A 57,027-nucleotide genomic window follows, 5' to 3' on the forward strand; every position below is an offset into this window, starting at 1 on the left:
TGGGCTGTGCGGGTTGTCGCAAGGCGCCCCCCCGCGGGGGCGGTCACCTGGGGGGGTGTGGGCTGTGCGGGGGGGGGGGGGGCCCGGGCCTGGGGGGGGGGGGCCGGGTTGGGGGGCCGGCGGGGGGGGGGTTCCGTTGGTTTGCTTGGGGCTTGGGGCGGGGGGGGCGGGTGTTGGGCGGGGGGGCCAACCCCCCGGGTCCGGCGGCGTCATCCGTTATCCTTGCGGCGCTGAAATCCAGAGCCGCAAGCATGAAAAGCCGTTTACCCGAAGCCAGCGCCGACGAGCGCGCCCACTCCGACCACCTGCTGCAACTGCTGCGCGAGCAGATCGCCTCGCACGGGCCGATGCCGTTCGCGCAATACATGGAGCGCTGCCTGTATGCGCCGGGGCTGGGCTACTACAGCGCCGGCCGCACCAAGTTCGGCGCGGCCGGCGATTTCGTCACCGCGCCGGAACTCGGCGAGCTGTTCGCCGGTTGCGTGGTCAACGCGATACAGCCGGTGCTGGCGATGCTGGGCGAGGCGGCCGACTTTCTCGAATTGGGCGGTGGCAGCGGCGCCTTCGCCGAGTCCGCGCTGAAGGCGCTGGCGGCCAGCGGCACCTTGCCGCGGAAGTATCTGATCCTCGAACCCAGCGCCGACCTGCGCGAGCGCCAGCGCGAACGGCTGCGGGCCAACCTGTCGGCTGCACTCAACGCCCGCGTCGAATGGCTGGATCGTCCGCCCGGGCAGGACTGGCGCGGTGTGCTGTTTGCCAACGAGGTGATCGACGCGCTGCCGGCCACCCGCTTCACCACGCGCGCTGGCGAGGTCTACGAGGAGTACGTGATGCTGGACGGCGAAGGTCGCCTGAAGCGCAGCGACCGTCCGGCCGATGCCTTGGTGTCCGGCGCCGTGCGCCATGTCGAGCGTGATCTCGGTACCGACTTTGTCGACGGCTACCGCTCGGAAATCCTGCCGCAACTGCCGTACTGGATCCAGGCCGTGGCCGGCTCGCTGACGGCCGGCGTGATGCTGTTCATCGACTACGGCTACGTGCGCCGCGAGTTCTACCTGCCCGAACGCGACGACGGCACCCTGATGGCGCATTACCGCCACCACGCGCACAACGATCCGTTGTACCTGCCGGGCTTGAACGACCTCACCGCGTCGGTCGATTTCACCGCGCTGGCCGAGGCCGGCAACAGCGCCGGTTTCGGCGTGGCGGCGTATCTGCCACAAGCGCAGTTCCTGATCGGCGCCGGCCTGCAGCAGGTGTTCGAGGACGCCCACGCGCACGCCGCCGACGAACATGCCCGCTACCGGCTTTCCCAGCAGGTGAAGCGCTTGATGCTGCCTGACCAGATGGGCGAGCGCTTCCAGACGATGTTGCTGGCACGCGGACTGGAGGCCTTGCCACTGCCCGCCGAGTTGATGGCGGCCGACCAGGGTGGCCGGCTTTGAGCGGAGCCTTGTGGGTTCAGCCGTCCAGACGGCTGCGCTGGCACAGCGCCTGGGTGCTGCTGGGCGCGTTGATCATGGGCTGGACACTGTGGATGGCGCTGACGCCGGACCCGGGCATCACGCTGGCGTTTCCGTATGGCGACAAGCTGCTGCACGCGACCACTTTCACCTGCCTGATGGGCTGGTGGGGCAACGTCTACGATGGGCGCCGCCCGCGTGGCTGGGCGGCGCTGGGTTGTCTGGCGTTCGGCATCTTCATCGAATGCGCGCAGTGGCTGGATCCCCCACGCGACGCCGATGCCTTCGACGTGCTGGCCGACGGCACCGGCATTCTCATGGCGCTGCTGTTGCTGCGCACGCCGCTCGCCAGGGTGCTGGCGAGCGTGGAAGCTTTTTCAGTGAACCGCCACGGGCGTTGACGCGGCCGAACTGGCAGGCGCGGGAACCGAGCCGGCCGGAGCGGGCAAGGGCTGCACTGGCGTCGCATCGGCCGGCCGGTGCACCAGCTGGCCGCGCTTGAACAGCTCGCTGGCGACCTGGTAGTAGGCCACCGCGTCGGTGATCTCCGAAGGCTGCTGCGGCTCGATCGGGGTGGCATCGCCGGTGGCATAGTCCGGCTTCATCTGTTCCAGCTTGCGCTGCGGTTCCAGCACGGTGAGCACATCGTCATGCAGGTAGCCAAGCTTCTCGTAGGTGGCCGGGAACGCGCGCTCGCGCCCCGCTTCCAGCTGGAACAGGTCGTAGCCGAAGAAGCGCGTGCGGTAGCTGAAGTTGAGCAGGCCGAGCACGGTGGGAGGAATGTCGACCTGGCTCATCAGCCGCGTCACGCGCTGCGCCGGGATGTGCTTCGGCGCGTAGATCCACAGCGGGATGTGATAGCGGTTGATCGGCACGCTGGTCTTGCCCGCGCTGGAGGCGCAGTGGTCGGCGGTGATCACGAAGATGGTGTCGTCGAAATAGGATTTCTCCCGCGCGCGGCGGATGAAGTCGCCGATCGACCAGTCGGTATACGCCACCGCGCCCTCGCGGGTGCCGTTGGCCTGCTTCACCCGGCCTGTGGGGAAGGTGAACGGGCGATGGTTCGAGGTGGTCATGATGTGCAGGAAGAACGGCTTGCCGGAGGCCGCGATCTGGTCCATCTGGCCAAGCGCCAGCGTGTACAGGTCCTCGTCGGCCACGCCCCACACGTTTTCGCCATGAATCGTGGCGCTCTTCGGAATGTCGCGCCGGTCCACCGCGCGGTAGCCGTTGCTGCCGAAGAACTGGTTCATGTTGTCGAACTCGCCGTAACCGCCGTAGACGAAGTCGGACTGGTAGCCGCGCGCATTGAAGATATCGGCCAGCGAGAACAGGTTTTCGTTGTTGGGTGCCTTCACCAGCGAATCGCCGGGGGTCGGCGGCACCGACAACGCCAGCGCCTCCAGTCCGCGCACGGTGCGCGTGCCGTTGGCGTAGAGGTTGTCGAAGAACAGGCTGTGGTCGACCAGCGAGTCCAGATAGGGGGTGATCTTCTGCGGGTTGCCGAAGGTGCCCAGGTAATCGCCGGACAGGCTTTCGACGCTGATCAGCACCACGTTGAGGCGCTTCTCCGGACCGCTGCGGCGGATCTCGCGGGTGAGGTCGTGCGGGTCGCTGCTGACGTAGCTGGCTTCGGGTGTTTTAAGCATGTCGCGTACGCGCTGGAAAGCTTCGTCATCGGGCAGCGTGCGATAGAACTTCGCGTAGTCGAGGTGGCTGCTGCGGAACGCATTGAAGAACTGGTAGATGCCGTTGCCGGCCAGCTCGTTGACGTAATTGTTGGCGGTGCGATCCTTCATGCCGCCGTTGACCGCGGCCACCGAAACCACGGTCAGCAGCAGCCACAGCAACACCACCTTGCCGCGCTGCCAGAAGCGGCTGCCGTCGTCGCGCGTGCGCAGGGCGCGGCGGCCGAACGCAAACACCACCAGTGCGAGCACCGCCAGCAAGATCACCCACAGGCCGATCGGGTACGACTCGCGGATATTGCCGATCACCTCGGTGGTGTAGACCAGATAGTCCACCGCGATGAAATTGAAGCGCACGCTGAACTCATTCCAGAACACCAGTTCCGAAGCACCCACGAACAGCAGGCCATAGATCAGCAGCAGGGCGAACACATACAGCACCCACTGGCCGACGCGCGAGGTGTAGGTGAAGGCAGTCAGCGGCAGCACGAACAGGAACGGCAGCAGCACCGGCCAGGTCTGCTTGAGACTGGCGTGGTAATGCAGGTGCAGGGCGCCGATGCAGAGCGCACAGGCCAGCGTCATGGCAACCGCGTAGATCAGCCAGCGCAGCAGCGGCGCCATGCGCCCGGAGCGGGTCGGCACGATCCACAGGAACAGCACCAGCGGCCACGCCACGTAGATGAAGGTGACCACGTCGTAGAACAGGCCCACGCCGAAGGCGTAGGCCAGGTTGAACGCGTTGTGCGTCACTTCGGCGCCGGACATCACCAGCAGGACCACGCGGGTGACGAAGGTGATCGCGAGGTAGGTGATCGCCAGCCACAGCAGCGGACGGAAACGCTGGCGCAAGGGGGGGGGCGGGTTGAAGGCGCTCGACACGGGCAACTCCGGAAAAGGTGGGCCACAGCCGCCCGCAAGGGGCGAAATCATCCGGCCTTTATACCGCGGATCAGCCTGGCGAAGAGTTTGCTTTCCGTTTCGCGATGGCATCCAGCCGCGCAATTTCCATGGCCTTGCCGATCGCCGGGCCGGTCAGGCCCTGTGCGACGAAGTCGGCCGCGTCGATCGCAGCGGCGGCATCCCGCGCGTTGCGAAAATGGTCAGCCTGCGGATAGGCATCGTCGCCGTGACCCAGCCGCCCGCGCTTGTCCGCTGCGCACGCCGCCAGGAACAACTCCAGCCGCGCCGGCCGGCGCAGCGCATCGGTCGCGCTGAGCAGCCGCAACACCGTGGTCGGCTTCAGTTCGAACGCGCGGTGCACATTCAGATGCTCGCGGCAGACCAGTTCGGCCAGTGCGGCGTGCTCCGTGGGTACCTTCAGGCGTGCGGCCAGGGCGCGCAGCGGTGCCACGCCGCGATGCTCGTGACCGATGTGACGTGGCAGTTCATCCGGCGGGGTCAGCGCCTTGCCGAGGTCGTGCGTCAACGCACAGAAGCCCACCACGTCGTTGCCCGGGGCAAGCTGCGCGGCGGCATCCAGCACCATCTCCACATGCACGCCGGTGTCGATCTCCGGATGGAACTCCGCGCGCTGCGGCACGCCGTACAGCGCATCCACTTCCGGAAACAGCACTGCCAGCGCACCGCAATCGCGCAGCACGCGCACGAACGCCGACGGCTGCGCCTCGCCCAGCGCCTTGCGCGTTTCCGCCCATACCCGTTCGGGCACCAGGTGGTCGACCTCGCCATCGGCCACCATCTGCCGCATCAGGACCATCGTTTCGTCGGCCACGGTGAAGCCGAGCGGGGCGAAGCGCGCGGCAAACCGCGCCACCCGCAGCACCCGCACCGGATCTTCCACGAAGGCCGGCGACACGTGCCGCAGCACGCGCGCTTCGATGTCCGCCACGCCATGGTAGGGATCGGTCAGCACGCCGTGCTCGTCCTCGGCGATCGCATTGATGGTGAGGTCGCGCCGCGCCAGATCCTGTTCCAGCGTCACCGTGGCATCGGCCTGGAACACGAAGCCGTGATAGCCGCGCCCGTTCTTGCGCTCGGTCCGCGCCAGCGCATATTCCTCACCCGTGTCGGGGTGCAGGAACACTGGGAAATCCTTGCCCACAGGCTTGTAACCCAGCGCCAGCAATTCGTCCGGCAGCGCGCCGACCACCACACGGTCATGGTCGACCACCGGACGCTTCAACAATTTGTCGCGGACCGCGCCGCCGACCAGATAGATGTGCATGGCGGGATGATGCCACGCACTCACATTGCGTCGGTGAATCGTGTCGGCGGCATGAATTCGCTTGTCGCAGGAACCTGCTCGTTGACAGCCGGCGATGGCGAGGCGGAGTCTTGCCCCGATCCCGCGCTTCAAGCCGGGCACAGGGGAAAACGGAATGCGCAACACTCGGCAAGGGATCTGCCTGTGGGCAGTGGCGTTGTTTGCGTTGGCCAACGTGGCCCACGCCCAGTCAACGGTGTTCACCCCCGAAGACGAATACAAGAAACTCATCCGGGTCAACGAGGATATCCAGCCGCTGGGTGAGCATCCGTTCGGCGAGAACATCAGCCTCTACGACGGCAGCCTGTCGTTCCAGCAAACCGATGCAAGCTTGAGCGGTGACGGTCCGGCGCTGGAGTTCAGTCGCAAATTCCAGACCGAAGGTTATGCTGCCCGACTCGAGCGCGCCGAGTATGCATTCGGCGACTGGTCAATCGAGTTGCCGCATCTGGAGACCTTTACCGGCAGCGGCTACACATACACCAGTAGTGGTTGGCGCACCGTATCAGGCTGGCAGGTGAATGCCGCGACGACCGCGGGTGCCAATGCCCGCTGCAGCCAGTTCGCTCCCCCGCCGGACATTTCCGAGCACACGGGTGACGCGGCGCTCGTGCCTTGGACCCCGGATGCCTGGTGGAAGGGCTATCACCTGGTCATGCCGGGGGGTGGTGGTGAGGACTTGCTGGCCAATCTGGATGTGGGAAGTCAAGGGACCTATCCCGTGGTCACCAAGAACCATTGGCGCTTCAGTTGCCTGGCCGCGACGGCCAACGGCGAGCCGGGCGAGGGCTTCCTCGCGCAGGCCCCTGACGGCACCAGATACTGGTTCAATCAACTGGTCTACCGCTACGCGCCGACGATGTCGCGTCCGCTTTACGAGGATTCCGTGGGCGTCCGCTTCCCGCGCGACGGGTTTCTGGACCATCTCTTTACTCTCCCCGCCGACCCGGTGGCTGACCTGCTCGGTCTGCTGAGTGGGTCCTCGGAAGCCCACGCGGCGCCAACGACCAACCTGCTGAACCGGAAAACCGCGCTGATGCTGGTCACCTCGCATCGAGGACCGCTTCGGCAACGCCCTGACCTACAGTTACGACGCCAATGGCAACCTGACCGGCATCACGGCCAGTGATGGACGCACCCTGACGGTGCAATACGTGAGTGGAACGCCACGCATCCATAGCGTCACCCTGCAACCCGCCGCCGGTGCCGCCGCACGCATCTGGACGTACGCGTACAGCACGGACGGCACCTCTCTCACCGCCGTGACCTTGCCTGACGGCAGCCAGTGGCACTACGACCTTGTCAATTTCGATTCGGCGAGTCTGAGCGCTGCATCAGGAGGCACTTGCACCACGCTCAGCGTGCCGGCCAACCTCAATCCGACCAGTGGTACGGTAACCCATCCCTCCGGCCTGACCGGGGTCTTCACCATCAGGCCCGTCAAGCATGGGCGCTCCTACGTGCCACGCGAATGCAGGGGCATGGCCAACGGCGATCCGCTGACGCAGTCCAGCTACGCCGCCATACCGGATGCCTGGTACGGATTCACGGTGACCGAGCGAACACTGTCGGGCGCCGGCGTGGCCGCCGCGACGTGGTCCTACAACTACTCGCCCGCTCACGAAAGCTGGGACGATTGCGGCAGCGGCTGTCCGACGACCGTCACCACCGACGTGATCAATCCGGATGGCAGCACCCAGCGAAACACTTTCAGCAACCGGTACGACTACACCGAAAGTCAGCTGTTGCGGACGGACTACTACACGGGCGCGGCAACCAGCTCCACGCTGCTGCGCTCGGAGATCAGCAGCTACGCCCCGCCTGGCACCGCGCCATTGCCTGCAAGCGCTGGAGGCAATCTGCAGGATTGGGTCAATTGGGATCAGACGAGCCGGTATTCGCCACTCAACCAGCGGGTGATTGAGCAGGACGGCGACAGGTACACCTGGCAGGCGGAGTCGTTCGACGTCTACGCCCAAGTCACCCAGACCAAACGCTTCAACTCGATCACCTCAAGCTACCTTGAAGAAACCACCTCCTATCTCAACGACACCAGCCTATGGGTTCTGGGGCTGCCACTGCAGGTGACCAATGTCACCAACGCTGGCAGCCCTGAGATCGACAGCCTCAACACCTACGACCCCGGCAACGACACGCTGCTGACGCGCGCCCGCTTCGGCCAGACGCTGATGCACTACACCTTCAACAGCGCCGGTCAGCTGGTCAGCTTCACCGACGGCAACAGCCACACCACCACGCTGGGCAGCTACAAGCGCGGCATCCCGCAGGCGATCGGCTATCCGGATGGCACCAGCGAGTCGCTGACGGTCGACGACTTCGGCCAGATCAGCGCGATCACCGATCAGGCCGGGCATACCACCAGCTACGGCTACGATCCGGCAGGCCGCATCACCCAGGTCAGCTATCCCGCCGGCGACGAAGTGGCCTGGTACCCCACCCACTTCACCTACGATTTCGTGGCCAGTGCCGAACGCGGTATCGCCGCCAACCACTGGCGCCGCACCGTCACCACCGGCAACGCCTCCACCGTTACCTACTTCGACGCGATGCTGCGCCCGCTGCTCAGCGACACCTCGATCATCGGCGCGGCCGGCTCCGATACCAGCACGGCCAACGGCTATGACGCCAAAGGGCAGACAATCTTCAGTTCGTACCCGGTGGCAGGCACCCCGGCGCTGTCCGCCATCACCAGCGGTACGCATCACGTCTATGACGCCCTGGGCCGGCCTACCCAGAGCACCCAGGATTCCGAACTCGGCCCGTTGACCAGCCTGACTGCCTACCTGTCCGGCGCACGCCGCCAGGTCACCGATCCCAAGGGCAACGTCACCACCACCAGCTACCAGGTGTTCGATGAACCCGGTGGCGACGCCGTCATCAAGGTGCAGGCGCCGGCCGGCATCACCCAGACCATCGCCCGTGACCTCTATGGTAATCCGCTGTCGATCACCCAATCCGGCTTGTACGGCACCGAAAACGAAAGCGTCACCAAGACGCTGAGCTACGACATCTACCACCGCCTGTGCCGCAGCACCGAACCGGAAAGCGGCAGCACGGTGATGCACTACGACGCGGCCAACAACCTGGACTGGAGCGCGACCGGGCTGGCCATCACCGGCAGCGGCTGTGGTCAGGATCAGGTGGCAGCCGATGTGAAAACCGCGCGTACCTACGACGCCATGAACCGGGTGCTCACGATCTCGCCGCCGACGGGTACGCAAGGCACCGTGTACACCTACGATGCACTGGGTCAGCTCAAGACGACCATTTCGGGCATCGCGATCCAGGGCTACGACTACAATTTCCGCGGCATGGTTACCAGGGAGGTGCTCTGGCTTCCCGGCAACAACCTGGCTTGGGGCCTCGGCTACGCTCACGATGCCTACGGCCACCTTTCCGCCATCGGCTACCCCGGCAGTCCCGCCGAAGGCGTCGCTTACGCACCCGATGCGCTGGGCCGCGCCACCCAGGCCGGCGGCTACGCCAGCGGCGTGCAGTATTACCCGGACGGCACGGCGCAGAGCTACATGCTGGGCAATGGCATCAGTGCCTTGATCCAGAAGAATGCGCGTCTGCTGCCGTCGGGCCTCAGCTATGCCCTTGGCGGTACGCAGCGACTGAACGAGGCCTACGTCTACGACAAGGATGCCAACCTCACTAGCGTCACCGACCTGGTCAACGGTCAGAACACGCAGACCCTGGGCTACGACGGGCTGAACCGGCTGACCTCGGCGATCGCGCCGAATGCGTGGGGTACCGAGGCGTATACCTACGACGCCCTCAACAATCTGCGCAGCAGGCAGGCCGCCGGGCTGGCGTTCTCTCTCAACTATGACGTCAATAACCGGCTTGCCACCATGAGCCTGCCAAACGGCGGCTTCTCCAATTACCAGTACGACGTCTACGGCAACCGAACCCATCAGAACGTGGTGTTCAGCTCGCTCTCGATGACGTACGACGCGAAGAACCAGTTGCTGGCGGTGCCGGGCGTGGCCAGCTACGCGTACGACGCGGCGGGGCGGCGGATCATGAAGACGCCCGCCGTGGGCGGCACCGCCGCGGCGACCTACTCGTTCTACAACCACGCCGGCCAATTGATGTTCGGCTACGACGCGGCCACCGCGCAGGGCACCAACTACATCTACCTCAACGGCAAGCTGATCGCGCGTCACAAGGGCAGCGCCGTCACCTACCTGCTGACCGACCGGCTCGGCAGCCCGGTACGCGAGGCCGACGCCAGCGGCAATGTCACGGCGAGTTTCAGCTACCGACCGTACGGGGGTCTGTACAGCGGGCCGAACCAGAGCCAGCCGGGGTTTACCGGGCATGTGAATGATCCGGAGACGGCGTTCACGTATATGCAGGCGCGGTATTACGATGCGGGGGCGGGGCACATGCTCAGCGTCGATCCGGTGGGGCCGACTCCGGGGGATGTGTTTGGGTTTAATCGGTATGCTTATGCCAATAACAACCCCATGCGGTTTACCGATCCGGATGGGCGGAAGTGCAGCACCGTGGATGGGAAGGACAGTTGCACATTTGATGGATTCAAAGACAAGAAGGGAAACACAATTTCGAGAGAGCAAGCCCTATCGAGCGGAAGCAAATTTGCTAAGTTTTTTCATGCCGACCGGGGAAGTCGTATCCTTGGCAAGGAAGCCGCGATGACAGCCAAATACTCTGCCGCCAAGAATCTCGCAGCGAAAGGTGGGTCAGTTACGATCAAAGGAAATGGAAAGCTTGGAATTCCTGATCAAACAGTATCCGCATCCACCATTGTTAGTCATATGGAGACAATTCAGACTATTGCAGTCAACTACTTGAAACCTGGGCATCCTGATACAATCGCCGACGTAAATGCCAACCCGACTGGGGCTCCTGCTGACGGTCCGATCACTTTTTACAGAGATGGCGCGGCCTCCACAAATTTTGGCCAGACTTTTGGGCACGAGATTCTTCATACAATATACTCTGGGGCCGGATTGCCCAATCGCGGTTGGGCTAACCCGTTATTCGATCATCAAATGCCTTTCAATGAGGCTTCAGATGCGATCCATTAATCGCCACTACTTTGAGCAGTTTTTGGGTCGCATGGGTTTGATTGTCGTAATCACAATCACTTTAGCTGTTGTGGGCTGCGCTTCTATGCCGCAGGTATTTAAGATGGAGCCAAGGTCGATTGCTAAGAGACTGGGATTGCCAAATTGCAGGGTGTCCGTTCCGTTGAGTCAGTCCGAAGTAATTGACGCGGTGAAGCGGTGGGATAACTATCCGAATCCGGAGAAAAATCAGGAGTGGATTGAGATAACTTCTAACCTTGTGCCGGGTGATCAGTTGCGCATGGTTTCTTGTAAAGTTGGGGATCCGTACTTTTACGCGATGATTCGCAATGATACGATTTTATTTAAATTTCATCCGGTGATTATAAATTAAGAATAACAATCCCATGCGCAAAAACGGTTCTAGGTTCACTTCCTGACGATCCATGAAGCAAAAGGCCCGCAGCGATGCGGGCCTTTTGCATGTCCGCCTGACACCTGTGCTGGCTGGTTATCGGATGAGGGCCAGTGCCTCACGCACGCTGACGATCGGGATACCCTGATAGCCGCCGATGTCGGACAGATCGAGATGAATCAAAGGGGACGGAGGTAATTAAATGCCGCCCTTTATTGTCGGTCGTCCCCGTGGCCGGCATGTTGGTAAGCGTCCGCCCACCACATCTTCCCTCGACCCTGCCACGCTGCTTCGATGCGCTCCAGTTTTCACGAGGGCGCAGCGATGGGCAGACGGGGCAAGGTTGGGGGTTTCGGACCGGCAGTGTGGGTGTGGTGGTTGGTCAGCGGCGCGGTGGATTTTCGCTGTGGCGCGGATCGATTGTTGGTGCATGTGCGTGAGGTGCTGGAGCGCGAGCCCTTGGACGGCTCGGCGTTCGTCTTCCGCAACCGCCGCGGTACGCGCCTGAAGGTGCTGGTGGTGGATGCGCAGGGCGTGTGGTTGGCGCAGCGGACTAAAGGGGACGTGGCTAATTAAGTCCGATCGCGTCTCTGCAGATCAAGTTCTTGGACGCTTTAATTGGCCACGTCGATGCGAAGAACCAGCTGCTGGCGGTGCCGGGCGTGGGCAGTTACGCCTACGATGCGGCGGGGCGGCGGATCATGAAGACGCCAGGGCAAAAGGGGGCACCATTTCGCCGTCCGGGTCAATAGGCACGCAAAAAACCGTCTCCGAGCTGCGTCGGAGATCATGATGTCCCGTCTTGCCGCTGACCACCAGCCGTTGTGTTTCATGCGGCGCCAAGATCGCGTCAGTCACCGTTCTGGTTAGGACCGCGTTAGCAGCCCTTGCTACTTGCCAAACACTCATCAGTCATCGCGGCTTCCGTCCAGGTGCACGTCGTGCGTGGCACAGGCTCACGGGCTCAAGGCCCGCCCCTTGGTGGCTCGGTCCGCGTGCGGTCTTGCGTACAACACGGGTGCCGACGGTCGCGACCTTTCAGAGTGACTGGCTCGAAGCCAAACCCCAGTTCCGGCCTGCGACCGTCAGCGTGATCAGCCAAAGGCGCGCGTGTGAATAATGTCTCTGCCCCCTTTTTCGACCCCTTTTTCGATGCAAGGGCAACACGGTCACCTACCTGCTGACCGACCGGCTCGGCAGCCCGGTGCGCGAGGCCGACGCCAGCGGCAATGTCACGGCGAGTTTCAGCTACCGACCGTACGGGGGTCTGTACAGCGGGCCGAACCAGAGCCAGCCGGGGTTTACCGGGCATGTGAATGATCCGGAGACGGCGTTCACGTATATGCAGACGCGGTATTACGATGCGGGGGCGGGGCACATGCTCAGCGTCGATCCGGTGGGGCCGACTCCGGGGGATGTGTTTGGGTTTAATCGGTATGCTTATGCCAATAACAACCCCATCGGAAACATCGATCCGGATGGGCGGTTGTCCAACCACACTAGCCCGCCGAGAGACTGCGGCGAAGAGCCTTGTGTTGATTCGCCACCGCCACCGCCTTGCTCAGCGTCCTGCATGGCTCAGCGATATACGTCTGATCATGGAGGAGGAACGCGCGCCGAGGCGATCGAAGGCGTAAGCCTTGAAGCTGCCGCCCGTGCCATGGCGCTGCGAGAGTTGTCGCGCGTTCATGGGGGCATGTGGAAGGGTAAGAACGGAAAGTGGAATTTGAACGGGTGGGGTGGCAATGGCGCAACTGGCGGCCGAAATGCCGTGAAGAAATCGGCGGAGCGTCTTAAGATAATAGGACGAGGGTTTTTCCTCGTTGGTACGGGTATCAGCGCGGTCCAAGGAGGAGCTGATATAGCTCATGGGGACTATGCTGGCGCAGAAAAGAGTGGTTTAGATATTGGAATGAGTACCCTTGGCGAGCTTGGCGGCCCACCCGGCTGGATAGCCGCCGGTGGTTACTTCGGAGTTGATGCAACCATAGGTTGGGGTCCATTACTCCAGGCGAATGAACAAATGATCTATCAAGATGCTCAGAACGGAGAGGCATGGACGCCCTATGGGGCGGTTCCAATTCAGGGCAGGCCATGAAAGGCAAGCTGATGAACTTGTTGGGATGGCCGTTCCGTAAGGTTTGGCGTGGCTATACCTACGTGTATTACCGTCTTTACGCATGGAACTTAGCGACTTGGGGCGAAAGCGACGTGCCGCAATTCAACGCCATGTACGTCGTGGCATCGGTTTCGTATGTCAATATTTTAGCGATAGCCACGTCGATCGCGGGTGTGACCGGCAAAAAATTGATCTATGGAGCGCCGAAATATCAGTTAGTAGCAATGATATTAGCTTGGGCGTTTGTTAATTACTGGGCACTGGTGCGTAACGGCAAGTACAAACGCATTGCAATGGGCTTTTCAAAGGAGCAACCGACAGCACGTACGCGGAACATGGTCTTCTGTTGGCTGTATGTGATCTTGTCGATAGTAGGTCTGGTTGTCTCGGCTCTTTTCTCTTCGCCTTTTTAGGGCCAAAGGAAGAAACAAAGGGGTAAAACAAAGACAACAAAGGAAACAAAGGGGTCACCATTTCGCCGTCCGTAGTCAATAGGCCTGCACTTGCTCTTCCCCGGCGATGCCGAAGAGTAGTTGCCCGTCTTGTCGCTGACCACCAGCCGCTGTGTTTCATGCGGCAGCCGGCAAAAGGGGTCAGCGGCAAAAGGGGTCAGAGACATTATCCGACGAGGAGTGGTGGTCTGAGCTGATGATGGGGCTTGGTTGGTGCTGCGAGGATGGGGGGGCAGTCAGAAGATGGCGGAAGGCCGTCATGCCACGTCAGCGCCGTCTGGACTTGCCCGGGGTTCCGCAACACGTCATCCAGCGCGGAAACAATCGCCAGCCGTGCTTCCTGCGCGTGCAGGACTACCGGTGCTACCTGAGTCAGCTCGGTGAGGCAGCGCTGGCACACGGTTGTCGAGTCCACGCCTATGTATTGATGACCAACCACGTGCACCTGCTGATGACGCCGGAGGTGACCGGCGCCGTCGCGCGAACGATGCAAGCTCTCGGTCGCCGCTATGTGGGTTACTTCAATGCGACCTATCGGCGCAGCGGCACGCTTTGGGAGGGGCGCTACAAGTCCTGCCTGATCGATAGTGAGCGCTATCTGCTCACTTGCTACCGCTACATCGAGCTCAACCCTGTGCGCGCCGCGATGGTGGAGGCGCCGAGCGACTACGCCTGGTCAAGCTACCGCGCCAACGCGGAGGGCGTGACCGACCGTCTCGTTCACCCGCACGACGAGTATGCTCGGTTGGGTGTGACAGTTGATGAGCGCTGCGCTGCCTATCGTGCCTTGTTCCTTGAAGCGATCGGGGAGAATCGAATGAGCGAGATTCGCGCTTACGTGCAACAGCAGCGTGCCCTGGGAACCAGCCGGTTTCAAGACGCCATTGAGGCAGAACTGCGACGCGTCGCGACGGCAAGGCCGCGAGGCTGGCCGCCAGGAAAGTCCCGAGCTCCCGGGATCGGTCGTGAATAATGTCTCTGCCCCCTTTTTCGACCCCTTTTTCGATGCAAGGGCAACACGGTCACCTACCTGCTGACCGACCGGCTCGGCAGCCCGGTACGCGAGGCCGACGCCAGCGGCAATGTCACGGCGAGTTTCAGCTACCGACCGTACGGGGGTCTGTACAGCGGGCCGAACCAGAGCCAGCCGGGGTTTACCGGGCATGTGAATGATCCGGAGACGGCGTTCACGTATATGCAGGCGCGGTATTACGATGCGGGGGCGGGGCACATGCTCAGCGTCGATCCGGTGGGGCCGGTGCCGGGGGATGTGTTTGGGTTCAATCGGTATGCTTATGCCAATAACAATCCGATCAACCACACCGATCCAACCGGGAAGTGCGTTGAAGATTTATGTATTGGTGAAGCAATTTTAGTTTATGAGGGAGTCGAGGCTTTAGTTGCTGCAGCTGAGGTGTCAGAGACAGCTGCAGCGGTAAGTGAAACTGCCGCAGCCACGACAGAAGTGGCTGCTACCGCGACGGAGGAAGTGGGCGATGCACTCGCTGAGTCGAGTGGTGAGGCAGCAGAATCGAGTGAAGCTGATGCAGGTTCTAGCACAGCCAAGACGCACGGAAGTAAATTGGATGACAAGCCTGCGGAGGGCTACTCTTTAAGAGATTCGGAAACAGGTGAAGTGCAGAAGTATGGTGAAACAACGCGTGGCGAACGGCGATTTAGCACACAAAAGAGATACTCGAAGAAATACATGAAGGAAAATAAAATAGATTATCAGAAGGAGGCTACTGGGACAAAAAAGGAGATGCATGAATGGCAGCATAAAAAAATAATTGGTTACAAAAAGTTAAACGGCCGCCGTCATCCAAAAAATAAAATGACTATTGAGGCTATTTGCGTATGAAATTATGGATAGGCGCAGAGCTTGAGGCGGATGTCGGTGATCAATTCAGAAATGCGAGAAAGAGTGTAGTCGACACGATTAACTCTTATATTGATTCCCGCAATTATGATTTAGGGGTGGAAAACTGGGACTGTATTGCCATAGTGCGAGACGACGATTGCTTTCCCGAGAAATTTGTTTTGAATAAAAAAAGTGGCGATATGGATTTCAGAATAAGGATTGATTATCTTAAATTCAAGCATGGAGATTCTTACGAGCAAAAACGCTTAATATTTCAAATGCTAGAAAAAAGTCTATTGGTGCTCGGGGGAAAGAATCATAATGACGGAGTCAGTGTGCTTTTGAGAGACATTAAGTCAATTTGGTTATCAATTGCAAAATAGAAAAATAAAAAACAAAGGGCCAGAGACATTTACTGTCGCGCAACATTGGGGTCCAACAAAGGGGTCGTCATTTCGCCGTCCGGGTCAATAGGCACGCAAAAAACCGTCTCTGAGCTGCGTCGGAGATCATGATGGTCCCGTCTTGCCGCTGACCACCAGCCGTTGTGTTTCATACGGCGCCAAGATCGCGCCAGTCACCGTTCTGGTTAGGACCGCGTTAGCAGCCCTTGCTACTTGCCAAACACTCATCAGTCATCGCGGATTCCGTCCAGGTGCATGTCGTGCGTGGCACAGGCTCACGTAGGCAAAAGGGTTCAGAGACATTATCCGACGAGGAGTGGTGGTCCGAGCTGATGATGGGGCTTGGTTCGGGCTGCGAGGATGGGGGAGTGGACACCCTGATTCATCCGCATCCGTCCTATCTGAGCCTTGGCGCCGACGAAAGCCAACGTCGTGAGGCCTACCGCGCACTCGTCGAGCAGGCCATCTCCACCGATGAGCTGGATGGTCTCCGGTTGCATCTGCAGCGTCAGCACGCTTATGAAACCGCGCGCTTCCGTACCGCGATCGAGGCCCAATTGTCCCGTCACGCAGGTCCCGCCAAAATCGGCAGGCCTAAAAGATCTGAACTACCCTCGGAAAGTGCACACTGACCTCTGTTTTGGACTTTGCCTCATTTGCAGTGGCCAGTTCAGGCACCCGCCGTTCGCATTCCCGCCGCCTGCAGCTTCGCCCGCAGCGCATCAAGTTTTTCGCCGTAGCGCGAACTACGCGCCGTATCCCGCCGCAACGGCTGCCTTACCTGCGCTGCGCTGATTGTCAGTACCGTGCGTGATGACTGGTGGAAGGCCAGGCACGCGGGATCGAACGGCAGTCCGCAGAAATCGAGCAGGCGGCGGATTTGGACTTCGGGGTTGGCCTGCAGCGCTTCGTAGTGGTGGTCGAAGCACTGTCCGGGATGGCGCCGCTGCCAGAGTTGGCACAGTCGCGCATAGCCGGCGTAGTAGGCGACGATATCGTCGAGGTCGTAGCTGTAATGGACGGACTGGTTGCCGAACAGCTGGCGATACAAGGCGAAGCAGGTTTCCAGCGGATCGCGGCGCGAATTCACCACGCGGGCGCCAGGCAGCATCGCCAGGGCGGCGCCGACGAAGGCCCAGTTGTCGACGTTCTTGTCGGTGAAGCGCAGGCGATGCTGCTGCCAGTGGCTGGTGCGGACCAGGTAGTCGTTGCCCAGGCGTTGCCAGTCCTCGGCAGTGGCCGCCGGCACCCATGCGGGAAACGGCTGTCCGCGGCGCGTGGATTCCTCATCGAGCAGCTGCGGCAGGGTGAGTATTTCATCGGCCCCTTCGACCTGCGGATGCGAGGCCAGGATCTGCTCGGTCAACGTGGAGCCCGAACGCGGCAGGCAGACGACGAAGATGACTTGCCTGCCCAGCGTGGGGTCCAGCGGCGTCGGCAACGGGTTGGCGAAGGCTTCGGCGATGGCGTCCACGCGGGCGCGCTCTTCGTCGCGACTCCAGTAGATGTTGCGCCGCTTCATGGCGTTGGCCTCGCCCAGCACTTCGAATGCCCGCGCATAGTCGCCGTGGTCTTCCAGCGCCTGCGCGAGGGTGAAGGCGAACAGCAGACGCGAGTCATCCGGCAGATCCGTGCGAGCGAGCTGCCTTTGCAACTGCGCGATATCGCTTGCGTCGAATGGCTCGACCTTCAGGTTGGCCAGGGCGAACCACGCGGTGGCGCAGTCGGGATGCTGGCGCAGGGTCTGCCGATGGGTCGCCACGGCGGCGGGTGTATCACCCAGGCTGGCGAGCACGGCTGCCAGCGTGTTGCGCGCCTGCAGGTAGCCCGGCTGGATGGTCAGGGCGCGCTGCAGGGCGTCGCGGGCGCGTTCCATGTGGGCGCAAAACTGCAGGCCCTTGCCAAGGTTGTACCAGGCCGAGGCCGATTCGGGCGTGAGTTCACAGCTGCGTTGCAGGTAGCCCAGGCCCGCGTCGGACTCGCCGGTCTCGATCAGTGCGCTGCCCAGATTCATGTTGAGCGTAGGGTCGTCGGGGCTGCCGGCCAGTGCGCGGCGCAGATGACCGATTGCCTTCGGCGCGTTGTTGCCCATCAGGGCGGCAATGCCGATGAGCCGGTGCACCTCGGTGGATTCCGGTGCCAGGGCCAGTGCGCGGGCCAGTGACGATTCGGCGATTTCCACCAGGCCGCGGCTCAGGGCCGCGCGTGCTTCGAGCAGATGCTGGATGGCGGCCGCCGAAAGCTCGGTGTGATCTAGCGAGTGGGGGGCTGCCGGATTGCCGGGCATGTTCAACGTTTCCTGGGTGAACAAGAACTCATGGTAGAAGAAGTTGCGCTGCCATCGTGGTGATTTCTGTCGACTGCCTTTGCTTCCATGGCCAACTGGTACGGCCGTTCATTGCCCCGACTCTTCGAGGGCTGTCCACCGAGCTCGCCGCTTCCAGATGTGGCTCCCCTCGCTTAAGCTGGCCGTCATGGGGTAGTCCGGGAAGCAAAGATGGCGGCAATGCAGGTTCATCCGCTGTTGCGCGACCGTGCCGTCGGTCTGCCGCCGGCGGCACGCCAGCGCTACGATGAAGCCACGATCGCGATGGCGCGGCGGGAGCTGGACGCGGCGGGTGCGGCGCTGAACGAGCTGCTGGCGCTGGCGCCCGACTTTGTCGAAGCACGGCGATTGCGTGGATTGGTGGCGCACATGCGCGGCGATCATGCCGAGGCCGTGGCGATCCTGCGCCAGGCGCTCGCCGCGAACCTCGACAACGCGCTGCTGCACATGAATCTGGGCATGTCGTTGTACAGCTGCGGCGAGTTTGCCGCCGCGTTTTCGTCGCTGCGGCGCGCCTGCGAACTGGCACCTGACTTCCCGCCGGCGTGGTTCAGCCTGGGCCGCGCGTTCCAGCGACAAGGGCGTTCGGCCGGTGCCATCACCGCCTTGCATCGCGCGGTGGATCTTGCGCCGGAGGATGCGGTGATGCGCAGCCTGCTGGCTGAGGCTCAGGCCAGCCTGGGCGCGGTGGCGGCCGCATGCACGAATTATCGCGAGGCGCTGCGGCACGAGCCCGATCACGCCGAGGCGTGGCTGGGGCTGGCGCGGCTGCAGTCCGAGCCTTTCAACGAGGACGACCTGTCCCGCCTGAAAGCCGCCATGCAACGTCCCGGGATCCTGCCGCAGGCACGCGTGATGCTGGGTTTCGCGCTGAGCCGATGTCTGGAGGATCGGCGTGAATACCATGTCGCATTCCGTACGCTGCGCAAGGCCAACGGACAAAAGCGAAAACAGCTGAGCTGGAACGCGGCGCTGGTATCCGCCCGGATCGGACGCATCCGGGCGGCGTTCGCTTCCCCGCCGCCGGAGCCGGAGGATCCGCAGCTGGGCGCGGAGGTGGTCTTCATTGCCGGCCTGCCACGCTCGGGCGGCGGCTTGTTGCGAAGGGTGCTGGCCGGTCACGCGCAGGTGGATGCGAGCGATCGGCCGCAACACCTGCGCGAGATCATCGAGGAGGAATCGAGGCGCCGACAGCAGGGGTTTCCGCAATGGACGATCGCGGCGACGGCGGCGGACTGGGCGCGACTTGGCCGGGATTACCTGGCACGCGCGGTCCGCGCGCAGGACGACAAGCACTGCTTCATCGACCAGAGCGATCAGGACTGGCACGTGATGGGCGCCGCGATGGCGATGTTGCCCGGCGCGCGCATGGTGGACTGCCGGCGCGATCCGCTGGAGAACTGCTTCAGCTGCTATCGGCAGTTGTTCGCAGACAACCACGAATTCAGCTACGACCTGGACGAGCTGGCCAGTTTCTGGCACGACTACGATGCACTCGCCGCGCACTGGCAGCAGCTCTATCCAGCACGGGTGTTCGTGCATGAGCATGAGTCGTTGCTGGCCGATCCACCGCTGCAGTTGCTGCGCTTGCTGCGCTTCCTCCAGCTCGATGAAGATCAGCGCTGTCTGGATGTCCATGTGAACCGACGCCCAGGCGGTGCGGGCAACGCGGCGCGGCTGCGCGAACCGTTGCGCTGGCGGGAACCGCGGGGGCCGGCCTATGCCGGCGAGCTGGACCGCCTGCGACTGTTGCTGGGGCTGCGCTGAAGCGCGCGGACGTTCAGCGGCGCAGCGCGCGCGCGGCGGCCAGCCGGCGCTGTCGCGGCGGTTCCTGCAGCAGCACCGGCAGCCACGGCGTCAGCGGCTGCGGCGTGATGCCGAGCGTGGCGTAACCGTCCACCCGGCCGACCGAATCGGTGCGCAGCGAACGGAAGTTGTCCAGCGAAAAGGGCTTGCCGGGCAGCAGTTCGGCGACGCGTGCCTGCAACTGCCCCAGGCTGTCGGGCAAGCCGATGATCGGCGTGCGCACACCGGCGGCGTCGCGGATCTTGCGCACGATCTCGCCCAGGCTGAGCACTTCGGGGCCGTACAACTCGAAGCTGCGCTGGCTGGACAGCGCGTCGTCCCCGACGCAACGCGCAATCGCCTCGCTCACGTCACCGACCCAGGTCGGTGCCATGCGCGACTTCGCGCGCGCCAGCGGCAGCGCGGGCAACTTGCGCAACAGCGACGCAAAGCGGCTGACCAGTCCGTCGCCAGCACCGAAGATCACGCTGGGCTGGTAGATCGTCCAGGCCAGGCCGGAAGCCCTGACCAGCGCTTCGGCTTCGCCACGCGTCTTCAGATACTGCGAAAGACCCTGGCCGGCCTTGAGCGAGCTCATCTGGTGCAGGCGGCGCACGCCGCTGTCGTTGCATGCGGCGATCAGGCGCCGGGTCAGTTCCACGTGCGCGCGCTGGAAGCTGTGCCGGCCGCCCTGGTTGAGGATGCCGACCAGGTTGATCGCCGCATCGGCCCCGACCAGATGCCGACGCAGCGTGTCGTCGTCGTAGATGTCGGCGCTGCGCAGACGGACCCCGGGCAATACACCCAGTTCGCGATGCAGTTCGCGATTGCGGCTGAGCAGCAGCATGCGGTGGCCGTCGGCGGCGAGTCGGGCGACCAGGTGCTGGCCGACGAAACCGGTGCCGCCGAGGATGACGAGTTGCTTTGCGGCCATGGGCGGAGTTCCTGGATGAAGCTGCGTAGAGATGGCGATCAGGGTGAAACGCTGGCGCTGCTGGCCGGTGTCGTCGGTGCCGGGCAGGTCACCGCACGGCGGGGCGTGCCGCTGCCCGGCAGCGTGTACGGCTGGCCGATCGCCGCCATCCGTGTGGCCAACGGCAGCACCGTGGCACCGTCCATTCGCCAGTCGTAGATCAGGCTGAAGGCCATCACGCGCGCCACGTACTCGCGTGTTTCCTTGTACGGAATGGTCGCCACGAACAGATCCGGCGCCAGCGTGCCGCGCGCGGCCAGCCACTGGTCGACCTTGTTCGGTCCGGCGTTGTAGGCGGCGCTGGCCAACCACGGCGAGCCATTGAAGCGCGCCGCCATCTGCGCCAGGTAGCGCGTGCCCAGCGCGATGTTGGTGACCGGGTCGTACAGGCTGTCGCCACCGGCCCAGTCCAGTCCGTTGCGGCTGGCCACCAGCGCGGCGGTGGTCGGCAACAACTGCATCAGGCCGCGCGCGTCGGCGCCGGAACGGGCGTCGCTCATCCACGCGCTTTCCGCGCGCAGGATGCCGTAGGCCCAGGCCGGTTCGATGCCGGCCTGCTCGGCCTGCGGCACCAGTCCGTCCTGGCTGGCCAGCGGGAAGCGCAGCGCATACAGGCGCAGCGCGTCGCCACTGCTCAGCGTGAACACGGCGCGGTCGTACCAGCCGCGACGATTGGCGATGTCGGCAGCTACGCGTTGCGTGGCGACGTCGCTGCCCTGCAGCGCCCGGTTCCATTCGCGGCGGGCCAGCTTCGGCAGGTCCACCGCGTACAACTCGAACGCCCGCAGCAGGCCCGGCATCGCCAGCAACTGCTGCTCGCGCTGCGGGTCGTCGGCCAGCGTCAGCGGACACAGCGCATACGGCTGGTCGAGTCGATCGGCGGCGAGAAAGCCGAAGAAGGTGGGCTGCCCGGCCTGGCTGGCGAACTGCTGCCGCGCCTCGTCCGCGCGACCCAGCGCCGCCAGCGCGCGGGCGCGGAAGTATTGCCATTCACCGTCCTGCTGCTGGCTGGCCGGCATCGCGTCGATGCCGGCCAGCACCGCGCTCCAGTCCTGCCGGGCCAGCGCCACGCGCACACGCCACTCGCGGGTGCTGTCGCTCTGCGCCGCTGCAGGCAGCGCGATCAGCCGGGCCAGCGCGTCGTCGTCGAAGTCGGTGGCATGGAACAGAGCCAGGGTGCGCACAATCCGGTTGCGCTGGGCTTCGCTCAGGCTGAAACGCGTCTGCAGTTGCTGCCACGCGGCGTCGGCGCTGTCGCTCTGGCGCCGGGCCAGTCGGGTCAGCGCCAGCGTGACGGCCTGGCGCTGGCGCGTACCGTCTGGCCAGGTCATCGCATCGGCAACAGCGGCCGCCGGATCACGCAGTGCGATGACCAGTTGCTGCGCCGTGGCCTGCTCACTGTCGGGCAGCCATCCGGCGAGGCTGGTGATGGTGCCGGCCTGGCCGGCATCGGCCGCGCGGTCGATGCGCGTCCAGAGGCGCGCGGTGGTCAGCAGGCCCTGGTCATGCGCCGCGGCCAGCACCGGATCGCAGGCATCGGGCAGGTTCGTGCGGGTCCACAGATCGGCCAGATCACGCTGGAAATCCAGCTTGTCGCCGCCGGCCAGGCGCGCCTGCAGTGCATCGCAGCTCAGTGCGTCGCCGAGGCCCGGCTGATACAACGCCAGAAAGCCGCTCCAGTCCTGCCGGCGCGCCAGTTCCAGCAGGAAGGCGCGGCGCAGGTCGGCGGCAGGGATCCAGTCGGGGTATTGCGCGAGATAGGCCTCGACGCTGGCGCGATCGATCTGCTGGATATCGTGTTGCAGCGCTGCCGCGGGCAGGTACGGATACAGCGGGTAGTCACGCAGGTTGCCGGCCAGCTGACGCCAGCCGTCGCCGCCTTGCTGGGCCGCCGCATACGCCTGCCTGAAGGCGGCGCGTTGCGCGGCATCCGGGCTCGCGGCGCGTGCATTCGAAGCGGCCAGCAGCCAGACGCTGGCGAGCGCGAGCCAGATCAGTGCGGTACGCCGCGACAAAGCGGAAACAGACATGGGAACTCCTGCGGCAGATCACCACCAGTGTAGTGGATGCCCCGCGCCGACTTGTCGGCATTCGGTGAGTGCGTGGCGATCGCCCTGTTAAGCTGTCGCGCTTCATTCGCACGTCTTGTCGGAACGCATCGGAACTCATCGGGATGGGCATGTCACCAGCAGCTTTGCCGGTTCTTCGTCGCGCCTGGCCGGCGTGGCTCGCGCTGGTGCTCATGGCGGGCGCGGCGGCGTACTGGTGGTGGGCGCTCGGTCGTCCGGTGAGCCTGCCCGATGCACCCTCGGCGCGAATTGCCTGCGTTTCCTACGCGCCGTTCCGCCGCGCCGGCGAAACACCGCTGGATCCGCAGGCCCATATCAGCGCCGAACGCATCGATGCCGATCTCGCGGCGTTGTCGCAGCGCTTCGACTGCGTGCGCACCTACTCGCAAGGGCAGGGCCTGAGCGAGGTGCCGGCGATTGCCGAACGCCATGGCATGAAGGTGCTGATGGGGATCTGGCTGGGCGGTGACGCCAAGGCGAACGCCGAGCAGGTGCGGTTGGGCATCGCCACCGCGAACAAGTATCCGCAGGTGCTGCGCGGGGTGATTGTCGGCAACGAGGTGCTGCTGCGCGGCGAACTGTCGCCGGCGCAACTGGCTGGCTATCTGCAGCAGGTACGCCAGGCGGTCAGCGTGCCGGTGACCTATGCCGATGTGTGGGAGTTCTGGCTGCGCCATCCCGAGCTGGGCAAGTCGGTCGACTACCTGACCATCCACATCCTGCCGTATTGGGAAGACCAGCCGGTGCCGCCCGAGCGCGCGGTGCAGCACGTGGCCGCGGTATACGCCCAGGTGCAGCAGGCCTTTCCCGGCCGGCTGGTGATGATCGGCGAAACCGGCTGGCCCAGCGCCGGGCGTCCGCGTCAGGCAGCCAGTGCCAGCGTGGTCAACGAGGCGCGCTATCTGCGCGAGTTCCTGCGGTACGCCGCCAGCGTGCACGTGCCGTACAACGTGATCGAGGCCTTCGACCAGCCGTGGAAGCGCGCGCAGGAAGGCACCGCCGGCGGCTACTGGGGCATCTTCGACGCCCAGGCACGGCCCAAGTTCGCGATGCAGGGGCCGGTGACCGAAGCACCGCGCTGGTGGGCCGGCTGGCTGGCTGGCGTGGCCGGGGCCGCACTGTTCATGCTGGTTGGTGCCTGGCGGCGGTGCTGGCAGGGCGCGCGCGGCTGGCTGGCACTGGCGCTGGCCGGTGCGGCCAGCGGCGGCGCACTGGCCTGGCAATGGCGGCAGATGGACTATGCCTGTCGCGATGCCTGGGAATGGACGGTGTCGCTGGGTGCCTGCGTGCTGGCCCTGCTGACCGCGTTGCGGCTGGCGCACTGGATCGCCGCGCGGCTGGGCGGCGTGGCGATCCTGCCGATGCCGCGCGTCGGCTGGCGACTGGGCTGGCTGTTCGCGCTGGCGTTCTACGGTTTGCTGCTGGTGGTCGATGGCCGCTATCGCGACTTTCCGCTGGGCCTGTTCCTGCTGCCGTGCGCGGGTCATGCGCTGCTTGGCTGGTTGTCCGATCGCCGCCGGCCGCCGCTGCCGCTTTTGGAGGAACGCTTCCTGGCCTGCGTGCTGCCGCTGCTGGCGGTGGTGATCGTGGTGCAGGAAGCCGGCCTCACCGTGGTGGCCTGGCTATGGCTGGGCGTCAACCTGCTGCTGGCGGTGCCGGTGCTGGCCGGATGGTGGCGCGCGCGGCGCCTGCAGCCTGAGCAGGCGTAGGCAGCCGACCAGCGCCGCCAGCGCGCCGCTTTCGAAGCAGTACAGTTGCAGTGCGACGATGCCCAGCGCGGCGGCCAGCCAGGCCAGCCATGGGCGTGGCCACAGCAGCGCGAGCGCGCTGGCGAACAGTGCGGCCAGGCCATACACGTTGTGCAGGAAACCCAGCACCAGCGCCTGTCGCCACGGACACCACCACGGCGCTTCGCCGGCGCCGCATCGCTGCGCCATCGAACCGGGTTCGACCACGCCGTAGCGCAGCCAGCCGGCCAGCAGCGCCACCAGCAGCAGCGCCAGCCACGGCCACGCGAGTTGCCATCGTTTCGTTTTCATCGGCTGCGCTTGATCGAGGCCTGGGTGCCTACCGTGGCCGGCAGCCGGATCTCCGCGGCCAGTGGCAGGTGATCGGAGAAGGCCTGCGGCAGCGCCCAGGTTTTCTCCAGGGTGATCGCCGGCGAGGTGAGAATGTGGTCCAGTGCGCGCCGCGGCTTCCAGCTGGGAAAGGTCGGCGTGGATTGCGCCGGCGGCTGCAGCGTCGATCTGGCGAAAAGGTGCTTCATCTCGGCGCTGTCGGGCTCGGCATTGAGATCGCCCATCAATACCGCGTGCGGGAAATCCTGCAACAGTTCGGCGATGAAGCCGAGCTGGCGCGCACGCGCCTGGGCGCTCAGCGAAAGGTGCGCAATCATCACCGCCAGGGCGTTGTCGCCTTCGCCGAACTGCGCCAGCAGGGCGCCGCGCCCGGGGATGCGGCTGGGCAGCGGATAGTCGATCACCGAATGCGGTTCAAGCCGGCTGATCAGTCCATTCGCCGAGTGCGCCAGCTTGGCCATCGCGCGGTTCGGCTGGTGGCTCCAGAACGGCAGGCCGGAGGTTTCAGCGAGGTAGCGGGTCTGGTTGAGGAAGCCCGAGCGCAGGCTGCCGGCATCGGCTTCCTGCAGCCCGATCACGTCGAATTGCGCAAGCACCTCGGCGAGCCGGTCGAGGTTGTCCATCTTGCTGCGCCCCGGCAGCACCGCGCTGAGGCTGCGGGTCACGTACTGCCGATAACGCTGCACGCTGGCGCCGGCAAGGATGTTGCAGCTGAGCAGGCGCAACTGGCGCTCTGCAGGGGCGGCGGGAGGGGCAGGGGCGCGGGTCATGACGGGGTGCTGCGTGGAAAGGGGGCGGCACATGACTTCATGTGCGAAGGGTGCGGTGAGCATGATCCACCCGGTGTGAACGCCATACCAGCCGTCCGCTGCCGGCCAGCGCTTACTTGCCGGCCAGCTCGCGCTTCACCAGCCACTGCGTCACCGCGACCATCTCGTCGTAGGAGTGCACCGCGGCGACGCGGTACTTGCCGTCGATCACGATGGTGGGCGTGCCATCCACCTGCCACTTCTGGATCAGCGCGAGGTCGCTCTTCATCTGCGCGGTGGTCTGCGGCGCGGTGGCGGCACGCATGAACGCGGCGCGGTCGACGCCTTCGCGGGCGTAGAAGTCGGCCAGCTCGTCCATCGAATTGATCGGATAGTGTTGCTCGAACTTCGCGTTGAACAATGCCAGGTGGGTGCGATCCAGCACGCCCAGCTGCTTGGCCGCGTAGAACGCCCGCGCGAACGGCACCCACTCGGCGCTGAAAGGCGCCGGCACCAGCTTGAACTGCACGCCCTTGGGGAACTGTCTGGCCAGTGCGTCGGCCACCGGTGCGAAGTGGGCGCAATGGATGCAGCCGTAGGAGAACACCTCGACCACTTCGACCTTGCCCTCGCTGCTGTAGCGCTGCTGCTGCGCCGCGGGCAGGGTGACGTACTCGGTGCCTTCGGTGTACGGATCAGGCGTGCCGGACTGGGCGGTGCAGGCGCTGGCCAGCAGCAGGCCGGTGATCAGCAGGAAAGCGCGTGGGCAGGCGAATCGCTGGAACATGGGACTCTCGCTTGGACAGTGGGGATGCCGACGGGCCAGCTTAACCGAAGCGGCTTACTTGCCAGCCGCTTCCTTGGCCACCAGCCACTGGGTGAGCTCGATCGATTGCGCGTAACCGCCGGCATCGCTGGCGGTGAAACGGTACTTGCCGTTGATGATCATGGTCGGCGTGCTTTCCACGCCGTAGGCCTTCATCAGGTCGTCGGCCCGCTTGAGCTGGGTGTTGACGCTGAACGAGTTGGCGACCGCGACGAATTCCTTCGGATCGACGCCGTACTTGGCGTAGAACTTCGCCGCGTCCTCGATCGTCGGCCATGCATCGTGCGGCTTGAGCCCGCTCGACTTCAGGTTGTAGGTGGACAGCTCGCCGCTCTTCCACACCGCGTCGTACATCGCGTCATGGGTCTTGCCGACCAGGTCCAGTGCCTGCGCGGTGTAGAACGCACGCTGGTACATCGGCCAGTTTTCGTCCGGGCGGAACGAGGCGGCCAGGTAGTTCATCACCGCGCCGGCCGGCAGCGTCCTGGCGATCTGGTCGACCGTGGTGTGGAAACCGTTGCAGGCCGGGCAGCCGTAGGAGAACACCTCGGTGACCTCGATCTTGCCGGGATGGCTGGTCGGCTGCGCCGGATCGATGCGGAAGTAGTTCTTGCCCTCGACCCACTTGCCGTTGTCGACGAAGGGCGCGGCGGCTGCGGCCGGCGTCGCCGCGCTGGCCGCGGCTTGGTCCGGCGTGGTGGCGCTGGCGGCCGCGGTGCTGCTGGCAGCCGCCGGCATGGCGCTGCTCGCGGGAGTGGCCGGCGCTGCGGCGGCCGCCGTGCTGGCGGTCGCCGGTGCCGGTGTCACGGTGGCGCTGCCGTTGTTGCTGTCATGGCTGCAGGCGGCAAGGACCAGCAGGGCGGCACACAGGAACGGCAAACGCTTCAACATGGCAAACCTCGGCAACGTGGGGCACAAGACCAGCGCGCCGACCCTGAAAGGTCGGCGCGGGTTCGATCAGGGAGTGGCGGCGGGTTGCGGCTCGGCGCTGTGCAGGCCCTCGATGTAGCTGGCCAGGGCGGCGATGTCGTCGGCCGTCAGCTGCTTGGCGATGGCCGGCATGATCTGCGCGTGCGCATCGTCGCCCCAGGTGGTGCCGTCGTGCCAGGACTTCAGCGTCGCTTCCACGTACTGCGCGTGCTGGCTGGTCAACTGCGGATACATCGCACCCGGATTGCCGCGGCCATCGATGCTGTGGCACGCCATGCAGGCGGGGACGCCGCGAGTGGCGTCACCCTGGCGGAACAGGGTCTGGCCGTGCTCGACCAGGGCCTGGTCGGCCACGCCCGGCAACGGCGTCTTGCTGGCGAAATACGCGGCAACGTCGTGCATGTCCTGGGTCGACAGCGGCGCGGCCATGCCCATCATGATCGGGTTCTGGCGTTTGGCGGCCTTGAACGAGGTCAGCTGGCGCACGATGTATTGCTCGCTCTGGCCGGCCAGCTTCGGGTACTGCGCATCGGCCGAGTTGCCGTCCATGCCATGGCAGGCGCCGCAAACGGCCGCCTTGGCCTGACCCGCGGCGGCGTCGCCGGGCTTGGCCGGGGCTTCAGCGGCAGTGACCGCCGGTGCGGCGGGAGCCGCGGCAGCAGTGCTGGCGGCAGCGGGTGCCGCGGTCTCCGGCTTGGCATCTTGCGCCATCGCCGCGCTGGCAGACAGCGCGAAAACGACGGCCAGGGCGGACCCGAGAACAGCGGGCCGAAAACCAGCGGACCGAAAACTCATACACTTGACTCCCGAGAGACTTGCAAACACTGCCGGAGATTGTGGCCACAAGGCCCGCAACAGGCAGAAACCGAAGAATTATCCCTGCGCCACCCCAGCTTGGTCAAACCATCCTCATGTCGAATCCTCTTCAGAGCGCGCAATTCGTGCTCGCCGCCCACCGCATCAGCCAGCTTCCTGCCGATCAGGGCGCCGAGGTGGCGTTCGCCGGTCGTTCCAATGCGGGCAAGTCCAGCGCGCTGAATGCCTTGACCAACCACAAGGGTCTGGCGCGTACCTCGAAGACGCCCGGGCGCACCCAGCAAATGGTCGCGTTCAGCCTGCCCACGGCGACCGACGTGCGCCTGATCGACCTGCCCGGCTACGGCTACGCCAAGGTGCCGCTGGAAATGCGCGAGCATTGGAAACTGGAGATCGATGCCTACCTGCATCAGCGCCGCAGCCTGCGTGGGCTGGTGCTGATCGTCGACATCCGGCACCCGCTGAAGGAGTTCGACCGGCAGATGCTGGAGTTCTGCTTCGCCACCCAGTTGCCCTGCCACCTGCTGCTGACCAAGGCCGACAAGCTCTCGCGCGGCCAGGCCACCCAGGCCTTGGCTGCGCTGCGCAAGCAGTTCGCCGCCGAAGGCCTGCATGCCACCGCGCAGATTTTCTCCTCTTCCGCCGGTACTGGCGTGGAGGAAGCGCGACAGGCGGTGATGACGTTGCTGGCCACGCCGCGCGCAGGCGCGCATCAAGATCGCCAACGCTGAGCAGCGGCCCGCCCGGATCGCGCGTCGTGATCGTCAGCCCTGCACGGCGGCCATGAACACGGCGCACAGCGCCTCCATGCCGGCACGGTCTTCCTCGTCGAACCGATCGATCTCCGGGCTGTCGACATCCCATACGCCGAGCAGGCTGCCGTCGGCCTTGACCAGCGGCACCACGATTTCCGATTGCGAGGCGGCGTCGCAGGCGATGTGCCCGGCGAACGCGTTGACGTCGCGTACCAGCTGGGTCTGGCGGGTCTGCGCGGCGGTGCCGCAGACGCCGCGGCCCAGCGCGATGCGGATGCACGCCGGCTTGCCCTGGAACGGGCCGACCACCAGTTCGCTGCCGTCGTACAGATAGAAGCCGGCCCAGTTCACCTGCGCCAGGCTGTGGTAGATCAGTGCGCCGAAATTCGCCGCGTTCGCGATCAGGTCGCGTTCGCCGGCGAGGATGCCGCGCGCCTGCTGCACCAGGTCGGCATAGTGTTCGCGTTTGCTGGCGTAGGTCTGGGTTTTCAGGTCGAACATGCGATGCGTTCCGCGGCAAAGCCCGTATTATGCGCCGAGCGATCATCAGGGGATGCAGCATGAGCTTGACCGAGCAGCGCGAGGGGATCGAGGCGGGACGGCTGGACATGTTCGTGGACGGCGCGTTCGCGTTCATCCTCACCTTGCTGCTGATCGGCGGCGAATCGATTCCCGACAGCACCGACAAGCTGCTGCATGCCTTGGGTGGCATTCCCGCATTTGCCGTGTGTTTCTTCCAGATCGCGTTTTTCTGGCACGGCCACGTGCGCTGGCGCAAGCGTTGCCACAGTGCGGACGCCAGCGGCCGCTGGTTGTCGCTGTTGCTGGTGTTCTTCGCGATGATCTTCGTCTATCCGCTGCACATGGTGTTCTCCGGGGTGTTTGCCTGGATCAGCGGAGGTTGTCTGCCGAGCGATTTCACGGTGAGTGGTCCGGCTGACATGCGCACGCTGTTCACCTGTTACGGGTTGGCCTACGCCTGCATGGCCGGCACGCTGACCCTGCTGTTCCGGGATGCGGCGAAGGTCGCGACGCGTCGCGGGCTGGACAACCTGGCTGCGCGTCGCGAAATGCAGATCTGGAGCGTGCCGGCGATGATCGGTCTGGTCTCCGCCCTGGTCGCCCTGCTGATGCCGCTGTCGGTACCGGGCTGGATGTGGTCGCTTCCCGGTCTGGTGTATTCGCTGTTGTTCCTGATCGGACCGGTGGCGGACCGGTTCGATCGGCGTCACCCGCCGGCATGAGCATGGCGGTGTTCATTGCCGGCACCGACACCGGCATCGGCAAGACCCATGCGGCGTGCACCTTGCTGCACGCCCTGCGCGCCGCGGGTCACGACGTCTGTGGCATGAAGCCGGTCGCCAGCGGTTGCATGGAAACACCCGACGGCTTGCGCAACGACGATGCGCTGGCGCTGCTGGCGGCGGGCAGCGACGCGAACCTGCCGTATGCGCTGGTCAATCCGGTCGCCCTGCACGACCCGCTGTCGCCGCATCTGGCGGCGGCCCATGACGGCGTGGAGATCAGCCTGGCGCCGCTGCGTGCGGCGTTCGAACAGCTGGCCGGGCGTCACGCCGGCGTGGTGGTCGAAGGCGTCGGCGGCTGGCTGGTGCCGCTGGCGCCGGGCCTGTTCGCTTCGGACATCGCAAGACAGTGGCAATTGCCGGTGATCCTGGTGGTGGGCATGCGGCTGGGTTGCCTCAACCACGCCCAGCTCAGTGCGCGGGCAATCGTTGCCGATGGCTGCCGCCTGCTGGGCTGGATCGGCAACTGCGTCGACCCGGCGATGGAAGCGCCGGAGGAAAACCTCGCCACCTTGTGCGAACTGTTGCGGGCGCCGTGCCTGGGCGTGTTGCCGCACGGCATCGCGCCAGCCCAGGCTGGTCGTTATCTGCACGCCGCGGCCGCCGCCGTGGCCGCGTTGGACTGACTTTCACATCGGCTGTGCTCGGATAGCCATCATTGCCAACGCCGGAGCAACCATGACCCGCAATCATTACTACCTGTCGATCGCCGATATCGCGCGCGCGCGCGGCGACGACCCGCGTTTCTCCTGGGACGGCGTCGCGCCGGACGATTTCGCCGCCACCCTGCAGCAGGCCCTGCGCGGCGACGAGCTGTTCCAGCGCTGGCGCGCCGCCCAGCCTGATCCCGACGCCGTCGACGGCAGCCTCGGCGCCACCGATCCGGCGGCGCAGGTGCATGCCCGCATCGCCGATCTGCATACCGAAGTGGACCTGATCACCGACCTGCCGATGAGCGTGGTGCGCCACCGTCTCTATCTGCTGATCGGCGGGGCATGGCAACTGCGCGACCTGCGCGCCGCGTGAGCCGCAGGATCCTGCGCCGCCCGGAAGCGCCGGGGTTTGGAAAGTGGCCGCGCTCTCGCTAGAGTCGGCGGTCACGACTTCCGCGCCCGTTGACGGCGCACCACTTGGGGAAACCGATGTTTCGTCTGCGCACGATAGTGATCGCCACCACGATGGCCCTGGCCGCCTGCTCGCAGCAGCCGGAAGGCGCCGCCAATGCACCCGCGCCCGCCGCTTCGGCCGCCAGCGCCAGCAGCTCGAAGACAGCCGCTGCGACCACCGCCACCAACGACATGACCAGCAACCCGTTCTACAGCGCCAGCACGCTGCCGTTCCAGGCGCCGCCGTTCGACAAGATCCATGACGCCGACTACCAGCCCGCGATCGAAGAGGGCATGAAGCAGCACATGGCCGAGATCGAGAAGATCGCCAGCAACCCGGATGCGCCCACCTTCGAGAACACCTATGTGGCGATGGAGAAATCCGGCGCCATGCTGAATCGGGTGATGACCGCGTTCAACGCCGTCACCGGCGCCAACACCGACGACGCACTGCAGAAGGTGCAGGAAGACGAGGCGCCCAAACTCGCCGCGCACGCGGATGCGATCTATCTCGACAGCAAGTTGTTCGCGCGCGTGCAGGCGGTGTACGACCAGCGCGACACGCTCAAGCTCGATCCCGAGTCGGCGCGGCTGGTCGAGGTGGTCTACAGGAACTTCGTGCACGCCGGCGCGAAGTTGTCCGACGCCGACAAGGCGAAGCTGAAGGACCTCAACAAGGAAGAGTCCACGCTCAGCACCGCGTTCACCAACAAGCTGCTGGCGGCCACCAAGGATGCCGCGCCGGTGATCGCCGACAAGGCCAAGCTGGCCGGCCTGTCCGAGGCCGAACTGGCCGCCGCCAGCCAGGCCGGCAAGGATCGCAAGCAGGACGGCAAGTACGTGCTGTCGCTGCAGAACACCACCCAGCAGCCGGAGCTGCAGGACCTGACCGATCGCGATACCCGCCAGGCGTTGTTCGAGGCCTCGTGGAACCGCGCCGAGAAGGGCGATGCCAACGACACCCGCAAGACCATCGAGCGACTGGCGCAGATCCGCGCCGAACAGGCCAGGTTGCTCGGCTTCCCGAACTATGCCGCGTGGAAACTCGACGACCAGATGGCGAAAACGCCGGAAACCGCGCTGAAGTTCATGCAGGACCTGGTGCCCGCCGTCACCGCTCGCGCCAAGCTGGAGGCCACCGACATCCAGGCGGTGATCGACCAGCAGCACGGCGGTTTCAAGGTGCAGCCGTGGGACTGGAACTTCTACGCCGAGCAGGTGCGCAAGGCGAAATATGACCTCGACGAAAACCAGATCAAGCCGTATTTCGAACTGGACAACGTGCTGCAGAACGGCGTGTTCTACGCCGCCAACCAGCTCTACGGGCTGACCTTCAAGGAGCGCAAGGACATCCCGGTGTACCAGCCGGACGTGCGCGTGTTCGAGGTGTTCGACAAGGACGGCAGTTCGCTGGCGCTGTTCTACTGCGACTACTTCAAGCGCGACAACAAGAACGGCGGCGCCTGGATGGACAACCTGGTGACCCAGTCGAAACTGCTGGGCACCAAGCCGGTGATCTACAACGTCGGCAACTTCAGCAAGCCGGCCGCGGGCCAGCCGGCGCTGCTGACCTTCGATGACGTGACCACCATGTTCCACGAGTTCGGCCATGCCCTGCACGGCATCTTCGCCGACGAGCAGTACCCGACCTTGTCCGGCACCAGCACCGCGCGTGACTTCGTCGAATTCCCGTCGCAGTTCAACGAGCACTGGGCCACCGACCCGAAGGTGTTCGCCCACTACGCGAAGAACTACCAGACCGGCGCGCCGATGCCGCAGGCGCTGGTCGACAAGATGACGAAAGCCGGCAAGTTCAATTCCGGCTACAACATGACCGAGCTGGTCTCGGCCGCATTGCTGGACATGAACTGGCACATGCTCGGCGCCGATGCCCCGCTGCAGGACGCCGACCAGTTCGAGGCCGCCGCGCTGAAGAAGGACGGCATCGATCTGAGCTACGTGCCGCCACGCTACCGCTCAAGCTACTTCCAGCACATCTGGGGCAACGGCTACGCCGCCGGCTACTACGCCTATCTGTGGACGCAGATGCTGGCCGACGATGCCTTCGTTGGCTTCAAGGAACACGGTGGCCTGACCCGCGCGAACGGCGACCGCTTCCGCGCGATGGTGCTGTCGCGCGGCAACACCGAGGAGCTGGCGAAGATGTACAAGGACTGGCGCGGTCGGGACCCGCAGATCGAGCCGATGCTGGAAAACCGCGGCTTGAAGGACGCGCCGAAGAAGTAGCCGTTCCATCGCTTCGTGTCTGAAGATCAGGCCCGCTTCGTGCGGGCCTGATCTTTTCGGCAACCGTGTCTGCGGATCGCTGCACCCATGCCATGTGCGCCCCCTTCGCGTGGAATAATCGCAGCTCGCCGACCGGAGCCGCCTGAGCGTGGACAGCCACAACTTTCTGCAGACCGCGGTAGTGTTCCTGCTGGCCACGGTGATCGCCGTGCCGCTGACCAAGCGCTTCCGGCTGGGCGCGGTGCTCGGCTACCTGCTGGCGGGTGTCGCGATCGGGCCGCAGTTGCTCGGGCTGGTCAGCGATACCGAGGGCGTGGCCGCGGTGTCCGAGTTCGGCGTGGTGCTGATGCTGTTCGTGATCGGCCTGGAATTGTCGCCGCAGCGTCTGTGGGTGATGCGGCGTTCGGTGTTCGGCACCGGCATGGCGCAGGTGCTGGCGACCAGCGTGGCGATTGCGGCGGGGGCCTATTACCTGTTCGGACTCTCCGGCAAGGGTGCGGTGATCGTCGGCGGCAGCCTGGCGCTGTCGTCCACCGCGTTCGGCCTGCAGATCCTGGCCGAGCGCAAGGAGGCCGGCTCGGCTTACGGACGGCAGGTGTTCTCGATCCTGCTGTTCCAGGACCTGGCGGCGATCCCGCTGATCGCCGCGGTGCCGCTGCTGGCCTCCTCGACCGCGCAGGACTTCAACCTGGTCGCCGTGTTGCGCACGGTCGGGGTGATCGTGGCGGTGATCGCCGGCGGCCGCTATCTGCTGCGTCCGGTGTTCCGCTTCGTGGCCAGGGCCGATTCGGCCGAAGTGTTCACCGCCACCGCGCTGCTGGTGGTGACCGGGGTGGCCTTGCTGATGGAGCTGGCGGGCGTGTCGGCAACCCTGGGCGCCTTCCTCGCCGGCATGCTGCTGGCCGATTCGGAATACCGGCACGAACTGGAATCGAACATCGAGCCGTTCAAGGGGCTGCTGCTGGGGCTGTTCTTCATCAGCGTCGGCATGTCGATGGACGTCCTGTTGCTGCTGCACCGGCCGCTGGTGATCGTCGCGCTGGTGCTGGTACTGCTGCTGCTGAAGGGACTGCTGCTATGGCCGCTGGGGCGCCTGCTGGGCGGTCTGAACCGCTCGGACACCTTGCGCCTGGTGGTGCTGCTGGCCTGCGGTGGCGAGTTCGCCTTCGTGGTGTTGCGGCAGGCGGCCGAACAGCAGCTGATCGCCACCTCGCAGCGTGATGCGCTGGTGCTGGCGATCACCCTGTCGATGGCGTTGACGCCGCTGCTGGTGGTACTGGCGGCGCGCGGCCTGAATCTGCGGCCGAAGAAGCCGACGCGCGAATTCGACGCGATCGACGCGGCGACGCCGCGGGTGATCATCGCCGGCTTCGGCCGGGTCGGCCAGATCATTGCCCGCATGTTGCGGGCGCAGGGCATTCCGTTCGTGGCGCTGGAACATTCGGCCGAGCAGGTGGACCTGTCGCGCCGCTTCGGCAGCATCGACCTGTTCTTCGGTGATCCGGCGCGGCCGGAGCTGCTGCGCGCAGCCCACGCCGACAAGGCCGAGGTGTTCGTGCTGGCCACCGACGATCCGGAGGCGAACCTGCGCACCGCACGGCTGGTGCGGCGGCAATATCCGCATCTGAAGATCATCGCGCGCGCGCGCAATCGCCAGCACGTGTTCCGGCTGATGGACCTGGGCGTGGAGGAACCGGTGCGCGAAACCTTCCATTCCAGCTTGAAGATGACTCGCAAGACGCTCGAGGCGCTTGGCCTGTCACACGAGCTGGCGGTGGATCGCGTCGAGCGTTTCCGTCGCTACGACGAGGATCTGCTCAAGAAACAGGCGCTGGTCTACGACGACGAGACCAAGCTGATCCAGAGCAATCGCGATGCGCTTATCGATCTGCAGCGCCTGTTCGAGGCCGACGCCGAGCGGGCGGCCGAACGCGAGCGGGAACGCCCAGTCGGCACGGTGCCGGACGGTGATCTGTAGGTCCGCATCGGCGTTGCCTGCAAGAGGCACGGCGACGTCGCAACTTGTTGCGACTTCCGCCAGCTCTTGCGGGTGCTGCAGGGGGTCGTGAGAGAAAGATCGTGACCGCTGTCAACAGCTTGTCAGGCAGCGCGTTGCAAAGGTTCATGTCCATTCTTCCCGCCCCGCTCGTTATCCGCTTCGGCCGACTTGGCGACACGATTCTGCTGCAACCGTTGCTGCAGAAACTGCATCAGCGCTATGGCCGACCCTGCCAGCTGCTGGCGCTGGGCGACTGGCCTGCGGCGTTGTATGCGGGGCAACCGGAAGTGGGTGGATTCATCCGCTTGAATGCACAAGGCGGACCGTTGTGGCTGAGTCCGCAGCGGGTGGCGGCGACGCTCGCGTTGAGGGCATGGCGCCAGTCACCCGTGTATGTCTGCGAGCCCGCATACCGCACGCGCACCAAGATCCGTCCGATGCTGGCGTTGGCGGGCATATCGCCGCGCTACTGCAGCTTCATCGAGGATCTGCCGTCGGTCGAAGATGAGCATTGGGTGGACTGGCTGTGGCGCTTTGCCGACGTCACCCCGTCGGCGTTCGATGGCGTACCGTTGGCATCACTCACGCCGGGCGTGCCGGCGCCGCAGTTGCAGGTCAGTGCCGCCGAGCACGCCGATGCCGAGGCCTGGCGATGTGCGAACGGCATCGCTGGTACGCCGCTGGTGCTGTTGCAGCCAGCCAACAAGCGCACCATGCGCTGGAACGGCGTACGCAACGCTGATGATGACGACAAGTCCTGGCCGAGCGATCGCTGGGCCCGCGTCGCGCGGACGATTGTCGACGAACTGCCGCAGGCGCAGGTCCTGTTTTGCGGTTCGGCCGCCGAGGCGGGCTACCTCGATGCCCTGGTGGACGCTGCAGCTACCGCTTCATCACGGATCACCGCGGCCGCGCTGCCGCTGGGTCGCCTGAAGGCCTTGCTGGCAAGCGCCCACAGCATGGTGTCGGTGGATACCGGCCCTGCGCACCTGGCTGCCGCCGTGGGTTGTCCGCTGGTGGTGCTGATGGGTGGCCGCTCGCCACACTTGTGGAAACCGCGCAGCGCCAGCGGCAGTGCAGTGAGCTTGCTGGGAGGCCTGCCCGACGTGCGGCGGGTCGACCAGTTGCCAGTCGGGCAGGTCATCGATGCCTGGCGCAGCCTGCCGCAGCGCGCACTGCCGCCGCAGGTGCTAGCAGACTGCGCGTAAGCAGTCAGTCAGCCGGTTGCGCAGGCTGACGCAAGGTCTGCCGTACGCTGGGGATCGCGTTGCTGCGAGCGGCCAGTTCGTGGGCGATGTCGATGTAGCCGAGCTGGCGGGCGACTTCGGCGGCAGTGCGGCCGAAGGCATCGACCGCGTGGCGGTCGGCGCCGCGCGACAGCAGCACGCGCGCCGGCGGCAACAGCGCATGCATGGCACAGGCGTGCAGCGCGGTGACGCCGCGCTGGTCGGCATGCCCGACCCGCGCGCCGGCATCCAGCAGCAGCGGTACCAGCGCGCCGATGTGGGTGGCGTCGCAGCTGCTGCCTGGACGCAGTTGCGCGCCGAGCAACAGCAGCAGCGGCGTCTTGCCTTCGTTGTCGGCGTGGTTGATGTCGGCGCCGCGCTTGAGCAGGACGTCGAACAGGCGCCGCGCGCGCAGGCTGTCGTTGTGTTCGAAGCCGAACTGCGCGGCCGCATGCAGGGCGCTGCGGCCGGCACTGTCGACCGCCTGGATATCGGCACCGCCATCCAGCAGCTGTTCGGCGATCTCCGGATACCCCATCGCGGCGGCGGCCATCAACGCGGTGGCCTCGTTCGGCAGGCGCTGGTCGATGGCCACGTGGTGCTGCAGCAGCAAGGCGACCAGGGCTTCGCGACGCGCGGCGACCGCCGCGGCGAGTGGGGTGACGCCGCTGCGCGCGGCGAGCGTCGGATCGGCGGCAGCCTGCAGCAGGCAGGCCGCGATCTCGCGATGGCCGGCGCCACAGGCGTGCAGCAACGCGGTGGCGCCCTGATCGTCGCGGGTGTCCACGGCGAAGCCCAGTTCGAGAAGTCGCTGCACGCTGACCAGCGCGCCGGCCCGCGCGGCAGCGGGCAGATCCTCGGCACGCAGCGCGCGATTCGGCCGCGTCCAGTCGCGCCAGTCCAGCCAGCGTTCCACCGCCGGGTGTCCCAGCGCCAGGCCCAGCGGGGTTTCGCCATTCGCGTCGGTGGCTTCCGGGTCGGCGCCGTGGGCAATCAGCGCACGCACCAGCGGCAGCGCCTGCGCGCCATGTTCCAGCGCGGCGAACAGCGGCGTGCGGCAGTCGCGGTCACGGCTGTCGGGATCGCAGCCGCGCTCAAGCAGCGCCTGCAGCAAGCCCAGCTGGCCGTTGACGGCAGCCAGCTGCAGCGGGCTGCGCGCGCGGGCGTCCGGACCGAACGGATCGGCGCCACGTTCGAGCATCTGCTGCGGCAACGCGGCCGCCTGGGCGGCGCCGTTCAACTGCGCCAGCGCCTGCGCCAGCAGCCCGGCGCCGGCAGGGCTGGCACCGGCCTGCAGCAGATCGTCGAGCGCTTCGGTGGCATCGGGCAGGCGGGTCAGCAAGGCATCGAACAGGCGCTGACCCAACGGCGGAAGATGCGGTGCTTCGCCGGTGTCGGCATCGTCGATGCGCGGAACTTCCAGGCGCGCTTCGGCATCCAGCCCGTGGTCGAGCAGCCAGCGACGGCCGGCGGCGAGGCCGGGCGCGGCCAGATCCAGATAGAGCTGCGCCAGTTCGGCTTGCGGCCATTCGCGCACGCGCTCGCTGAAGCCGGAGACGACTGCCCAGTGGCCGAAGCGCAAGGCATCCAGCAGGTGTCCCGGGGTATCTGCGCCTTCGCCCAGCACATCCTGGCTGAGGCTGGCCGGCAGCGGCGTGTCCGGATCGAGCAGGGCGACCAGATCCCAGCGTCCGGCCGCGGCGGCATGATCGAGCGCGCTGCGCCCGTCGCTGCCGCTGGCTTTCGCGTCGGCGCCGAGCGCGAGCAGCGCCCGCACGGTGCCAGCGTCGGCATGGGGCGACTGGCAGGCCAGCGTGAGTGCATCGCGGCCGTGGCTGTCGCGCAGGCTGGCGTCGGCTTTCGACTCGGCCAGCAGTTGCACGATGGCGCCGGCGCCGGCACGCGCCGCTTCCATCAGCGCACTGCTGCCGCGCTGGTCGACCAGGTTCACATCGGCCCCGGCCGCGCACAACGCACGGGCGATCTGCTCGTGGCCTTCGGCGGCGGCGCCGAGCAGGGCATGCCGGTGGCGCGCGTCACACGCGTTCACCGCGGCGCGGTGTTTCAGCAGCAGCTTCACGCCTTCGACATCGTCGTCGGCGATGCTGCTGGCGGCGACCAGGGCCGGCTCGCCCTCGGCCAGCACCGGTTTGGCGCCATGTTCCAGCAGGAATTTCGCCAGCGGCCAGTTCGCCGCGCGGCAGGCCGTGGCCAGCGGGCTGATGCCGGCCTGGTTGAGGGCGTTGATCGGCGCGGCAGCATCCAGCAGCATCGCGGCCACGCCGGCGTCGGCGCTGAGCACGGCGCCATGCAGCGCGGTGTTGCCTTCGGCGTCGGTGACCAGCGGGCTGGCGCCATTGGCCAGCAGGGTCAGCACCGCTTCGGCGCGGCCGTGCCAGCTGTCGCGGGTGGCGGCCAGCAGCGGAGTGATGCCACCGCTGGAACGATTCACGTCGGCGCCCTTGGCGATCAGCGCGCGCAGCAGGCGCGTATCGGGCAACAAGGCGGCCAGCATCAGCACCGGACGCTGGTCACGGTCATCGGCCGTTGGTGCCGTATCCGGATCGGCGCCGACTTCAATCAGGGCCAGCGCCCGTTCGATATCGCCGTCACGCGTGGCGGCGAGCAGGGCGGCGGCCTGTTCCGGCGTGCCGGCGGTGCGTTCGACTTCGCTGAGGACCGGACGATGCCCTGCGCCGGGCGCAAGATCGGCCCGCCGCCGCGCATGCCGGCTCTCGCACAGCAACGCGCGCAGCGTGCGGTTGGCGATTACCAGACATCCGGCCGGCAGCAGCACGATGCCGTACAACGCCAGCGCCGCGATGCGCGGTTCGTCTGGCAGCACGCCGTACAGGCCGGTCAGCGCAACCGCGCCGAAGGCCAGCACCAGCAACGAGAACGCGACCGGAAGAAAGTGGCTGAAGAAGCGCTCTTCGCGCGACAGATGGCGGCCGAATGCGATGCTGCGCAAGGTGGCGGTGAATATCCACGAACCGTCACGCTGGCTCGGGTAGGCGTCGTCCCACAGGAACACCAGGCCGAACGCCGGCCACAGCCGCCACAGCGAGACCAGCGCCAGCACCAGCGCCGCGGCCAGCATCAGCGCGGCGCTGAGGCTGGGCGCGTGGGTCAGCTGCATCATCGGCCACGCGACAAGGATGAATACCAGCACCGTGTAACCGGTGAACATCACCAGGTGGGCGGCGCCGCGGCGCAGCACGGTACGCATGAACTGCGGCTCGGGGTCGAAGCCGATCGCATGGCACACCGCCGCCAGGGTCAGCGCGTTGGCCGCCAGCAGCGGGATCAGGGTCAGCGGATGGTTGACCAGGCCGGCGACGAGAACCGCCAGCAAACCGGGAAGGAACCAGGCCAGGGCTTGCAGGAAGGGCGGGCGGCGACGCGATTTGGGCTGGGTCATGGGCGGAGTATAGAAATCGTTGGATGTGCAGACGGTAACCAAGTGTTAACGCCGGCCAGAATCTTCGCCAAAGTCCGGCGCTTCAGTGGTCCCGATCATCCTGCGGGGAGTGCGTGTACGGCAGATGGTTGGCCGCGGCCAGTGTTTCATTCGGCGGCAACTGCAGATGCCAGCCCTGCTCGCGCAGGTGCGCGAGCACCTGCAGATTGTCCTCGACCGGCAGCTTGCGCTGCTCGTCGAGCTGCACTTCCATCACGAACCGCAATTCGCCCAGCAGCAGCACCAGTGATTCGGGAAGCTTGTCGAACGCATCGCGCTCGGCCAGCCACAGGTAGCTGTCAGCCTTGCGCAGGCTGGCGTAGACGAAACATGGCATCGCGAAACCCATCGGAGAGCACCGGGCCCGTCCCGGTATCGCATCGAGGGTAGCAGGTGCGCGGCCCGCGCGTGGCGGGCTGCCGTCACCGGTTCAACCGCGCTTCAACAACAGATCGAGCATGCGCCGGAAGCGCGCGCCGTAAGGCGGATTGAGCAGGCCGGCACCGTTGAGACGGGCCTGGCGGAATACCGGTTTCAGATGCGAGAACGTGCGGAAGCCGGCCTCGCCGTGATAGCCGCCCATGCCCGATGCGCCCACGCCACCGAACGGCAGGTTGTGCTGGGCGATGTGGTACAGCGTGTCGTTGATGCTGACACCGCCGGCATGGGTGCGTGCCAGCACGCGGTCGACCAGCGCCTGGTCGTGCTCGAACAGGTACAAGGCCAGCGGATGCGGGCGCGCGCGGACATGGGCGATCGCCTCGTCCAGGTTGTCGTACGGCACCAGCGGCAGCAGCGGGCCGAAGATCTCCTCGCGCATCACCGCCATGTCGTCGTCGACCCGGGTCAGCAATTGCGGCGGCAGCAGCCGGCGGGCCGGATCCTCGCTGGCCGCGCTGAGCGGATGCACCTGCGCACCCGCCGCCACCGCCGCGTCGCGCAGCCCGGTGAGGCGCAGGTACTGGCGATCGGAAACGATGCTGGCGTACTGCCTGCTGTCGCCCAGCGCGGGATACATCTGCGCCAGCGCCTTGCCGGCGGCCTCGATGAAGTGGGTCACCTGCGCCCGCGGCAACAGCACGTAGTCCGGCGCGATGCAGGTCTGCCCGGCATTGACCAGCTTGCCGAACACGATGCGCTCCACCGCATGGTCGAAGCGGGCACCGGGCCCGATGATCGCCGGCGATTTGCCGCCAAGCTCCAGCGTCACCGGGGTCAGGTTGGCCGCCGCGGCGCGCATCACGTGATGGCCCACCGCGGTGGACCCGGTAAACAGCAGGTGGTCGAACGGCAGCGCGGAGAATGCCTGCGCCACGGTGGCGTCGCCGTTCACCACCAGCACGTCGTCGGCGGCGAAATACCTGGCCATCTGCTCGGCGAACAACGCCGAGAAGCGCGGCGTGAATTCACTCATCTTCAGCATCGCGCGGTTGCCGGCCGCCAGCGCATCGACCAGCGGGCCGACGGCCAGGTACAGCGGGTAGTTCCACGGCACGATGATGCCGATCACGCCCAGCGGTTGTGGGCGCAGCTCGGTGCGCGCCGGCAGGAACAGCAGGTCGGCCAGGCGCCGACGCGGTTTCATCCAGCGCCGGCCGTGGCCGAGTGCGTGACGGATCGCCGACAGGCTGGGAAAGATTTCCAGCAGGTCGGTTTCCTCGGCCGGACGCTGGCCGAAGTCGGCGTTGATCGCGCTGGCGAACGCATCGCGCTGGTCGAGCAGCATCTTCTGCAGCGTGCGCAGACGCGCGGCGCGGGCGGCCCAGTCCGGCATCGGCTGGGCCCGCTGGGCCTCGCGCATCCGCTGCAGGGCAAGGGTGAGGTCGGGCGCGGAATCAGTCATGGGGACTACTCGTCAGAAGGCAGGCAGCATGCGCCGATGCGGCAGAAGTTCGCGTGAGGAGGGCCGCCGCGATCACAGCTTCGCGCGCAGCTCGATGCCCCACGTGCGTGGCGGCGTGATGCCCGCGTCAGCCGTGCCCAAGGGTGCGCCGGTATTGTCGACGCCGGTGACGTAGCGCTTGTCGAACAGGTTGCTGACGAACACGCCGACGCCCCAGTGATCGCCCGGCGCATTCCAGTCCAGCCGCATGTCGGTGCTCTGCCGTGACGTGCCGACCGGGAAGTTGGGACTGACCTGGCAGGTGCCCTGGAATCCCGAGCCGGCGTTGCAGCGTGTCTTGCCGCGGAAACCATAGGCGGCGTTGTAGACGAGACTGCCGTTGAAGACATCGGGCACGGTATAGCTGAGCGTGGCGGCGCCGGAGAAGAACGGCGTGCCGGTGGCCTGGCCGGACACGTTCTTGCCGTCCGTCGAGGTGTAATGCGTGTAGGTCGCATCGATGTAGGCACCGTTGAGACCCAGCCGCAGGTTGTCCAGCGGTATCCACTGCGCTTCGAACTCCAGCCCGTGGGCGTGCTGGTCGCTGGTGGTGACCACGTATTTCGGCACGCCGTTGCTGCCCGCCGGTGCTGGCTGCAAGGAGAGCCCCTGCAGGTTGTCGTAGGTGTAGTAGTAGCCGGTGACATTGAACAGCAGGTGCTGGTCGGGGAAGACGGTCTTGATTCCGCCTTCGTAGTTGGTCACGTGTTCGGGCGCGTAGGTGCCGCCGACCTGCTGGAAGTTGAAACCGCCGGCCTGATAGCCCTTGGTCACCGAACCATAGGCCATCACGTCCGGCGTGAAGTGATAGTCCAGCACCACGCGCGGGCTGATGTTGTGCCAGCTGCTGCGCCTTTGCGTGAGCACGTCGATCGGGCCGGCGGTGCCGGGAGTGAAGATCAGGTTCTGCCCGAATTCGGGCAGGACGAGACCTTCGAAAATCGGATTGCCTGACGGCGGCAACGCCGCCAGCACGCCATCGAGCTCGGGCGCATAACGCGTCGGGATGAACCAGCTGTACTGCTTCTGGTCGAGCGTGAAACGTGCGCCGGTGGTGAGGTTGAGCTTGTCGTTGAGGTGCCAGATCACGTCGCCAAACGCTGCGTACGAGGTGATCGTCTGGCCATTGCTGACCTGCTCGCTCCAGGGATTGCCGAGCAGCGAGGCCAGCTCCGGCATGCCCGAGACGAGGCTGTCGACCAGCGGCCAGCCCACCTGGCTGGCGAAATTGTTGAGGATCAGCGTGGTCACGGAATTGGTGTTGACGCCGACCCGGCTGGTCTGGTGGGACTTCTCCAGGTAGAAACTGCTGCCGGCGACCCAGTCGACCAGATCGGTGTTGCCCGACAGCTTGAACTCCTGGTACCAGCTGTTGCTGTGCTCGATGTTGGTGGTCGTGAGATAGGTGTTGTAGTTGTTGGTGCCGTCGTAGTCGCCCAGGTTGAACGTGTCGAAGTTGCGCCACGCCGTGGTGGAGGTGAGGCTGCCCCAGCTGAAGGAATGGTCCAGGGTCAGCGTGGCGCCGTCGAAACGGCGCGTTTCGGCGCCGCCGATGGCGTCGTTGTACAGCGGCGCATGCAGCGGGTTGAGGTAGCTCGCCGGATTGGCCGGGTACGGCGGTATCGTCATGCTGTCCAGCGGTGCCGGGAGTTGCGTGTAGCTCGACGGCGGAATCAGGCCGAACGACGGGTGCGGCGCCTGCTTGAGTTGCTCATGATCCCAGGCCAGCAGCACGCGGGTATCCGGGGTGATGTTCCAGCGGTAGACGGCGCGCGTGCCCCAGTCGTCGTTGCCACCGTAGTGCCGGCCACTGGCGGCGTCCTTGACCCAGCCGTCGCTCTGGTTGTCCAGCACGCTCACCCGCAGCGCCATGTCCTTGTTCAGCGGAACGTTGACCAGCGCGTCGCCGTAACGCTCGCCGAACGAGCCGTAGCGGAGCGTGGTCTTGGCCTCGAACTTGTCGCTCGGCTCGTTGGTGACGACCGAGATCGCACCGCCGGCGGAGTTTCGCCCGAACAAGGTGCCTTGCGGACCCTTCAGCACCTCGATCCGTGCGATGTCGTTGAAGGCCAGCAACGCGCCACCGGTACGCGCGGCATAGACGCCATCCACGTAGACGCCTACCGCGGATTCCGTGCCGGCACCGAAGCCGCTGCCACCGATGCCGCGCAACGAATACGACGGCTGGGTCGGCTGGTCGGCACCGACCACCAGCCCGGGCACGAAGATGTCCATCTTGCTGATGTCGGTCGCCGCCAGCGTCTGCACCTGCGCGGCGGTGATGATCTGCAGCGGGATCGGCACCGCCTGCATCTCCTGCGAGCGGCTCTGCGCCGTCACGACGACGTCGCCGAGCAGCTTGGCCTTGCTGGCGGCGGCAGGCGTCGCTGCAGTCGCAGTGGTGGTGCTGTTCGTGGCGGCGGCATCCTGCACCGCCGGCTCGCTGGCCAGGGCCAGCGCCGGACTGGCCAGCAGCAGGGCAGTGCCGCCACACAGCAGTCGGCGCAAGGCGGTGGTCAGTGGACGTTGCTCGATGGTCATGCCGTGCTCCCCATTGCATGGAATGGCCGCGACGCGTGGGCGCGGCTCTCGTGATTGACAGTTCAGTGCAACACGACGCAATGCCCCGGCAGCGCCGCGATCCACGCCTTGATCAGCGCCACGCCCTCGCGGTGCACGGTGCTGCGTCCGATTTCCGGCATCATCGTGCCCGGCAAGGTCGAGGACAGCCGGTACGGGATGATCGAGTCATCCGGCTTGCCCGGCACGATGTCGAAAAAGTGGTCGCCGGTACCCTGGCCGGCGGCGGTCGGCGGCTTGCAGATACCCAGTTGGTGATCGTCCGGCGTGCCGTGGATCAGCGACAGGCCGGTGGTGTTGGCCGCCCCGTTCGGGTTGTGGCAATGGCCGCAGTTGATGTCCAGGTAGGCGCGCGCACGCGCTTCCAGCGGCGCCCTGGGGTCTGCCCAGTTCACGTCGCGCGGCATCGTGGCCAGCGCCGGCGCGGCGCTCAGGTAACCGACCTGGATCAGGTGTTCCAGTTGATTCTGCTCGCCATCGGCGTAGTGGTAGTTCTTGTTGAGGTGTCGCGTCTTCGGGCCGATCGGATGCACCTTGCGGTCGATCCAGTCCTGCGCATGGCAACTGGCGCACTGGCTCTCGTCGGGCACCACGTAGTTGAAATCCTCGCGTGCCGGCGTGCCGGCGGGCGGTGCGACGTCGACCAGGGTCAGTGGCAGCACCGCGCCGGTGCGCGCCAGGGTGGCTTCGGTCTGCGCGTCGTTCCACACGTAGGGAAGCGCCGCCCAGCCGTCCTTGCGATGCACCAGAATGCGGGTCTCGATCAGGTGCACATGGGCGAGGTCGAGACCTTGTCCGGCGAAGTCGCGCGAGTAGTCGTCGCTGCGCGCGACCTCAGTGAACTTGCCGCCGGCTGCCCGCGGGTAATAGAACGTCTTGCTGATCACCGTGCCGACCGGAAAATCCAGCGTGTCTTCCGCTTCGTACTTCGCCGACACGCCCTTGGGCATCCAGATCGTGCGCAGCTTGTGCGCGTAGTCGGTGAACAGCGGCGTGTTGAGGTCATATGGCACCACGCCCTGGTTGAGCTGCAGCTTGCCGCCGCGCACCTCGACCACATGCCAGTCGCTGAGCTTCGGCGGCCGGCCATCGGCATGGAAGGCCACCGGTTGCGTGCCGCGTTGGCAGGCGGCCAGCGACAGCAGGGCGCATAGTGGCAGGACGAATTTCAGCAACACCTTCCGCATCTCGATCGGCCTCAAACCTTCGGTTCCGGACTCAGCACCACCGGTGGCAGTTTGGGCAGCGTGCACTCGAACGGTTTCATGTCCTTGTTCGGATTCTTGTAGTCATGCGGGCCATCGGCATTGATCACGCCGCTGACGTCGGCGAGGCAGATGCGGTCCGCTGCCGGCGGCAGGCCGTCGACCAGGTCCTTCGGATCGACGTACCCATCCCACAGCACATCCGGGAAGCTGCCGGTGAGGCCGTACATGGCGGTCTTCAGCGTCTTCAGCTTGATCCCGTCGGGTGAATTGCCGCCGCCCTTGAACCGGTTGCCATAGACGAAGATGCCCTTCGGGTACGGGTTGTAGGTCGATGCCACGCCGCGGGTGTTGTAGTAGTTGGTGGAGAAGTAGCTGGCGATGATGATGTTCGCCGTCTGGTTGTCGCTGATGTCGTTGTCGAAGATCTCGACCTTGTCGTTGGAGTTCACCACCACGCCCGAACCGGCCGGCACGCTGGCCACCGCCGCGCCCTTGGCCGCGAAATTGTCGGTGTCGTTGGCGAACACCTTGTTCTTGAACACGCGCGTGGCGCGGCCGGCCTGCGAGAGGTTGGGCATGTTGAAGACCAGGATGCCGCCGGTATTCCTGGTGGCCGTGTTCTCGTACACGTCGGCATTGACTGAATTCTCGATCTCGATGCCGGCAACGTTGTTCTCGGCCCGATTGCGCCGCACGATGATGTTGTGCGACTGGCCGACATAGATCCCGGCATCCGAGGCGCCGATCACCACCGAGTCCTCGATCAGCACGTTCTGCGTCTTGACCGGGTACAGGCCGTAAGCACCGTTGGTGGTCTTCGGACCATCGGTCCACTCGATGCGCACACCGTGGATGGTGATGTTCTTGCCCTGGTTGATCTTCAGCGCGTCGCCCTTGGTGTCCTCGATCGCCAGATTCTCGATGGTGAAGTCGCTGGCGTTGACCAGCAGGCCTTCGGGACCGACCAGTTGGCCCTTGAACGACAGCACGGTCTTGTCCATGCCGGCGCCCTTGATGGTGACGCCGTCGGTGCGCAGGCTGAGGCCGCGCTTGAGGTTGTAGTGACCGGCCGGAATGTTGATCACGCTGCCCGGCTTGGCGTCCAGCAACTGCTCCTGCAGCCGGGCTTCAAAACTGGCGTCGCCGGTGGTCTGCGGTGCCGGCTCGGACTTGCCGCAGCCAGCCAGTGCCGCGGCAATGGCCACCGTGATGAACAGTTTGCGCATGATCTTGGACTCCCCCGTTTGAACTGCATGCCGACAATGGCACCACTGTCGCCCAATCTACGCCGAAGGGGGAGGGCAAAATGGCCGGTCGACGGGGGGCAAACAGGTCAGCTGAACGGTGTCGACGCTCAGGCAGCCTTGCGGCGGGCGTCCTGTGGCGGCATGCCGGTCCAGCGCTTGAACGCGCGACGGAATTCGCGCGGGTCGTTGAAGCCCACCTCGCTGCCGATCTGCGCCACGCTGAGGGCGCTGGCCTGCAGCAATTGCAGCGCGCGTTCGGCGCGCACGCGGTCGTGGATCTCGCGAAAGATGCGCCCGCTTTCGGCCAGCTTGCGCCGCAGCGAGCGCTCGCTGAGGTTGAGTGTGCGGGCCACGTCGTTCAGGCGTGGCTGCTGCGCCAGCTGGCTGCGCAACAGCCGCTCCACCGCGGCGACGATTTCCTGGTGCGGCTCGCCGCCGTCGGGCGTGCGCTGCTGCGCGCACAAGGCCAGTGCCTGTTGCGCGGTCAGCGGGTTGTAGCCGGGCAGCGGTCGCGCCAGCCACCGGGTGTCGATCAGCAGCTGGTTGCGTGCGGCACCGAAGCGCACCTCGCAGCCGAACAAGTTTTCGTACTCCGCCGCATAGGCCGGCCGCGGATAGGCGAAGTCGGCGCGCACCGGACACAGTTCGGCACCGACCAGCTCGCGGGCAATCATCAGGCAGCTGGCGAACAACTCCTCGCAGAAGAACGGCATCAACTCGGTATCGCCAAAACGCGGCCACGCCAGCAGCGCCACCTCGCGTTCGCTCAACGGTTCGACCGCGACCTCCAGCAGGCAGCCGCAGATCTTGTGATGGGCGATGCCGGCGAACATCGCCTCGCCGAGAGTGCGCGAAGTCATCATCGCCAGGCCGAGCAGGCCGAAGCCGCCGATGGTGCCATCGCGACCGATACGCAGCCCGGCGTCGGGCACCTGCAGCGACTGCAGCGCGCGATGCACGAAGGTATGGGCCTGCCGGTAGGACACCCGCAGCGCCGGGTCGGCGATCTGCGCCCGGCTCAGCCCCAGTCCGGCGAACCACGGCCGGCTGTCGACGCCGGCGGCTTCGGCCAGTTGCGCCAGGTACAACAGTTTGTTTGGCGGAAATTCCGCGGCGGTATAACGCGGGTCATCACTGGCCAGGGTGGCCGGCGACGGGTTCAGGCCGATGTGGTCGGCGGGGCGTGCCATGGGGTTGTCGCTCCGGCGCATGCAGGCCGGCGGGGCCGGCGTTCGGCCCTCTTTCTACCACGCGTGCGCGCCGGGCAGCTTGCGCGATGCACAACACCGGCTGGCAGCGCAGTCGCCGCCCGGGCGACGGCCCGGACAGCGCTGCGGTGTCACTCGCCGATGGTCAGCAGCGAGGCGTTGCCGCCGGCCGCGGTGGTGTTGATGGTCAGCGTGCGTTCGCCGGCGAAGCGCAGCAGGTAGTGCGGGCCGCCGGCCTTGGGGCCGGTGCCGGACAGGCACTCGCCGCCGAACGGCTGCACCCCGACCACCGCACCGATCTGGTTGCGGTTGACGTAGCAGTTGCCGACGCGGGCGTGGCTGGCGATGTAGTCGACGGTGTCGTTGATGCGGCTGTGGACGCCGAGCGTGAGGCCATAGCCGGTGGCGTTGATCTGGTCGACGATCTGCTTCAGTTCGCGGCCCTTCCAGCGGATCACGTGCAGCACCGGGCCGAACACTTCGCGGGTCAGCGTGGCGAGCGAGGGGATTTCGTAGGCGCGCGGGGCGAAGAAGGTGCCGTGCGCGGTGAGTGCCGGATCCATGCTCACTTCGGCGATCTTCTTCGCTTCGCGGTCCATCCGTGCCGCGTGATCGACCAGGATCTTCAGCGCGTCCTCGTCGATCACCGGACCGACGTCGGTGGACAGCTGGCCGGGATCGCCCACTTTCAGCTCGGCCATCGCGCCTTTGAGCATGGCGAGCACCTTGTCGGCGATGTCTTCCTGCACGAACAGTACGCGCGCGGCCGAACAGCGCTGGCCGGCCGACTGGAAGGCCGAGGCGATCACGTCCTTGACGATCTGCTCGGGCAGGGCGGAGGAGTCGGCGATCATCGCGTTCTGGCCGCCGGTCTCGGCGACCAGCGCGGCGATCGGCGCATTGCGTGCAGCGAGCGCGCGGTTGATCGCCCAGGCGGTGTCGGTGGAGCCGGTGAAGGCGACGCCGGCCACGCGGGGATCTTTCGTCAGCGCGACACCGACGGTGGCGCCGTCACCGGGCAGGAACTGCAGCACGTCGGGCGGAACACCGGCTTCGTGCAGCAGTTTCACCGCGGCATGACCGATCAGCGAGGTCTGTTCGGCCGGCTTGGCGATGACGCTGTTGCCGGCGGCGAGCGCGGCGCTGACCTGGCCCAGGAAGATCGCCAGCGGGAAATTCCACGGGCTGATGCAGACGAACACGCCGCGGCCATTGAGGAACAGCTGGTTGCTCTCGCCGGTGGGGCCGGGCAACTGCTCGGGCTGGCCGAACAGGCGGCGCGCCATGGCCGCGTAGTAGCGCAGGAAGTCGGCGGCTTCGCGGATCTCGGCGATGGCGTCGGGCAGGCTCTTGCCCGCCTCGCGCACGCACAGCGCAATGAATTCGCCGTGGCGCGCTTCCAGCAGGTCGGCGGCGTGCTCGAGAATCGCGGCGCGGCTGGCGGCGGGCAGGCGGTCCCAGCCGAACTGGGCGCTGGCCGCGTTGCCCAGCGCCTTGTCGACGATGGCGCTGTCGGCGCTGACGTAGCTGCCCACGACCTGGCGGCGATCGGCCGGGTTGGTCACCTGCACGGTCGAGCCGCCGGCAGGGGCGCCGGGCACCAGCGGTGCGGCGGTCCACGGGCCGGCATTGGCGGCGACCGCGTCGGCCATCGCTTTCAGTTCGTTGTCGTTGGAGAAGTTGACGCCCATGGAGTTCTTCCGGGTTACCGAATTGGAATGCTGCGCAAGTGCGGCATTGTCGCCGTAGAGATTCACCGGCAGCGGAATGCGCGGGTGCGGGATCGAAGCGAAGGCGCGCACGGTCTCGCACGGGTCGGCGACCAGCTCGCGCACCGGCAGGCTCTCGTCCACCACGCGATTGACGAAGCTGGTGTTGGCGCCGTTCTCGAGCAGGCGGCGCACCAGGTATGGCAGCAGGTCCTCATGCGTACCGACCGGCGCGTACACGCGGCACGGCACGTTCAAGTTCTGCGGGCCGATCACCTCGGCGTACAGGTCGGTGCCCATGCCGTGCAGGCGCTGGAATTCGAACGGACGGCCATGCGCAAGATGGTGCACGGCGGCGATCGAGTGCGCGTTGTGAGTGGCAAACTGCGGATAGATCAGGTCGCTGCCGGCATCGAACAGCTTGCGCGCGCAGGCCAGGTAGGACACGTCGGTGTTCGGCTTGCGCGTATATACCGGGTAGCCGGCCAGACCGTTTTCCTGTGCGCGCTTGATCTCGGCGTCCCAGTAGGCGCCCTTCACCAGACGCACGTACCAGCGGCGGTTCGCGGCGCGCGCGGTTTCGATCAGCCAGTCGATCACGAACGGAGTGCGCTTGGCATACGCCTGCACCACGATGCCGAGGCCATTCCAGCCTTCCAGCGACGGGTGCGCGAAGACATCGCCGATGATGTCCAGCGACAGCTCCAGGCGCTCGGCTTCTTCGGCATCCACCGACAGCGCGATGCCGTGCTTCATCGCCAGCCGCGACAGTTCCAGCAGCTTTTCGGTGAGTTGGCGGCGGGCCAGCTCGCGCTTGGCCACTTCATAGCGAGGGTGCAGCGCGGAAAGCTTCACCGAGATCGACGGTGCGTCGGTGTGGTTGGCGAACGGGCCGCGCGCACCGATCGCGGCGATCGCGTCGCGGTAATCCTGCTGGTAGCGCTCCGCCGTTTCGCTGGTCAGCGCCGACTCGCCCAGCATGTCGTAGGAGTAGCGGTACACCGCGTATTCCTTCTTCGCGCAGCGATCGAGCGCCTCGTTGATGCTGCGGCCCATCACGAACTGGTGACCCATGATGCGCATCGCCTGGCGCACCGCCAGCCGGATCGCCGGCTCACCGGCACGGCCGACCAGCCGCTTCAGCGCGCCGCCGAAATCGTGGCGGGTGTCCTCGGCCAGATTCACCAGATGACCGGTAAGCATCAGGCCCCAGGTCGAGGCGTTGACGAACAGCGATTCGCTCTGGCCCAGGTGCTTCTTCCAGTCGGCCTCGCCCAGCTTGTCGCGGATCAGCTTGTCGGCGGTGGCCTTGTCCGGAATGCGCAGCAGCGCCTCGGCCACGCACATCAGCAGCACCCCTTCCTCGGAGGAGAGGTCGTACTGGCGCATGAAGGATTCCACCGCACTCTGGTCTTTCGCGCGTGCGCGCACGCGGCTGACCAGGCCGGCGGCCACATCGATCACCTGTTCGCGTTCGGTGGGCGGCAGACTGGCCTGGACCAGCAGGTCATTCACCGCTTCGGTTTCGTCGCGCAGCCAGGCAGCGGTGATGCGCGCACGCGCGGGCGTGCAGTCAACGGGGAGTTCGGGGCTGAGGATGGGCTGGGTCACGGGTCCGCTTGCCATGATCCGCTCGGGGGCGGAGGGAAGCGCGGGATTGTACGCTGGCGAGGGCCGGATGGGGGTGTCGCCGCAGCGCTCGCAGACCTTGCCACGAGGACTTTGTGTCCGGTTCCGCACCCGCCCGGAGGTCTTGCCTGGAGAGCTGATCCAGGTCAACGGGGTGCGACATTCTTGCCCGTTGCGCCGCCGCGGCCTATCATTCCCGCGTTCCAGGCACGCCGGATCCCCATGATCGTGCTTCGACCAGCTACCGCCGGCTTGCCCTGCGTGACGATGTGGCTCAAGCCCAATCGCACGCTCAGCCGGCGCGGCTTGCGTCGATTGATCGTGGTTCTGGTGGCTCTGGTGCTGATGACGGCTGGACTGGGATCGTGGCAGGGGAATGTGTTCGCTCCGCTGTTTGCCCTGGTTGAATCCGCCGCCGTGGCCTTCGCCTTGAGCGTGGCCTGGCGGGCCGGCGACCGTAGTGAGCGCATCACTCTCGACGACGTGTCGCTGGAGGTGCAATCGCTGCCAGGCCGGCGCTGCGTGCGTTTCCAGTCCAGCTGGGTACGCGTGCTGCTGGAGCCGGGCAACGGGCGCCAGCGGCTGCTGTTGGCATCGCATGGACGCGAACTGGAGATCGGCGTTTTTCTGGCGGAACAGGAACGCGTCGCGCTGTCGAAGAAACTCATGGTGTTGCTGGCCGAACTCAACCAGCCGCGCAAGCAGGTTCAACAAAGGTGCAAGACATGACATCTGGCGGCATCAGGCGATCATTCACGGCAGCGGCGGCTCTCGCCCTTGCGTCGTTCGGCAGCGTGGCCCTGGCCGCCCCCGGTCCGTGGCAATTGAACATGGAGCGCGGTTCGAGCACCTGGTCGCAGGTGCCGTACCACCTCAACAACATCTCGCTGGCCGTGTGCACCGTGATCGGCGTGCTGGTGTTCGGCGCGATGTTCATCGCGATGTTCCGCTTTCGCAAATCGCGCGGCGCGGTGGCGGAGAAGTGGTCGCACAACACCATGGTGGAAGTCATCTGGACCACCATTCCGGTGCTGATCCTGATCACCCTGGCCTACCTCGCCACCGGTGGCCTCACCAGCTGGGCCGACACCACCGGTTCGCAGATGACCGTCAAGGTCACCGGCTACCAGTGGAAGTGGCGCTACGACTACGTCGACTACATGGGCAAGTCGATCGACAAGGTCGGCTTCATGTCCAAGCTGGACACGCAGAGCGACCAGACCCGCCAGCTCGGTTCGGGCATGGATCCTTATGCGGTCAAGGTCGGCGACGAAAATACCTACCTGCTGAATGTCGACAAGCCGCTGGTGGTGCCGGTCGACACCAAGATCCGCTTCGTGATCACCAGCGGCGACGTGATCCACTCCTGGTGGGTGCCGGCGACCGGCTGGAAGATCGACGCGATCCCCGGAATCATCAATGCCGCGTGGGCGAACTTCACCACGCCGGGCACCTATCGCGGCCAGTGCGCCGAGCTGTGCGGCCAGGATCACGGCTTCATGCCGATTGTGGTGGTGGTGAAGTCCAAGGCCGATTTCGCCAAGTGGCTGGCCGAGCAGGAGACGCCGTCCGCGGCACCTGCCGCGGCGCCGCAAACCGCACAAGTTGCCGCTCCGGTCGGTGGCAAGCAGGGCTGAGCTGAGCCCTCGCAAGTCGCCGGTGTCGGCACACATTCTTTTCGCAGTCGCATTCCATATTTCAGGTTAGAGGTGCAAGGCCATGTCCTACGCAGCCACCCATGATCACCACGATGATCACCACGGCGCGCCGAAGAATTTCTTCCAGCGCTGGGTCATGTCCACCAACCACAAGGACATCGGTACGCTGTACCTGGTCTTCGCGCTGACGATGTTCTTCATCGGCGGCAGCTTCGCGATGCTGATCCGCGCCGAGCTGTTCAAGCCGGGCCTGCAGCTGATGCAGCCGTACTTCTTCAACCAGCTGACCACGATGCATGCGCTGGTGATGATCTTCGGCGCGATCATGCCGGCCTTCGTCGGCCTGGGTAACTGGATGATCCCGCTGATGGTCGGCGCGCCGGACATGGCGCTGCCGCGGATGAACAACCTGTCGTTCTGGATCCTGCCGTTCGCCTTCATCCTGATGCTGTCCACCCTGTTCATGCCCGGCGGTGGCCCGGCCGGTGGCTGGACCATGTATCCGCCGCTGGCGTTGCAGAGCGATTCGCTGGCCTACGTGGTGTTCGCGATCCACCTGATGGGCATCAGCTCGATCATGGGCGCGATCAACATCATCGCCACCATCCTCAACATGCGCGCCCCCGGCATGGATCTGCTGAAGATGCCGGTGTTCGTGTGGAGCTGGCTGATCACCGCCTTCCTGCTGATCGCGGTGATGCCGGTGCTGGCCGGCGCGGTCACCATGCTGCTGACCGACAAGTACTTCGGCACCAACTTCTTCAACCCGGGCGGCGGCGGTGACCCGGTGCTGTACCAGCATATCTTCTGGTTCTTCGGGCATCCGGAGGTCTACATCATGATCCTGCCGGCGTTCGGCATCATCTCCGAGGTAGTGCCGACCTTCGCCCGCAAGCCGATCTTCGGCTACAAGGCGATGGTGTTCGCGATCGCCTGCATCGCCTTCCTGTCGTTCATCGTGTGGGCGCACCACATGTTCGCGGTGGGCCTGCCGTTGGGCGCCGAGATCTTCTTCATGTACGCCACCATGCTGATTTCGGTGCCGACCGGCGTGAAGGTGTTCAACTGGGTCGCCACCATGTGGGGCGGCTCGATGACCTTCGAGACGCCGATGCTGTTCTCGCTGGCGTTCATCATCCTGTTCACCATCGGCGGCTTCTCCGGCCTGATGCTGGCGCTGGTGCCGGCGGACTTCCAGTATCACGACACCTACTTCGTGGTCGCGCACTTCCACTACGTGCTGGTGACCGGCGCGCTGTTCGCGATCATCTCGGCGGCGTACTACTGGATGCCGAAGTGGACCGGCAACATGTACAGCGAGTTCTGGGGCAAGGTGCATTTCTGGAACAGCGTGATCTGGGTCAACGTGCTGTTCTTCCCGCAGCACTTCCTGGGCCTGGCCGGCATGCCGCGCCGCATCCCCGACTACAACGTCGCGTTTGCCAACTTCAACATGATCAGCTCGATCGGCGGCTTCCTGTTCGGCGCCACCCAGCTGATCTTCATCGGCGTGCTGATCCATTGCGCGTTCTTCTCGAAGAAGAAGGCCACCGACCGCGTGTGGGAAGGTGCCAAGGGCCTGGAGTGGACCGTGCCGTCGCCGGCACCGCATCACACCTTCGAGGTGCCGCCGGTGATCAACGACGACGAGCTGGCGCACGGTCACGTGAACGACTGATGGTTTTCGCGGCGTCCCGGCCACCGGCGCGGGATGCCGCACAGGAATGTGCAGGAACATGAATCAACCCATGACGAATCATCCGCCCGCCGACGGCGACGACCAGCGCCGCAAGGGCGTGCGGCGCACCGTGACGGTCCTTGTGGCGATCGTGGCGTTCTTCTTCCTGATCTCGTTCGTGCAGATAGTGTTGATGAAATAGTCGAACGCGGTTGCTACAGAAATTCACCGGTTCGCTGCGGCGACCGGCACGCAGTTCCCCGGGCGGCATGACGGGGTAGAGCCATCAAGAGAAATCCACGGGGTTACACCATGGGTCAGCAGCACGACGCTTACTTCGTACCGGCCAAGAGCTACTGGCCGATTGTGGCCGCGGTGGTCATGTTCACCACCGTGTTCGGTGCCGCGCACTGGCTGAATGCCGCGCCCGGCGAGGCTGGCTTCGGCAGGACCGTCTTGACCGTCGGCGTGATCGGCATTCTGGCCATGTTCTTCGGCTGGTTCCGTTCGGTCATCCGCGAATCGCTGGCAGGCAGCTACAACCATCAAGTCGACACATCGTTCCGCATGGGCATGATGTGGTTCATCTTCTCCGAAGTGATGTTCTTCGGTGCGTTTTTCGGCGCGCTGTTCTACATCCGCATGTTTTCCGTGCCGTGGCTGGGCGGCGAAGGTCATGGCGTGCTGACCCACCAGTTCCTGTGGAGCGATTACGCGGCCGCCTGGGGCGCCAACGGCGGCAACGGCCCGCAACAGATCGGTGGTGCGTTCCACACCGTGCCGGCCTGGGGCCTGCCGCTGATCAACACGATGATCCTGCTGACCTCCAGCGTGACCGTGACGATCGCGCACCATGCGCTGCGCGCGGGTCATCGCGGCAAGATCCTGCTGTTCCTGGGCCTGACCGTGCTGCTCGGCGCCACCTTCCTGTACTTCCAGGCCCACGAGTACATGGAGGCCTACCGCGAGCTAAACCTGACCCTGCACAGCGGCGTCTATGGCTCGACCTTCTTCATGCTGACCGGCTTCCACGGCCTGCACGTGACCCTGGGCACGATCATGCTGGCGGTGATCTGGTTCCGCGTGCTGGCGGGTCACTTCAACAAGGAGCACCACTTCGGTTTCGAAGCCGTGGCCTGGTATTGGCACTTCGTCGATGTGGTCTGGCTCGGCCTGTTCATGTTCGTCTACATTTTGTAGTTGGGCGCGAGATCCTTCTCGCGGAGAGACCGGACAACAAAAAACCCGCCATCGGCGGGTTTTTTGTTGCTGCTGGATCGGCGCCGGCGGGCGGGGCGGCGGCACAACCGCTACAATTACTGGCCGACGTCGTGTGGGTGGATCCAGCCCATCTTCCAGCCGACGATCACCATGGCGATCAGCAGCAGTGACAGGCCGATGCGGCGGGTCAATGCCCACACGGTGCGTCGGTCGTCATCCTGATCCTTCATCATGAAGAACAGCGCCTGGCCGAGGCTGAAGATCACCACCAGCAGCACCACGACCAGCGCAATTTTATAGATGGTTTCCACGTGATTGATCCGATCCAGTTCGACATGACCAGTATAGCGGTCGCTGGCAGGTGTCCGGCGTGAGCGGTTTTCGCCGTCCGTCATGGTGGGCGCTGCTGCTGACCGTGGCCGGAGCCTTGCTGTTCGTGCGTTTGGGCGTCTGGCAGCTGCACCGCGCCGACTTCAAGGAAGCGCTTCTGCGGCGGTATGCCGCGGCCGCCACGGCGCCGTTGCAGGACTTCTCGCAGCTGCCTGCCGTGCCACCGACAGACAGCTACGCACGGGTGCGGGTGAGCGGTCACTACCTGGCTGACCGGCTGTACCTGCTGGACAACCCGAAACACGATGGCATGGGCGGAGTGGAAGTGTTCGCGCCGCT

General features: G+C 65.5%; 47 protein-coding genes and 1 pseudogene (1 of these 48 only partly in view). 27 read left to right on the top strand and 21 right to left on the bottom strand.

Annotated elements, in window-relative coordinates; genetic code table 11:
* Positions 1-251: 251 nt before the first annotated feature.
* Positions 252-1,445 carry a class I SAM-dependent methyltransferase gene (locus tag ACQGNJ_RS00195; RefSeq protein ID WP_426687230.1) on the top strand — a complete coding sequence of 398 codons (1,194 nt, stop codon included), beginning with the start codon at positions 252-254 and terminating at the stop codon, positions 1,443-1,445.
* 8 nt (positions 1,446-1,453) lie between these two features.
* Positions 1,454-1,864, top strand: coding sequence for a VanZ family protein (locus ACQGNJ_RS00200; RefSeq protein WP_426687231.1), 411 nt, complete (start codon positions 1,454-1,456; stop codon positions 1,862-1,864).
* Here the strand turns inward: ACQGNJ_RS00200 and ACQGNJ_RS00205 are convergent.
* Both ACQGNJ_RS00205 and ACQGNJ_RS00210 read right to left on the bottom strand, forming a co-directional pair.
* The gene (locus ACQGNJ_RS00205; RefSeq protein ID WP_426687232.1) at positions 1,841-4,033 is read right to left on the bottom strand and encodes an LTA synthase family protein; all 2,193 of its coding nucleotides are present in this window, start codon (positions 4,031-4,033) and stop codon (positions 1,841-1,843) included. The genes ACQGNJ_RS00200 and ACQGNJ_RS00205 overlap by 24 nt on opposite strands.
* Before the next feature lie 70 nt (positions 4,034-4,103).
* Positions 4,104-5,339: a multifunctional CCA addition/repair protein gene (locus ACQGNJ_RS00210; RefSeq protein WP_426687233.1), complete on the bottom strand. Its 1,236-nt coding sequence runs from the start codon at positions 5,337-5,339 to the stop codon at positions 4,104-4,106.
* A 154-nt stretch (positions 5,340-5,493) separates the two neighbouring features.
* Between ACQGNJ_RS00210 and ACQGNJ_RS00215 the strand changes: the two genes are divergently transcribed.
* From ACQGNJ_RS00215 to ACQGNJ_RS00235, 5 genes and pseudogenes are all read left to right on the top strand, one after another.
* A complete protein-coding gene (locus ACQGNJ_RS00215) occupies positions 5,494-6,507 on the top strand; it encodes a hypothetical protein (protein ID WP_426687234.1) in 1,014 nt (337 codons plus the stop codon).
* A gap of 25 nt (positions 6,508-6,532) precedes the next feature.
* The gene (locus tag ACQGNJ_RS00220; protein ID WP_426687235.1) at positions 6,533-10,459 is read left to right on the top strand and encodes an RHS repeat domain-containing protein; all 3,927 of its coding nucleotides are present in this window, start codon (positions 6,533-6,535) and stop codon (positions 10,457-10,459) included.
* Positions 10,446-10,832, top strand: coding sequence for a hypothetical protein (locus ACQGNJ_RS00225; RefSeq protein WP_426687236.1), 387 nt, complete (start codon positions 10,446-10,448; stop codon positions 10,830-10,832). Before ACQGNJ_RS00220 ends, ACQGNJ_RS00225 begins: the two co-directional genes overlap by 14 nt.
* 315 nt (positions 10,833-11,147) lie before the next feature.
* Positions 11,148-11,429 carry an IS66 family insertion sequence element accessory protein TnpB gene (tnpB, locus tag ACQGNJ_RS00230; protein WP_426687237.1) on the top strand — a complete coding sequence of 94 codons (282 nt, stop codon included), beginning with the start codon at positions 11,148-11,150 and terminating at the stop codon, positions 11,427-11,429.
* A 604-nt stretch (positions 11,430-12,033) separates the two neighbouring features.
* Positions 12,034-12,324, top strand: a pseudogene (locus ACQGNJ_RS00235) (RHS repeat-associated core domain-containing protein); the annotation flags it as partial.
* 90 nt (positions 12,325-12,414) lie between these two features.
* Here ACQGNJ_RS00235 and ACQGNJ_RS00240 read toward each other — a convergent pair.
* Positions 12,415-12,723, bottom strand: a complete 309-nt coding sequence (locus ACQGNJ_RS00240) for a hypothetical protein (protein ID WP_426687283.1) — start codon at positions 12,721-12,723, stop codon at positions 12,415-12,417.
* 185 nt (positions 12,724-12,908) lie between these two features.
* Between ACQGNJ_RS00240 and ACQGNJ_RS00245 the strand changes: the two genes are divergently transcribed.
* The 5 genes from ACQGNJ_RS00245 to ACQGNJ_RS00265 all read left to right on the top strand — a co-directional run bounded on the left by ACQGNJ_RS00245 (position 12,909) and on the right by ACQGNJ_RS00265 (position 16,321).
* A complete protein-coding gene (locus ACQGNJ_RS00245) occupies positions 12,909-13,385 on the top strand; it encodes a hypothetical protein (RefSeq protein WP_426687238.1) in 477 nt (158 codons plus the stop codon).
* A gap of 298 nt (positions 13,386-13,683) precedes the next feature.
* The gene (locus ACQGNJ_RS00250) at positions 13,684-14,397 is read left to right on the top strand and encodes a transposase (RefSeq protein WP_426687239.1); all 714 of its coding nucleotides are present in this window, start codon (positions 13,684-13,686) and stop codon (positions 14,395-14,397) included.
* Positions 14,398-14,457: 60 nt separating this feature from the next.
* The gene (locus ACQGNJ_RS00255; RefSeq protein ID WP_426687279.1) at positions 14,458-15,285 is read left to right on the top strand and encodes an RHS repeat domain-containing protein; all 828 of its coding nucleotides are present in this window, start codon (positions 14,458-14,460) and stop codon (positions 15,283-15,285) included.
* A complete protein-coding gene (locus ACQGNJ_RS00260) occupies positions 15,282-15,668 on the top strand; it encodes an Imm44 family immunity protein (RefSeq protein ID WP_426687240.1) in 387 nt (128 codons plus the stop codon). Before ACQGNJ_RS00255 ends, ACQGNJ_RS00260 begins: the two co-directional genes overlap by 4 nt.
* 389 nt (positions 15,669-16,057) lie before the next feature.
* Positions 16,058-16,321 carry a hypothetical protein gene (locus tag ACQGNJ_RS00265; protein WP_426687241.1) on the top strand — a complete coding sequence of 88 codons (264 nt, stop codon included), beginning with the start codon at positions 16,058-16,060 and terminating at the stop codon, positions 16,319-16,321.
* A 38-nt stretch (positions 16,322-16,359) separates the two neighbouring features.
* Here ACQGNJ_RS00265 and ACQGNJ_RS00270 read toward each other — a convergent pair whose 3' ends face one another.
* Positions 16,360-17,976: a tetratricopeptide repeat-containing sulfotransferase family protein gene (locus tag ACQGNJ_RS00270; RefSeq protein ID WP_426687242.1), complete on the bottom strand. Its 1,617-nt coding sequence runs from the start codon at positions 17,974-17,976 to the stop codon at positions 16,360-16,362.
* 210 nt (positions 17,977-18,186) lie between these two features.
* Between ACQGNJ_RS00270 and ACQGNJ_RS00275 the strand changes: the two genes are divergently transcribed.
* Positions 18,187-19,782: a tetratricopeptide repeat-containing sulfotransferase family protein gene (locus ACQGNJ_RS00275; RefSeq protein ID WP_426687243.1), complete on the top strand. Its 1,596-nt coding sequence runs from the start codon at positions 18,187-18,189 to the stop codon at positions 19,780-19,782.
* Between the two features lie 13 nt (positions 19,783-19,795).
* Here the strand turns inward: ACQGNJ_RS00275 and ACQGNJ_RS00280 are convergent, their stop codons facing one another.
* On the bottom strand, positions 19,796-20,734 hold the full coding sequence (locus ACQGNJ_RS00280) for a complex I NDUFA9 subunit family protein (RefSeq protein ID WP_426687244.1): 939 nt from the start codon (positions 20,732-20,734) through the stop codon (positions 19,796-19,798).
* A 38-nt stretch (positions 20,735-20,772) separates the two neighbouring features.
* Entirely contained in the window at positions 20,773-22,803 is a 2,031-nt protein-coding gene (locus tag ACQGNJ_RS00285; protein WP_426687245.1) for a transglycosylase SLT domain-containing protein, read from the bottom strand.
* Positions 22,804-22,952: 149 nt separating this feature from the next.
* Here ACQGNJ_RS00285 and ACQGNJ_RS00290 point away from each other — a divergent pair, with 149 nt between their 5' ends.
* The gene (locus tag ACQGNJ_RS00290; protein ID WP_426687246.1) at positions 22,953-24,551 is read left to right on the top strand and encodes a glycoside hydrolase family 17 protein; all 1,599 of its coding nucleotides are present in this window, start codon (positions 22,953-22,955) and stop codon (positions 24,549-24,551) included.
* Here ACQGNJ_RS00290 and ACQGNJ_RS00295 read toward each other — a convergent pair.
* The 5 genes from ACQGNJ_RS00295 to ACQGNJ_RS00315 all read right to left on the bottom strand — a co-directional run bounded on the left by ACQGNJ_RS00295 (position 24,465) and on the right by ACQGNJ_RS00315 (position 28,220).
* Positions 24,465-24,881, bottom strand: a complete 417-nt coding sequence (locus ACQGNJ_RS00295; protein ID WP_426687247.1) for a hypothetical protein — start codon at positions 24,879-24,881, stop codon at positions 24,465-24,467. The two genes, ACQGNJ_RS00290 and ACQGNJ_RS00295, sit on opposite strands and share 87 nt — an antisense overlap.
* Complete coding sequence (locus ACQGNJ_RS00300; protein ID WP_426687248.1) at positions 24,878-25,690, bottom strand: endonuclease/exonuclease/phosphatase family protein; 813 nt, start codon at positions 25,688-25,690, stop codon at positions 24,878-24,880. Before ACQGNJ_RS00300 ends, ACQGNJ_RS00295 begins: the two co-directional genes overlap by 4 nt.
* A 112-nt stretch (positions 25,691-25,802) precedes the next feature.
* Complete coding sequence (locus ACQGNJ_RS00305) at positions 25,803-26,456, bottom strand: thiol:disulfide interchange protein DsbA/DsbL (RefSeq protein WP_426687249.1); 654 nt, start codon at positions 26,454-26,456, stop codon at positions 25,803-25,805.
* A gap of 54 nt (positions 26,457-26,510) precedes the next feature.
* Positions 26,511-27,386, bottom strand: coding sequence for a thiol:disulfide interchange protein DsbA/DsbL (locus tag ACQGNJ_RS00310; RefSeq protein WP_426687250.1), 876 nt, complete (start codon positions 27,384-27,386; stop codon positions 26,511-26,513).
* 66 nt (positions 27,387-27,452) lie between these two features.
* Positions 27,453-28,220: a c-type cytochrome gene (locus ACQGNJ_RS00315; protein ID WP_426687251.1), complete on the bottom strand. Its 768-nt coding sequence runs from the start codon at positions 28,218-28,220 to the stop codon at positions 27,453-27,455.
* A 116-nt stretch (positions 28,221-28,336) separates the two neighbouring features.
* Between ACQGNJ_RS00315 and yihA the strand changes: the two genes are divergently transcribed.
* Complete coding sequence (gene yihA / locus ACQGNJ_RS00320; protein ID WP_426687252.1) at positions 28,337-28,972, top strand: ribosome biogenesis GTP-binding protein YihA/YsxC; 636 nt, start codon at positions 28,337-28,339, stop codon at positions 28,970-28,972.
* 33 nt (positions 28,973-29,005) lie between these two features.
* On the opposite strand, the gene ACQGNJ_RS00325 is transcribed toward yihA, so the two are convergent.
* Entirely contained in the window at positions 29,006-29,497 is a 492-nt protein-coding gene (locus tag ACQGNJ_RS00325; RefSeq protein WP_426687253.1) for a GAF domain-containing protein, read from the bottom strand.
* Between the two features lie 59 nt (positions 29,498-29,556).
* On the opposite strand from ACQGNJ_RS00325, the gene ACQGNJ_RS00330 reads away from it, so the two are divergent.
* The 6 genes from ACQGNJ_RS00330 to ACQGNJ_RS00355 all read left to right on the top strand — a co-directional run bounded on the left by ACQGNJ_RS00330 (position 29,557) and on the right by ACQGNJ_RS00355 (position 36,860).
* On the top strand, positions 29,557-30,240 hold the full coding sequence (locus tag ACQGNJ_RS00330; protein WP_426687254.1) for a TMEM175 family protein: 684 nt from the start codon (positions 29,557-29,559) through the stop codon (positions 30,238-30,240).
* Entirely contained in the window at positions 30,237-30,926 is a 690-nt protein-coding gene (gene bioD / locus ACQGNJ_RS00335) for a dethiobiotin synthase (RefSeq protein WP_426687255.1), read from the top strand. Before ACQGNJ_RS00330 ends, bioD begins: the two co-directional genes overlap by 4 nt.
* A 52-nt stretch (positions 30,927-30,978) precedes the next feature.
* The gene (locus ACQGNJ_RS00340) at positions 30,979-31,326 is read left to right on the top strand and encodes a hypothetical protein (protein ID WP_426687256.1); all 348 of its coding nucleotides are present in this window, start codon (positions 30,979-30,981) and stop codon (positions 31,324-31,326) included.
* Between the two features lie 116 nt (positions 31,327-31,442).
* On the top strand, positions 31,443-33,653 hold the full coding sequence (dcp, locus tag ACQGNJ_RS00345) for a peptidyl-dipeptidase Dcp (RefSeq protein ID WP_426687257.1): 2,211 nt from the start codon (positions 31,443-31,445) through the stop codon (positions 33,651-33,653).
* 148 nt (positions 33,654-33,801) lie between these two features.
* The gene (locus ACQGNJ_RS00350) at positions 33,802-35,631 is read left to right on the top strand and encodes a monovalent cation:proton antiporter-2 (CPA2) family protein (RefSeq protein ID WP_426687258.1); all 1,830 of its coding nucleotides are present in this window, start codon (positions 33,802-33,804) and stop codon (positions 35,629-35,631) included.
* Positions 35,632-35,777: 146 nt separating this feature from the next.
* Positions 35,778-36,860 (top strand): glycosyltransferase family 9 protein, encoded by a 1,083-nt coding sequence (locus ACQGNJ_RS00355; RefSeq protein WP_426687259.1) that lies wholly within the window; start codon positions 35,778-35,780, stop codon positions 36,858-36,860.
* Positions 36,861-36,864: 4 nt separating this feature from the next.
* Here the strand turns inward: ACQGNJ_RS00355 and ACQGNJ_RS00360 are convergent, their stop codons facing one another.
* The 8 genes from ACQGNJ_RS00360 to putA form a co-directional block, all read right to left on the bottom strand.
* Positions 36,865-40,299 carry an ankyrin repeat domain-containing protein gene (locus ACQGNJ_RS00360; RefSeq protein ID WP_426687260.1) on the bottom strand — a complete coding sequence of 1,145 codons (3,435 nt, stop codon included), beginning with the start codon at positions 40,297-40,299 and terminating at the stop codon, positions 36,865-36,867.
* An 82-nt stretch (positions 40,300-40,381) separates the two neighbouring features.
* A complete protein-coding gene (locus ACQGNJ_RS00365; protein WP_426687280.1) occupies positions 40,382-40,675 on the bottom strand; it encodes a YcgL domain-containing protein in 294 nt (97 codons plus the stop codon).
* 93 nt (positions 40,676-40,768) lie between these two features.
* Positions 40,769-42,181 carry a coniferyl aldehyde dehydrogenase gene (locus ACQGNJ_RS00370; RefSeq protein ID WP_426687261.1) on the bottom strand — a complete coding sequence of 471 codons (1,413 nt, stop codon included), beginning with the start codon at positions 42,179-42,181 and terminating at the stop codon, positions 40,769-40,771.
* A gap of 72 nt (positions 42,182-42,253) precedes the next feature.
* Positions 42,254-44,761 (bottom strand): TonB-dependent receptor, encoded by a 2,508-nt coding sequence (locus ACQGNJ_RS00375; protein WP_426687262.1) that lies wholly within the window; start codon positions 44,759-44,761, stop codon positions 42,254-42,256.
* Positions 44,762-44,823: 62 nt separating this feature from the next.
* Positions 44,824-45,978 (bottom strand): SO2930 family diheme c-type cytochrome, encoded by a 1,155-nt coding sequence (locus ACQGNJ_RS00380; RefSeq protein WP_426687263.1) that lies wholly within the window; start codon positions 45,976-45,978, stop codon positions 44,824-44,826.
* A 20-nt stretch (positions 45,979-45,998) separates the two neighbouring features.
* Positions 45,999-47,234 (bottom strand): parallel beta-helix domain-containing protein, encoded by a 1,236-nt coding sequence (locus ACQGNJ_RS00385; protein ID WP_426687264.1) that lies wholly within the window; start codon positions 47,232-47,234, stop codon positions 45,999-46,001.
* A gap of 128 nt (positions 47,235-47,362) precedes the next feature.
* Positions 47,363-48,445 (bottom strand): AraC family transcriptional regulator, encoded by a 1,083-nt coding sequence (locus tag ACQGNJ_RS00390; RefSeq protein WP_426687265.1) that lies wholly within the window; start codon positions 48,443-48,445, stop codon positions 47,363-47,365.
* A gap of 149 nt (positions 48,446-48,594) precedes the next feature.
* A complete protein-coding gene (putA, locus tag ACQGNJ_RS00395) occupies positions 48,595-51,798 on the bottom strand; it encodes a bifunctional proline dehydrogenase/L-glutamate gamma-semialdehyde dehydrogenase PutA (protein ID WP_426687266.1) in 3,204 nt (1,067 codons plus the stop codon).
* A gap of 270 nt (positions 51,799-52,068) precedes the next feature.
* On the opposite strand from putA, the gene ACQGNJ_RS00400 reads away from it, so the two are divergent.
* From ACQGNJ_RS00400 to ACQGNJ_RS00420, 5 genes are all read left to right on the top strand, one after another.
* Positions 52,069-52,530 carry a DUF2244 domain-containing protein gene (locus ACQGNJ_RS00400; protein ID WP_426687281.1) on the top strand — a complete coding sequence of 154 codons (462 nt, stop codon included), beginning with the start codon at positions 52,069-52,071 and terminating at the stop codon, positions 52,528-52,530.
* On the top strand, positions 52,527-53,438 hold the full coding sequence (gene coxB, locus ACQGNJ_RS00405; RefSeq protein WP_426687267.1) for a cytochrome c oxidase subunit II: 912 nt from the start codon (positions 52,527-52,529) through the stop codon (positions 53,436-53,438). Before ACQGNJ_RS00400 ends, coxB begins: the two co-directional genes overlap by 4 nt.
* 82 nt (positions 53,439-53,520) lie before the next feature.
* A complete protein-coding gene (ctaD, locus tag ACQGNJ_RS00410; protein ID WP_426687268.1) occupies positions 53,521-55,137 on the top strand; it encodes a cytochrome c oxidase subunit I in 1,617 nt (538 codons plus the stop codon).
* A gap of 58 nt (positions 55,138-55,195) precedes the next feature.
* A complete protein-coding gene (locus ACQGNJ_RS00415) occupies positions 55,196-55,339 on the top strand; it encodes a hypothetical protein (protein ID WP_426687269.1) in 144 nt (47 codons plus the stop codon).
* A gap of 110 nt (positions 55,340-55,449) precedes the next feature.
* A complete protein-coding gene (locus ACQGNJ_RS00420) occupies positions 55,450-56,337 on the top strand; it encodes a cytochrome c oxidase subunit 3 (RefSeq protein WP_426687270.1) in 888 nt (295 codons plus the stop codon).
* A gap of 116 nt (positions 56,338-56,453) precedes the next feature.
* Here ACQGNJ_RS00420 and ACQGNJ_RS00425 read toward each other — a convergent pair whose 3' ends face one another.
* Positions 56,454-56,669, bottom strand: a complete 216-nt coding sequence (locus ACQGNJ_RS00425) for a twin transmembrane helix small protein (RefSeq protein ID WP_426687282.1) — start codon at positions 56,667-56,669, stop codon at positions 56,454-56,456.
* Between the two features lie 59 nt (positions 56,670-56,728).
* On the opposite strand from ACQGNJ_RS00425, the gene ACQGNJ_RS00430 reads away from it, so the two are divergent.
* Positions 56,729-57,027, top strand: partial view of an SURF1 family protein gene (locus ACQGNJ_RS00430; RefSeq protein ID WP_426687271.1) — the start only. 460 nt of this gene lie beyond the right edge of the window; only the first 299 of its 759 coding nucleotides appear in the window; its start codon is at positions 56,729-56,731; its stop codon lies beyond the right edge, outside the window.

The sequence above is a fragment of the Rhodanobacter ginsengiterrae genome (genome assembly GCF_050026815.1).
Taxonomy (GTDB): domain Bacteria; phylum Pseudomonadota; class Gammaproteobacteria; order Xanthomonadales; family Rhodanobacteraceae; genus Rhodanobacter; species Rhodanobacter ginsengiterrae.

What these genes read in the sequence shown, in the direction of transcription:
- ACQGNJ_RS00195 (WP_426687230.1), top strand. Translation starts at nt 252, where the DNA reads ATGAAAAGCCGTTTACCCGAAGCCAGCGCCGACGAGCGCGCCCACTCC.
- ACQGNJ_RS00210 (WP_426687233.1), bottom strand. Translation starts at nt 5,339, where the DNA reads ATGCACATCTATCTGGTCGGCGGCGCGGTCCGCGACAAATTGTTGAAG.
- ACQGNJ_RS00215 (WP_426687234.1), top strand. Translation starts at nt 5,494, where the DNA reads ATGCGCAACACTCGGCAAGGGATCTGCCTGTGGGCAGTGGCGTTGTTT.
- ACQGNJ_RS00225 (WP_426687236.1), top strand. Translation starts at nt 10,446, where the DNA reads ATGCGATCCATTAATCGCCACTACTTTGAGCAGTTTTTGGGTCGCATG.
- tnpB (WP_426687237.1), top strand. Translation starts at nt 11,148, where the DNA reads ATGCGCTCCAGTTTTCACGAGGGCGCAGCGATGGGCAGACGGGGCAAG.
- ACQGNJ_RS00240 (WP_426687283.1), bottom strand. Translation starts at nt 12,723, where the DNA reads ATGAGCTATATCAGCTCCTCCTTGGACCGCGCTGATACCCGTACCAAC.
- ACQGNJ_RS00245 (WP_426687238.1), top strand. Translation starts at nt 12,909, where the DNA reads ATGGACGCCCTATGGGGCGGTTCCAATTCAGGGCAGGCCATGAAAGGC.
- ACQGNJ_RS00250 (WP_426687239.1), top strand. Translation starts at nt 13,684, where the DNA reads ATGCCACGTCAGCGCCGTCTGGACTTGCCCGGGGTTCCGCAACACGTC.
- ACQGNJ_RS00260 (WP_426687240.1), top strand. Translation starts at nt 15,282, where the DNA reads ATGAAATTATGGATAGGCGCAGAGCTTGAGGCGGATGTCGGTGATCAA.
- ACQGNJ_RS00270 (WP_426687242.1), bottom strand. Translation starts at nt 17,976, where the DNA reads ATGCCCGGCAATCCGGCAGCCCCCCACTCGCTAGATCACACCGAGCTT.
- ACQGNJ_RS00275 (WP_426687243.1), top strand. Translation starts at nt 18,187, where the DNA reads ATGGCGGCAATGCAGGTTCATCCGCTGTTGCGCGACCGTGCCGTCGGT.
- ACQGNJ_RS00280 (WP_426687244.1), bottom strand. Translation starts at nt 20,734, where the DNA reads ATGGCCGCAAAGCAACTCGTCATCCTCGGCGGCACCGGTTTCGTCGGC.
- ACQGNJ_RS00285 (WP_426687245.1), bottom strand. Translation starts at nt 22,803, where the DNA reads ATGTCTGTTTCCGCTTTGTCGCGGCGTACCGCACTGATCTGGCTCGCG.
- ACQGNJ_RS00290 (WP_426687246.1), top strand. Translation starts at nt 22,953, where the DNA reads ATGTCACCAGCAGCTTTGCCGGTTCTTCGTCGCGCCTGGCCGGCGTGG.
- ACQGNJ_RS00295 (WP_426687247.1), bottom strand. Translation starts at nt 24,881, where the DNA reads ATGAAAACGAAACGATGGCAACTCGCGTGGCCGTGGCTGGCGCTGCTG.
- ACQGNJ_RS00300 (WP_426687248.1), bottom strand. Translation starts at nt 25,690, where the DNA reads ATGACCCGCGCCCCTGCCCCTCCCGCCGCCCCTGCAGAGCGCCAGTTG.
- ACQGNJ_RS00305 (WP_426687249.1), bottom strand. Translation starts at nt 26,456, where the DNA reads ATGTTCCAGCGATTCGCCTGCCCACGCGCTTTCCTGCTGATCACCGGC.
- ACQGNJ_RS00310 (WP_426687250.1), bottom strand. Translation starts at nt 27,386, where the DNA reads ATGTTGAAGCGTTTGCCGTTCCTGTGTGCCGCCCTGCTGGTCCTTGCC.
- ACQGNJ_RS00315 (WP_426687251.1), bottom strand. Translation starts at nt 28,220, where the DNA reads ATGAGTTTTCGGTCCGCTGGTTTTCGGCCCGCTGTTCTCGGGTCCGCC.
- yihA (WP_426687252.1), top strand. Translation starts at nt 28,337, where the DNA reads ATGTCGAATCCTCTTCAGAGCGCGCAATTCGTGCTCGCCGCCCACCGC.
- ACQGNJ_RS00325 (WP_426687253.1), bottom strand. Translation starts at nt 29,497, where the DNA reads ATGTTCGACCTGAAAACCCAGACCTACGCCAGCAAACGCGAACACTAT.
- ACQGNJ_RS00330 (WP_426687254.1), top strand. Translation starts at nt 29,557, where the DNA reads ATGAGCTTGACCGAGCAGCGCGAGGGGATCGAGGCGGGACGGCTGGAC.
- bioD (WP_426687255.1), top strand. Translation starts at nt 30,237, where the DNA reads ATGAGCATGGCGGTGTTCATTGCCGGCACCGACACCGGCATCGGCAAG.
- ACQGNJ_RS00340 (WP_426687256.1), top strand. Translation starts at nt 30,979, where the DNA reads ATGACCCGCAATCATTACTACCTGTCGATCGCCGATATCGCGCGCGCG.
- dcp (WP_426687257.1), top strand. Translation starts at nt 31,443, where the DNA reads ATGTTTCGTCTGCGCACGATAGTGATCGCCACCACGATGGCCCTGGCC.
- ACQGNJ_RS00355 (WP_426687259.1), top strand. Translation starts at nt 35,778, where the DNA reads ATGTCCATTCTTCCCGCCCCGCTCGTTATCCGCTTCGGCCGACTTGGC.
- ACQGNJ_RS00360 (WP_426687260.1), bottom strand. Translation starts at nt 40,299, where the DNA reads ATGACCCAGCCCAAATCGCGTCGCCGCCCGCCCTTCCTGCAAGCCCTG.
- ACQGNJ_RS00365 (WP_426687280.1), bottom strand. Translation starts at nt 40,675, where the DNA reads ATGCCATGTTTCGTCTACGCCAGCCTGCGCAAGGCTGACAGCTACCTG.
- ACQGNJ_RS00370 (WP_426687261.1), bottom strand. Translation starts at nt 42,181, where the DNA reads ATGACTGATTCCGCGCCCGACCTCACCCTTGCCCTGCAGCGGATGCGC.
- ACQGNJ_RS00375 (WP_426687262.1), bottom strand. Translation starts at nt 44,761, where the DNA reads ATGACCATCGAGCAACGTCCACTGACCACCGCCTTGCGCCGACTGCTG.
- ACQGNJ_RS00385 (WP_426687264.1), bottom strand. Translation starts at nt 47,234, where the DNA reads ATGCGCAAACTGTTCATCACGGTGGCCATTGCCGCGGCACTGGCTGGC.
- ACQGNJ_RS00390 (WP_426687265.1), bottom strand. Translation starts at nt 48,445, where the DNA reads ATGGCACGCCCCGCCGACCACATCGGCCTGAACCCGTCGCCGGCCACC.
- putA (WP_426687266.1), bottom strand. Translation starts at nt 51,798, where the DNA reads ATGGCAAGCGGACCCGTGACCCAGCCCATCCTCAGCCCCGAACTCCCC.
- ACQGNJ_RS00400 (WP_426687281.1), top strand. Translation starts at nt 52,069, where the DNA reads ATGTGGCTCAAGCCCAATCGCACGCTCAGCCGGCGCGGCTTGCGTCGA.
- coxB (WP_426687267.1), top strand. Translation starts at nt 52,527, where the DNA reads ATGACATCTGGCGGCATCAGGCGATCATTCACGGCAGCGGCGGCTCTC.
- ctaD (WP_426687268.1), top strand. Translation starts at nt 53,521, where the DNA reads ATGTCCTACGCAGCCACCCATGATCACCACGATGATCACCACGGCGCG.
- ACQGNJ_RS00415 (WP_426687269.1), top strand. Translation starts at nt 55,196, where the DNA reads ATGAATCAACCCATGACGAATCATCCGCCCGCCGACGGCGACGACCAG.
- ACQGNJ_RS00420 (WP_426687270.1), top strand. Translation starts at nt 55,450, where the DNA reads ATGGGTCAGCAGCACGACGCTTACTTCGTACCGGCCAAGAGCTACTGG.